This window comes from Salipiger abyssi (assembly GCF_001975705.1).
Classification (GTDB): domain Bacteria; phylum Pseudomonadota; class Alphaproteobacteria; order Rhodobacterales; family Rhodobacteraceae; genus Salipiger; species Salipiger abyssi.
The window spans coordinates 57,672-112,553 of the sequence record NZ_CP015095.1; the positions used below are offsets into that span (position 1 = coordinate 57,672).

The window sequence follows — 54,882 nt, forward strand, 5'->3', positions numbered from 1 at the left end:
TCACCGTCTTCTGGTTCGAGCCGCTGCCGGTCTTGAGCAGGCGGAAGCGGTTCACATAGAGTGTGCCGCGCGCCGATTGCTGCACGATGGAGATGTATTTCTGATCGGTCACCACGCGGAAGGGCGCGGTCGAGGGTTGCATGGTCTCGGCATCGGCCAGCACGGTGATCAGCCCCATGCCCACTTGGCGCACCTGATCGGGGAAGCTCAGTTTGGTGAAGCCGGTCCAGTCGAGCGCGGCGCTGTCCGGGTCCGTCCCGGGGCCGAGCACGTTGAAGTAGATATCCGGGCTGTCGCTGCCCGCGACCCGGCCAAAGACGACGACGAGGCCCTGAAAGTTGAGCGAAACGAGTTGGTCGAATTGCAGCATGGTGACCTCCCTGGGGCGACTGCATTTTTTGATTTGATGCAATCTTGGGTAGATCCGTTTTTTCGCTCAACGGCAGAGATGCGCCGAGTGTCGGCGGTTTGACACATGCGAATTCCATGGCGCCACGGCGGGGCGGCCCGCGATGTGCGGGCGGCTGCGCTGATAGATCATGGTTTCGGGTGCCGTGGGGTCATCTTGCGGGCCGGGGCGGCCTGCGCGCGGGACGGCGGATGGAAATCGCGGCAAGTGTCGCAAAGGCGACAGCCGCGCCCCGGAGATCGACGAAAGGGGGCAGAATCGGTCAGATATGCACCTTTGAAATAAGACCTTAACATGCAGATATTGCTGTATAAAGGCGAAAATATGGCGGCTGATCCGCGGCCGGTCGGCGACGATGCGGGCGTATGGGTCGTGATTGGAAAATCCCGGTGCGCTTCGCTGCGCCGGATACGGTGTTGCGGGCGCGGAAGGATGCAGGCGCGGGGATCGGTCGGCGCGCGGAGACTGAGCGGTGTCGCGTGCCTGTTGGGCAAGTGCGACCGCGCCGCGGCCCGGTGAGGTGCCGCCAGATCGAATGCCGCCTCTCCGGGGGTGGGTGTTTCTCAAAATGCAACTTTAAGATGAATTTTGCGCTGATGCTGCGCAGGTGGCAGCCCCCGCGCGTGCACCGGGGCTTTGACGGCATATGGGCGCTGAAAAATATGTAAAATATTTTAGCTCTACATGTCCTTACATTTGGCACGGCGATTGCATGCCATCTCCGGATACGGGCCTTCGGGCCGCGCGGCATGCCCAAGCTCATGGGCCGGCGCGGCGCGGCAGAGGGCGCGATCCGCCGGAAAGAGGAGCCGGCGATCTTGCACAGGGAGGACAATCAAAATGGAAATCTCGTTCAAACACGCATTGGCCGCGAGCGCGGTCGCGGCGCTGAGCGCCGCCGGGCCGGTCTCGGCCAAGGATCTCACCTATGCCATCGGGTTCCCGACCGGCAGCACCCCGGTGACGACGCTGGAAAAGGTGGTGAGCTATGCGCAGGAAACCCACGGGCTGAACATCAAGCTCTACCCGCTGTCGCTGCTCGATCTGCGCCAGACGCCGCAGGGCATCTCGGATCATATCGTCGATATGGGCTGGGCGACCTATCAGTATCAGCCGGCGGAATTCGCCAACAGCAACCTTGCCGCCGCGATGAACATGATGGCAACCGCCAATACACCCGCCGATGTGGCGAGCTATGCCATGGCCGGGGCGGTGACCGAATATATCTCGCTGCATTGCCCGGAATGCACGGCGGAATTCGCCGGGCAGAACCAGGTTTATTTCGGCGGCCACTCGACCGGCGTGTATCTCACCCAATGCACCAAGCCCGTTGTGACCAAGGCGGATTTCGCCGGCATCAAGGTGCGCACCGCCGCGCCGAGCTGGGCCCGCTGGGCCGAGAATGTCGGCGCCACCAGCGTCACCATCTCTGCCAACGAGGCCTATGATGCGCTGTCGCAGGGCGTGGTGGATTGCGTGTTCTTTGCGCCGACCGAGCTGGTGAACTTTCAGCTCACCGATGTGGTGACCGACATGACCACCGGCGTGCCGGGCGGCGTGTTTCCCGGGGTGGGCGACATCAACACCAATCTCGACACCTGGCGCGGCATGACCGTCGAGGAGCGCGCGGCGCTGATCGACACCGCCTCGCATCTCGTGGCCGAGGGCACCTATGCCTATGTGCAGGCCTCCGAGGACGCGATGGATGTGGCGCGCGAGATCGGTATCGGCATCCACGAGGCTGCGCCGGATCTGCTCGAGGCCTCGGCGGCCTTTGTCGAGGGCGATCAGGCCACCATCGTCGAGGAGTTCGTCGATAAATACGGACTCGACGATGCCGGCGAGAAGGCCGAGGTGATCGGCGGTCTCATCGCCAAGTGGAAAGAGCTGACCGCCGATGTGGAGTCGGGCGAGGCGCTTCAGGCGATCTACTGGGACGAGATCTATTCCAAGCTCGATCCCGAAACCTACGCCTTGCAGTGAGCTGACACCGTGCCGCCCGGGGTCTCCGGGCGGCGCCTTTCCCCTGACCGAAGGAGAGCCTGATGTTAGCGCAGTTTGAGAAACTGGTCATGGGCCTGTCGCGCGCGGCGACCTTTGTCGGCGCCATCGTGATCGTGCTGATGATGGTGCATGTCACCGCCGATGTGGTGTCGAAATTCCTGTTCTCGAAACCGCTGCCCGGCACCATTGCGCTGGTTTCGAGCTATTACATGGTGGTGGTGACCTTCCTGTGCCTCTGCGTGGTCGAGGCCAAGAACGGCCATATCGACGTGGAGCTGGTGGCCGATCACCTGCCCGCGCGGATCCAGCGGGCGCTGACCGCCGTGGCGCTGGTGATCGCGCTGGTGGTGTTTTCCGCCTTCACCTGGAAGACGCTGATGGTGGCGAACGACAAGTTCGCGGTCGGCGCCTTCGAGACCGAGCAGCGCGTCAAGATCATCACCTGGCCGTCCTATTACATCGTGCCGATCGGCACCGCGCTGATGGTGCTGATGGTGGCCGTCAAGCTGCTGGGACGGCGCTTTGACCTGAAACATCAAACCCTTGCCGAGACCTATGAGCGTGCCAACGCCGTCGAGGTGGAGGAAGAGCGGGAGCCGAAAAACAAATGACCCCTGCGGAAATCGGATATGCGGGCATCGCCATCCTGCTGGTGCTCATCCTGCTGCGCATCCCCATCGGGCTGTCGCTGATCCTGGTCTCGTTCTCGGGGCTGTGGATCCTTGTCGGCGAAAGCGCCGCCTGGGGCTCGCTGGGCCTCATCCCCTACAGTTTCGCCGCGCACTGGCAGCTCAGTTCGGTGCCGATGTTCGTGCTGATGGGCTTTGTCTGCTTCCATGCGGGGCTGACCAAGGGGCTGTTCGATGCGGCGCGGCTGTGGCTGGCCAAGCTGCCGGGCGGGCTGGCCATCGCCGGGGTGTTCGGCGCCACCGGCTTTGCCGCCGTCACCGGCTCGTCGCTGGCCTGTTCGGCGGCCATGGGGCGGATCGCCATCCCCGAGATGATGAAATCGCGCTACGACGCGGCGCTGGCCACCGGCTCGGTGGCGGCGGCGGGCACCATCGGGGCGCTGATCCCGCCCTCGATCCTGCTGATCCTCTACGGCATCATCGCGCAGGTGCCGGTGGGCGCGCTGTTCCTCGGCGGGGTGGGCGTGGGGGTGCTGACCGCCGCCGCCTATGTCTCGGTCATCATGATCCGGGTGATCCTGAACCCCGATCTCGCGCCGCGCGCGCATGAGGATGCGGGCTGGGGCGAGCGGCTGCGCGCGCTGGCCGATATCTGGCCGGTGCTGCTCCTGATGATCGGCGTGTTCGGCGGGCTGTTCAGCGGGGTCTTTACCCCGACCGAAGCCGGCGCGGTGGGCGCCTCGCTTTCGGTGATCATCGCCTTCGTCAAGCGCACGCTGACATGGAAGCGCATGTGGGACTCGCTCTACGAGACGCTGATGGTCTCGGCCTCAATCTTCATCATCGCCATCGGGGCAAACATGCTGACGCGCTTCATCGCCTTCAGCGGCTCGGGCGATGCGCTGGCCGATCTGGTGAGCAATCTCGAAGCCAACCGCTATGTGCTGCTCCTGGGCATTACCGTGGTCTATCTGCTGCTCGGCATGTTCCTCGATCCGATCGGGGCGATGCTGCTGACGCTGCCGATCCTGCTGCCGATCCTCAAGGACACCGGCTATGACCTGCTGTGGTTCGGCGTGCTGCTGGCGAAATACCTCGAGATCGGGATGATCACCCCGCCTATCGGGCTGAACGTCTTTGTCCTGAAAGGCGTGGTCGGCGACAAGATCGCGCTCAGCACGATCTTCAAGGGCGTGCTGTGGTTCCTGCTGGCCGATCTCTTCATCGTTCTGGCGGTGATCGTCTTCCCCGAGATCATCACCTTCCTGCCCTCCCTGCTGAAATGACCCCGCCGCCGGAGCGGCGCGGATATCCGAAAAGGAAACCCGACATGACCATTCAAGACGTGATCCGGCATCCCGGAAAATTCTATATCGGCGGCGCCTGGACCGACCCGTCGAGCGGTGACGAGATCACCGTTCTGAACTCCGCCACCGAAGAGGTGTTCGAGGTGGTGGCCGAGGCGCAGGAGGCGGATGTGAACCGCGCCGTGGATGCCGCCCGGCAGGCCTTTGACAAGGGCCCGTGGCCGCGCATGAGCCATGAGGAGCGCGCCGGCTATCTGCGCGCGCTGGCCGATGAACTCGACAAACGGGCGGAGCGGCATGCGCGGATCTGGGTGACCGAGTCCGGCGTGCTGCATTCCATCGCGGCGACGCGCATGGGCTCAATCGCCGCGACCTACCGTTATTACGCCGATCTGGCTTCCACCTTCCCGTTTCAGGAAAAGCACCCCTCGGCCTCGGGTGGCGAGCTGGCGCTCCTGGTGCGCGAGCCGGTGGGGGTGGTGGGCGCCATCGTGCCGTGGAACGGCACGCCGGGGCTGATCACCTCCAAGGTGGCGCCGGCGCTGCTGGCGGGCTGTTGCGTGGTGGTCAAGGCCTCGCCCGAGGCGCCGGGCTCGGCCTATATCCTCGCCGAAGCCGCAGAAGCCGCGGGGCTGCCCGAGGGGGTGGTCAATATTCTGACCGCCGACCGTGAGGTCTCGGAAAAGCTGGTGGCGCATCCGGGCGTGGACAAGATCGCCTTTACCGGCTCGACCATCGCCGGGCAGAAGATCGGCGCGATCTGCGGCGGGCGCATCGCGCGCCAGACGCTGGAGCTGGGCGGTAAGTCGCCGGCGCTGATCCTCGACGACTACGATATCGAGACGGCGGCCAAGGCGATCACCGAAAAGGCCACCTTCCTCACCGGGCAGGTCTGCGCCTCGCTGACCCGCATCGTGGTGTCGAAAGCCCGCCATGACGACATGGTGGAGGCGCTGAGCAGCCAGTTCGCCAAGGTCAATGTGGGCGATCCGTTCGAGGCCGCCTGCCAGATGGGGCCGCTCGCCATGAGCCGGCAGCGCGACCGGGTGGAGGGCTATATCGCCAAGGGCCGCGAGGAGGGCGCAAAGCTTGCCGCCGGCGGCGGGCGCCCGGCACATCTCAACCGGGGCTATTTCGTCGAGCCCACGGTCTTCGGCAATGTGCAGAACAGTTTCACCATCGCGCGCGAGGAGATCTTTGGCCCGGTGCTCTCGGTGATCCCGGCGGAGGATGAAAGCGCGATGATCGACATCGCCAACGACACCGATTTCGGGCTGAACGCCTCGGTCTTTACCAATGATGACGACCGCGCCTATGTGGTCGCGCGCGAGATCCGTTCCGGCACGGTGGGGCAGAACAGCTATCGCGCCGAGCTCGGGCTGGCCTTTGGCGGGTTCAAGCAGTCGGGGCTGGGTCGCGAGGGCGGCACCGAGGGGCTGCACCCCTATCTCGAAACCAAAGTGATTGTCCTGGATGGCATGCCGTCGAACGTGGGTCGCATCGCCGGCTGATCCGGGACCGGTCGGGCGCTGCTCCCACGCCCGGCCAACCAAGAGACAAGGGGACGTCGCATGAAAGTCAAAGCCGCGATTGCCACGGGCCAGCTCCAGCCGCTGGTGATCGACGAGGTCGATCTCGACGGCCCGCGCGAGGGCGAGGTGCTGATCGAGATAAAATCGGCGGGGCTCTGCCATACCGACCAGATGCTCATCGACGGCTCGCGCGACTGGCCGGATTACCCGGTGATCCTCGGCCATGAGGGCGCGGGCATCGTGCGCGAGGTGGGGCCGGGGGTCGACCGGCTGACACCCGGCGATGCGGTCATTCCGCTGGCGATGCCGGAATGCGGCGAGTGCCCGCCCTGTCGCAGCGACAAGAGCAATCTCTGCGATCATTATTTCAAGCCGAACCCGCGCAAGCCGCTTTCGTGGAAGGGGCGACCGGTCGCCTCCTTCATCAGCCTCGGGACATTTGCGCAGTTCGTGACCGTGCGGGCGTTTCAGGTGGCCAGGATCCGGGACGACGCGCCGCTGGATCAGGTCTGCTGCATGGGCTGCGCCGGGATCACCGGCATCGGCGCGGCGCTCAACACCGCGAAGGTCGCGCCGGGCTCCTCGGTGGCGGTGTTCGGGCTGGGCGGCATCGGGCTCAATGTGATCGACGGCGCGCGGCTGGCCGGCGCCGGGACCATTATCGGCATCGACACCAACCCCGACAAGCAGGGCCCGGCGCGCAAGGCGGGGATGACGCATTTCCTCGACGCGCGCGACTATCAGGGCGACAGCGTGGTTGAAGCGATCCACAAGATCACCGGCGGCGGCGCGGATTACGCCTTTGAATGTGTCGGCCATCCGGTGCTGGCGCAGCAGGCGGTGGACAGCACGCGCATGGGCTGGGGCATGGCGGTGATGCTGGGCATCATGCCGGGGGCGGTCACCGATACCATCCCGATCCGGCCGCGCTCGGTGCAGGCGGGGCGCTGGGTGACGGGCTCCTATCTGGGCAATGTGAAATCGCTCTCGCAATTTCCGCAGTTGGTGGACTGGTATGTCGACGGCAAGCTGACGCAGGATAACCTGATCTCGCACCGGATCGGGCTCGAACAGATCAACGAGGGTTTCGATCTGCTGAAGTCCGGGCAGGCGGGGCGGGTGGTGATCGACTTCTGACCCGGGCGGGGTATCGCGGGGTGCCCGGCCCGGCACGCTATTTGCGAGGGTCTCGCCCATGGAGCTGCGACATCTAAGATATTTCCTCGCCGCCGCCGAGGAGCTGCATTTCGGCCGCGCCGCCGAGACGCTCTGCGTGACGCGGCCGGCGGTGTCGCAGACGGTCTCCGATCTGGAGACCGAGCTGGGGGTGAAGCTGTTCTTTCGCCACGCGCAAAAGATCACCCTGACCTCGGCGGGCGAGGCGTTTCAGCGCGATCTGCGGATCCTGATGTCGGATCTGGGCCGCGCGGTCGAGACGACGCGGCGCATCGGCAGCGGCAAGACCGGCAATATCAATGTGGGTTATGGCAGCCTGAGCCTGCTGCACCCGGCCTTCCGCGCCACGGTCAAGGGCGTGCGCCGGCAGTATTCCGAGATCGACATTTCTCTGCACGAGATGCCGAGCAGCCGGCAAATTCCGGCGGTGCGCGCCGGGCGGCTGGATGCGGGCTTTGTCTATGTGCCCGAGGGCAGCGCCTGGCCGCCGGGGACGGTGTCGGATTTCATGGCGATCGACGATCTCGACTCGCTGGAGCTCGATCTCGGCGGGCTGGCGGTGGCGATGCCGTCGGACCATCCGCTTGCGGCGCAGGCGGCGGTGAGGCTTCAGGATCTGGCCAATGACGGGCTGATCGTGGTGCAGCGCTCGAACGTGACACCGCGGCTCACGCAGCTCGAGACCATGTGCCTGGCCGAAGGCTTCAGCCCGAGGGTGATCCAGGAGGTCGGCAATATCGCGACGCAGGTCAATCTGATCTCGGTCGGGATGGGGATCGGCATCGTGGTGAACTCGCCGCGCATGAGCTATCCCGACAGCGTGCGCATCCTGCCGCTGATCGGGGTGGATCTGCCGGTGCGCTTTACATTGATCTGGCGGCGCGGCGCGATAGAGCCGACGCTGGCGACCTTCATCGAGCAGGTGAAGGACACGCTCGACGATGTGGAGAGCGGGCAGGGGACGGTTGGGGTGATGTCGTGAGGTTTGGGCGGATTGCCAGCCAACGATACCAGCTTTAGACAAGCCGCGCCATCGCCGGCCCGTGGGTTGGCGATCTTACCTCTGAGCCTCTCGATTTATCCCAGCCAAATCCGAATGACCTCGACACGTTGCGCCAGCGTGACCAAATCGCCAGCCCGAGGGAACGGGCCGGCGATGGCGCGGCGGCCTGCGGCCTTGTTCCGCGCCCTGTCACCGCTCAACTGTCGGATGGGGCCGCCTCTCTATCCCCTCGGACAAAGCGCATCGACCAGCGGCGCGACCGAGGCCGCCCGGTCGAGCCCGTCGACCAGCCCGATCACCTGAGCGACCCGCGCCCCGGGCAGCACCGCGCCGGGCCAGAGATTGGCGAGCTTCTCGCCCAGCTCCTCCTGCGACAGCGGGTTGTCCGGGTGGCCCTTGGGTTGCAGCCGCTCGGCGCTCAGGCCCTGGCCGTCCGCAAGCATCACGGTGATCCGCGTGTGATTACGCGCCGGGTATGTGTCGCTCATCTCCGCACATTCCCGCACCTCGATCTTTGCCATGAAGGCGCGCAGCTCCGGATCCACCAGCCGCGCGGCGGCGTAATCGCCCGAGGTCAGCCGTCCGGTGGTCAGCGCCACGCCCACGGTGAAGGGCAGGCTGTGATCGGCGGTTTCGCGGGTTTCCGGCGCCCAGCGGGTGGGATCGCCGCCCATCATCTTTGCCGAGGCCTCATAGGTCTCGACCAGCACGCGGGCGACCTGTGCCGGGTCGATCTTTGCCGCCAGCTCGATGGCGGCGTCGACGGCGGACTGGCCGTGATAGCAGACCGGATAGGCCTTGAGCCGCGTCTCCAGCAGGCGCGGCGGCGCGGTCGGATCGTCGCGGAAGGCCAGCGGTTGCAGCACGGTCGAGAGCCCGCCCTTGCCGTCGAACACCGCCGTCGGGCCGGTGACGCCCTCGCGGGCCAGCAGCGCGGCGAAGACGCCGTTTCGGGCACCGTTGGGACCGGCGCAGGCCTTCCAGTCCGACAGCGTGCCGCAGCGCACATTGTAGAGGTTGAGATTGGCGCCCACCGCCAGCGCGATGGCATTGCCGGTGGCCGGCACATCCAGACCCAGCAGCCGGCTCGCCCCGCCCGCCGCGCCGAGCGCCGCGCCGGTCGACTGGTCGAGCCCCTGCGGCCCCAGCGCGGTGGCGTCGCAAAGCCCGCAATAAAGCTCATAGGCCGCGACGATGGCCCCGATCAGCGCGGCACCGGAGGCGCCGGTCGCCTCGGCCAGCGCGATCAGCGCCGGGATCATGTCGCTCGGGTGCCCGGCGGAGGCGCCGAGGAAGGTGTCGTTGAGATCGAGATAGCGCATCACCGTGCCATTGGCGAAGCCCGCCATCTCGACGGAGCTGACCAGATCGGTGCCCCAGATCCGCGCGGTCGAGGTGCCGGAATAGCGCGCGCTGACGCCCCGGATGGTCTCGCAGAACGGCTCCTCAAAGGCGCCCATGGCGCAGGCGATGGCATCCACGATGCGGCGCTTGGCCTGGGTCACGGTCTCGTCCGAGAGCGTGGCGAGATCCATGCGGGCGACGGTTTCGGCGAGGCGGAGGGTGGTGGCGTCCATGGCGTTCCCCTCAGCTCAGCGCGCGGATGACATCGGTGGCATCCTCCAGCGTTTCGAGATCGCGGACCATCTGCTGGGCGCGCTCGATGGCCTCGGGCGCAAGCGGTTTGCGCGAGAAAGACGCCGCCTCGCGGAACTTTTCTATCAGGTAATCCCAGTCCATCGGCGCATCCTCCTCGCCGGGCACCTTGTCGCCGACGCGCGAGAGCACGCGCCCGTCATGCAACTCCATCTCGATGCGACCCTTCGGCAGATGTCCGGACCAGTTCGCCGCCGGGTCGGGCACCGGCACGACCTTTTGCGCCACCGCCAGTGCGGCGGGGTTCTTCAGCCCCTCCGGCGTGAAATCGGCCAGCCGCACGGTGCCGTTCGCCGCCGCCACGCCGATGGTGTAGGGGATCGAGAATTTCGCATCCGCCGGCAGTTTCGGCGCGCGGCGGGCCTCCAGCGGCAGGCAGAGCTTGTGCTGGAAATCGCCGACGAAGACGCGGATTTCCCTGATGTCCTCGGGCGCGATCCCCTCGTCGCGCATCAGCCCGGCGGTGGCGTGGATGAAGGAATGGCTCACCCCGCAGGAGGGCCAGGCCTTGTAGAGCAGCGACTCGCCGGTGAATTCCGAGCCCAAGCCCGCCAGCATCGCCGGGCGGTCGTATTTGCCGTCGAAATAGGTGGCGAAGAACCCGGCCTTGCCTTCGAAGATCGTCGACGGCCCGATGATCCCGCGCCCGGCCATCTGCGCCGAGAGCGTGGCGGCCTTGCTGACAAAGCCCGCATACATGCCGCGAATGTCGCTGCCGGTGCCATAGGCCATTTCCAGCGTGCCGGCGCTCTGCATGCCCGCGATGCCGAAGGCGCTGACGATCTGCGCCTGGGACAGCCCCAGCACCCGCGCCGCCGAGGCCGCGCCGGAAAAGGCGCCGCAGACGGTGGTGAGGTGCCAGTCCTGCCGCCAGCCCACGTTGCGGCGCAGGCGGAGGAAGATGTCCTGCCCGATGGCGGTGGCGGCGATCATCTCCTTGCCCGAGATGCCGCCGCGCGCTTCGGCCAGCGCGAAACAGGGCGGAATGATCGAGGTGCTGGGGTGGTGGCCCTCCGGCGCGTGATCGTCGAAATCCAGACAATGCGCCATCAGCCCGTTTGCGAAGGACGCCATCAGCGCCGGGATGCGCGTGCCCCAGCCCAGCACCGTCGCCTCGCCCCGCCCGCCGCTTTCCATCGCCAGCTCGACCGCCGGGGCCACGGCGGGCTCCAGCGTGCTGGCGGCGACGATCACCCCCAGCGTGTCGAGGATGCTCTGCTTGGCGCGGTCACGCGCCGCCTCGGGGATGTCCTCGTAGCGGGTGCCGGCGGTGAGCCGGGCGAAATCCTGCGAAATGTCTTGGGTGTCGGTCATGGACTCCTGCCGTTGGTCTCCGAGCGCGGCGCGCGACACCTTCCGCGTCGCGTCCGCGCTCTCAGGTCCGGCGCGGGCCCCGCCCCGGGTTTCAGCGGGAAAGCCTGCAAAATCCGTGCCGAAGCCGGCCGCTCAGCGGTTTTCGTAGCGGTGCAGCCGGTCGATGATATGCGGAATGCTGGGCACCACGATAAAGATCCGCACCAGATGGAAGGCGGTGATCAGCGCCACGTCGATGCCGAGGAACTTGGCGGTGAGCGCCATTTCGGTCACCCCGCCGGGGGTGGAGGCCAGCACCAGCGTTTCCCAGCTCATCCCCACCACCTGCGACAGCGACGCCGCGATCAGCGCCGAGGCGACGATGAAGAGCAGCGTGGAGACCACGGAGGCCATCACCATCCGCCCGGCGGAGGTAAAGAGCGAGCGGCGGAAATTCGAGCCGAGCCAGGTGCCCAGCACCACCTGCGCCGCCCAGAGCACCAGCGAGGGGAAGGGCACCAGCTCTACCCCTGCCGCCGTCACGATGGAGCTGAGCGCGAGCGGCCCGAGGAAATAGGGGTTGGAGATGCGCAGCTTGAAAAAAAGCCACATGCCCAGCATCGACAGTCCGGCGAGCGCCAGCAGGCTGGGGATGTGGAAGGCGGTGTTCATCTGCCGCGCGGTGCGGCCCAGCTCGCCGTCGATGAAGAAGATCGCGGTGGGGATCAGCACCACCACGGTCGAGATCCGCATGGTCTGCGACAGGATGATCGGCGCCGGCGGGAAGTTGTAGCGCTCGGCGACCACCGCCGCCTCGACCGGGCTGGTCGGCAGCGTGGCGATCATCGCCGAGGTCAGCGGGATGCGTGCCATGCGCGACAGCACCAGCGCGATGGCGAAACCCACGAAGATGATCATCAGCGCCATGCCGACGAGCAGCGGCGCCATTTGCAGAAGCTGCGCGAACACCGCCGGCGAGAAGGAGAGCCCGACCTGCGCGGCGACGACCCCCTGTCCGAAGGGGCGGGTCTGCACCGGGATGCGGATCTCGAAGCGTTCCGAAAAGGCCAGCGCCGCGGTGGCGACCAGCGGGCCGATCATCCAGGGCAGCGGCAGCCCGAGCTTGTAGAAGGCGAACCCGCCCGCCGCGGCAATCGCATAGACGGGGAGAATTTTGAGCGGTCCTGGGATTTGCGGCATCGCAACCTTGATCTTCGGACATCCGCGCGGGCGGCGCGGATGGTGTTGGGCCCATCCCCTGCAGTGCCGGTTGTCCCGGTCGGGGCGGGCCCGTTTCGCATAATGTGTTGACAGGAGGGATGCAAATCCCGTGCCAGAGGCCGGCGATTATTGTATTTACATTTATAGGGTAAATGCAGGCCATTTGGCACGGCAATTGCATGTCCCGGTGCCGAGCGGACCGGGGAGGCGCCTCTGACGTCAGGCGCGCGGACCCGCCGAAATCGCATCGCAAGCCGTGCGCCCGAGCGGCGCGGAGACAGGACAAGGAGAGCACGAATGGACGAGTTTCTGCCCGAGGAGATCCCGGCGATCCGTGACAGCGTCATCAAGTTCATGGAGACGCAGGTCAATCCGGTGATGGACGGCTATGAGGAGCGCGGCGAGGCGCCGCGCGATCTGGTCCTCAAGGCGGGCGAAGCCGGGTTCTTTGGCGCGGTGTTCCCGGAATCCGTCGGCGGCACCGATCTGGGCTATCTCGCCGCCGTGGTCATTCAGGAAGAGGTGGCGCGCAACGATATCCGCTTTGCCGCCTGTCTTAACCAGCAAAGCTCGACCTGCCCGAACTTCATCTATTACGGCGGAACGCCCGAGCAGGTGATGAAATACGTCCCCAACCTGGTGGCGGGCAAGACCATCGGCATGATGTCCCTGACCGAGCCGGGCGGCGGCTCGGACGCGCTGGGGGCGATGAAGACCGTCGCGAAACGCGAGGGCGATGTCTACAAGATCAACGGATCGAAGATGTGGGCGTCGCTTGCCAACGAGACCGATGTCGGCGTGCTGGTCTGCAAGACCGACCCCGATGCCGGCGCCAAAGGCGTCTCGGCCTTTATCGTGGAGCCGAAGAAATACCCCGGCTGGACGGCGCAGCCGGTGCCGATGATGGGGCTTTCCAAGGCCTTCCGCACCAATGCGCTCTTCCTCGACGATTTCACCGTGCCGGTGGAGAACCTGATCGGCAAGGAGGGCGACGGCTTTAAGATCGCCATGCGCGCGCTTCAGCCGGGCCGGGTGACGGTGGCGGCCAAGGCGCTGGGGATCGCGCGGGCGGCGTTCGACGAGGCGGTGAAATACGCCAATGAGCGGGTGATCAAGGGCAGCCCGATCGGCAAGTTCCAGATGATCCAGTCGGACATCGCCGACATGTCGGCGCAGATCGAGGCCAGCCGCACGCTGATCTATCATGCCGCGCAATGTCTCGACGCCAACCTGCCGTCGAACCGCATCGCCTCCATCGCCAAGTATCACGCCTCGCTCACTGCGAAATTCGTGGCCGACAAGGCGCAGCAGATCTTTGGCGGTTACGGGCTCTCGACCGAGTACAAGATCTCTTATCTCAAGGCCTATTCCGACATGTTCTACACCGGCGAGGGCACCGCCAATGTGCAGAAGATCGTGATCGCCGAGGACGCGCTCGGCTACAAGCTCGCCGACCGGCATCACGGCTCCAGCACCCTGCGCAACCCGCGCCTCAGCGACGTGGCGCGCGAGCTTCAGGGCGCCGAGTGAGCGAGACTCCCGTGCCGCCCGGGCCGGGCGGTACACCACAGCAAAGATCGGGAAGGACAGGACTGGTGGCCGGCACTTACGACTATATCGTGATCGGATCGGGCTCGGCGGGGGGCGTTGTCGCCGCGCGGCTGGCCGAGAGCGGCAAATACAGGGTTCTCTGCCTGGAGGCAGGGACCAAGGAGAGCAGCTATATCTTTACCCAGCCACCCGCCGCGACGCCGTTCCTGATCGACAATCCCAAGGTGAACTGGCGCTACCGCTCGGAGCCCAACCCGGATCTCGGCGGGCGCCAGATCTATGTGCCGCGCGGCAAGATGCTGGGTGGGTCGAGCTCGATCAACGGCACGATCTACAATCGCGGCCAGCGCGTCGATTACGACACCTGGGCGCAGATGGGCTGCCGGGGCTGGGGCTATGACGATATCCTGCCCTATCTGAAAAAGCTCGAGAGTACCGATATCGGCGAGGACAAATATCGCGGCCGTTCGGGGCCGATCCGGGTGACCGAGGCGAGCAAGATCACGCCCTTTTACGATCTCTTCATCTCGGCGGCCAAGGCGGCGGGGCTGCCTCATAACAAGGACTATAGCGGCGAGACGCAGGAAGGCGTCGCCATGGCGCAGCAGACTGTGCAGCGCGGCAAGCGCCACAGCACCGCCAACCGCTATCTCGAACCGGCACGGCGTGCGGGCCGGCTCGATATTATCACTGGCGCCGAGGTGACCTCGCTGATCCTCGACGGCAAGCGCTGCATCGGCGTGCGCTTCATGCGCAACGGCCAGAACGAGGAGGTCTTTGCCAAGCGCGAGGTGATCGTCTCCTGCGGCGCGGCGAACTCGCCGAAGCTTCTGGAGCTGTCGGGTATCGGCAATCCGGATATCCTGACGGAACACGGCGTGACGCCGACACACGAACTGCCCGGCGTGGGCGAGAACCTGCGCGATCACTACGCTGCCATCCTGAAATGGCGCTTCAGCAAGCCGGGGATTTCGCTGTCGAAACGGGGCAGGGGGATCGGCCTGGTGAAAGAGGTGCTGCGCTACGGGCTGCTGCGCACCGGCTTCATCTCGCAGGGCATCGGCACGATGCGGGTCTTCATGAAGTCGCGCCCGGAAAAGGACGTGCCGGATATCATGATGGTGGTCGCGCCCTTCCTGATCGAGCTGAAGACCGGCGAGGGCCGGCGCATGTCGAAGGAGGACGGGTTCTTCATGTACTCCCATCTTCAGCGCACCGAGAGCGCGGGGAATATCCATATCCGCTCGTCCGATCCGCTGGACCCGCCGAAGATCGCCTTCCGCTTTCTGGAGACCGAGAACGACCGGCAGACCGCGATCCTCGCGGTGCGCCGCGCGCGCGAGATCATCGCCACCGAGCCCATGGCCTCGGCTGTCGGCGAGGAGCTGGCGCCGGGCAAGCAGGTGCAGAGCGACGAGGAGATCCTGAATTTCATCCGCGAGACCGGGCAGATCACCCATCACATGGTGGGCACCTGCCGCATGGGGCACGACCCGATGGCGGTGGTGGACGAGCGGCTGCGGGTGCACGGGATCGACGGGCTGCGCGTGGCGGATGCCTCGATCATGCCCACCGTGCCCTCGGGCAACACCAATATCCCCTGCATGATGGTCGGCGAGAAATGCGCCGCCATGGTGCTGGAGGATGCGGCGGCCTGAGCGCGTCCGGCGGTTGGCATTGCATTTGCATGGTCCCGCGCAATCCGCCGGGCTCGGGCCCCGGCGAAAGCACAAGGAGCAACGGATATGACCTTTACACCTGACGCGCTTGCGGGCCGGGTCGCGCTGATCACCGGCGGCGGCAGCGGCATCGGTTTCGGCATCGCCAAGGCCTTTGCGGCGGCGGGCGCCAAGCTGGTGCTGGCCAGCCGCAATGCCGAACGGCTCGAAGGCGCGGTGAGCCAGCTCAAGGAGATGGGCGCCGAGGCGATGGCCGTCACCTGCGACGTGCGCGACCCCGAGGCGGTCGCGGCGGCGGTGCAGGCCACGGTGGAGGCCTATGGCGGGCTCGACGTGATGATCGCCAACGCCGCCGGCAATTTCGTCGTGCCGGCCGCCGAGATGTCGGCCAATGCCTGGCGCACCGTGGTCGATATCGACCTCAACGGCACCTTCCACTGCGCCAAGGCGGCCTATCCGGCGCTCAAGGCGTCGTCCCATGGCGGGCGTTTCATCGCGATCTCGACCACCCGCGCGCTCGAAGGCTGGCCGGGCTGTGCGCATGCTGGCGCCGCCAAGGCGGGCATCATGTCCTTGATGCGGACACTTTGCGGCGAATGGGGCCGCGACGGCATCCGCTGCAACACCATCGCCCCCGGCGCCATTGGCGACACCGAAGGGGTGAAGCGGATCTATGAGGATGCGGGCCGCAAGGAGCTGGAGCTTTCCTCGATCCCGCTGGGTGAATTCGGCAAGACCGCCGATATCGCCAATGCCGCCGTCTTCCTCTGCTCGGATGCGGGCCAGTACATCACCGGCGCCGATATCGTCGTGGATGGCGGGCGCAACCGCTCGCGCTCCAGCACCGGCGTGGCCGTGCCCAAGACGGAGGCGGCGGAATGATCAAGGAATACCCCCATGTGGAGACCGAGCAGCGCGGGCCGGTCCTGATCATCCGGCTCGCCAATGAAAAGGCGAGCAACTCGCTCACGCGCGAGATGCGCATGTCGCTGCGCGATATCGTGCGCGAGATCGAGGACGACCACACCGTCCGCGCGGTCTATCTCACCGCCAAGGGCAAGAATTTCTGTGCCGGCGGCGATCTGCGGATGCTGACCGATGCCAATGAGCCCTGGCCGGTTCATCGCCGCTTCCGTCACGCGGCCTCGCTGTTTCCGCCGCTGATGAAGCTCAACCGCCCCGTCGTCTGCGGCGTGCGCGGCGTGGCGATCGGCGGCGGCATGGGGCTGGCGCTGATGACCGATCTGGTGATCGTCGGCGAAAGCGCCAAGTTCAGCGCCGGGTTCTTCCGTCTCGGTGCGGTGCCGGACTGCCTGACGCTCTACACCCTGCCGCGCACCATCGGCCTCTCGCGGACGCGGAATTTCATCTACACGAACGGGTCGTGGAACGCGCAGGAGATCGTCGACAACGGTCTCGCGCTCAAGGTCGTGCCCGACGATCAGGTCGATGCCGAGGGTATCGCCATGGCCGAAAAGCTTGCCGCCGGGCCTGCCGAGGTGATGGGCGTGGCCAAGCAGCTGCTGCTCAAGAGCTTCGAGAGCAGCCTCGACGAGCTGATGGATTACGAAGGCTTCGGCCAGGTGCTGGCGATGAGCTCGGTGGAGTTCCGCGAGGGGCTCCAGGCGCTGGTGGAGAAACGCCCCTCCGACCCTATGGGGGCCGCGGCAGCGGTGCCCTATAACGACGGGCTGCCCTCTGCCGGGGGCGGCAAAGGCTAGGCGAAGGGGCAGGCATGGGCATCGGCTATATCGGTCTGGGCAATATGGGCGCGCCGCTGGCGCGCCGTCTGCTGGCGGCGGGGCCGCTCACAGTCTACGACCGCAGTGCCGAGGCCTGCGCGGCGTTGGCCGGGGCCGACGTGGCGGAGTCTGCGGCGGCGCTGGCCGGGGCCTGTGACACGGTGCTGCTCTGCCTGCCCACCTCTCAGCATGTGGAAAGCCTGCTCTTTGGCGAGGAGGGGATTGCCGGGGCGCTACGGCCGGGGAGTATGGTGATCGACCAGACCTCGGGCGATCCGATCCTGTCGCGCAAGCTGGCGGCAAGGCTGGCGGAGCAGGGCGTCGATATGGTCGACGCGCCGGTCACCGGCGGGCCGGAAGGCGCCAATGCGGGCACGATTGCCATGCTTGTGGGCGGCACCGAGGCGCAGTTCGCGCGGGTGGCGCCGATCCTCGCCGCGATCAGCCCCAACGCGATCCATGCGGGCGATTTCGGCACCGGCTATGTCGCCAAGCTCGCCAACAACCTGATGTTCTCGGCGCAGCGGCTGATGACCTTAGAAGTGGTGGCCATGGCCGCCAAGAACGGGCTGAAGCCGGAAAAGGCGGTCGAGATCCTCAGCCGCGGCTCGGCGCGGAATTTCTTTCTCGAACACACGATGGCGCCGCGGGTGCTGACCGGCAAGCTCGACTCGGGCTTTACCCTCGGCCTCGCGCACAAGGATGTGCGGCTGGCGACCGAGCTGGGAATCGCCTCGGATGTGACGATGATGTTCGGCAATCTGGTGCGCGAATTTTACACCATGTGCATCAACGAGATCGGCCGCGACGCCCAGGTGAACGAGGTGGCGCGGATCGTCGACCGGATGTCGGGCACGCAGGTGGTGCCGGATACCGACGACTGAGGGGAAAGCCATGAAACTGGGCTATATCGGATTGGGCGCCATGGGCGGCGCGCTGGCGCGGCGGTTGATGGTCTCCGGCCCGCTCACGGTGTTCGACCTGAACGCGGATCTCTGCGACGGTTTTGCCGCCGAGGGCGCGGAGGTGGCCGAGAGTGCCGCCGCGATGGCGCGGGCCTGTGACGTCGTGCTGCTCTGCCTGCCGCGCTCGGCCAATGTGCGCGCGGCGATCTTTGGGCCGGGCGGGCTGGCCGAGGGGCTCACGCCCGGAAAGCTGGTGATCGACCAGACCAGCGGCGATCCGTCCGAGACGCGCAAGCTTGCGGCGGAACTGGCGGAGCGCGGTGTCGAGATGCTGGACGCGCCGGTTTCGGGCGGTGCCAAGGGGGCGCTTGCCGGGACCATTGCCATGATGATCGGCGGTGCGGAAGAGAGCTATGCCCGCGCGGTGCCGGTCTTTGACCGGATCGGGCCGAACCATACGTTTTGCGGCCCCATCGGCTCGGGGCAGGTTCTGAAACTGGTGAACAACACGATCAGCACCTGCAACCGCTTCGCGATGCTCGAAGGGGTTGCGGTGGGGGTGAAGAACGGCATCGCCATGGAGACCATGGTGGAGGTGCTGAATGCCGGCGGCGCGCGCAGCAAATCGTCGGAGACGATGCTGCCGGCGCTGGCACACGGGCTGCCGCAGCCGCAATTCGCGCTGGCGCTGATGCTGAAGGATCTCAACCTCGCGACGCAGCTCGCCATGGACAGCGGCGCGCCGCTGCAGTTCGGCCAGCTCGCGCGGGGGATGTTGCAGGCGGCGTCGAATGAGCTCGGGCCGGAGGCGAATATCGACGAGATCTCGAAGCTCGTGGAAGCGCAGGCGGGGGTTTTGTTCCGGGAGTAGGGGGCCATCATCTCCATGATGCCCTCGACGCTGGGCGCGGGACAAGGCCGCAGGCCGCCGCGCCATCGCCGGCCCGCCCCGTCGCACCAAAGGTGCGCCGTTAATAATCGGCACGCCTTCGGCGTGACGGGCTGGCGATTTGGTGACATCAGTGCCGCGTGTCGAGGTCTTTCGGATTTGGCTGGGATAAATCGAGAGGTTCAATCCTCGGCTCGCCACCCCACGGGCCGGCGATGGCGCGGCGACTGCTGACGTCGCTTTTCCCAACGTCTCCGTAGTTTGCGCAAACCGCGCCCGGATGCGTCACCGCATCCGGGCGCGTCGCCGTCACTCGCGCGTGGTGCCGAGGAAATCGACCGCCACCAGCCCCTGGCCCTCGGGGCGCACCAGCACCGGGTTGACCTCGGCCTCGGCCAGCGCCGGGGTGCGCAGGATCATGTCGCCGAAACCCACCGCCGCTTTCACCAGCGCGTCGATATCGGCCTTGGGCGCGCCGCGGAAGCCTTGCAGCAGGGTCCAGAGCTTGAGCTTCTTCAGGCTCGCCTCGACCTGCTCCGGTGTCACCGGCAGCGACAGATAGGTCACGTCGCGATACAGCTCGATCGCCACGCCGCCAGAGCCGATCGACAGAACCGGCCCGAAATCGGTGTTGCCGAGACAGGAGAGCACCACCTCGACTCCGTCCGTCACCATCTCCTGCACCAGCACCGGCAGATCCGGCTTGTTCAGGATCCTGCGGAACTCGGCGGCATGGGCATCCACATCCTCGGGCGTCATCACCTTGAGCTTGACCAGCCCCAGCTCGGTCTTGTGCTCGGCGGCATCGGGCAGCACCTTGACCACCAGCGGATAGCTCAGCCCGGCGCAGGCCTCTGCCGCGCTTTCGTTCGCCTGGATGATGCGCCAGGGCGCGGGCGTCACATGGGCGCCTTCGAGGAAATCCATCATCTCCTCCCAGCTCTGCGGCGGGGTGAGGTCCGGCTGCGATTTCTCCCGGGGGGCGATCTCGATCCCGGTGAAGCGCTTGCGGTCATAGAGCCATTTCAGCGCCTGCATGGTCTTTGCCGGGTCGTCCGAGAGCAGGATGCCCGCCTGCATGAACTCTTCCTTTGTGGCGGTATCCACCTTTTCGGCGGCAAAGGTGATGATGATGGGCAGGCCGCTGGTCCGGGCGGCAGTCTTGAAATCGTCGCCGTTGTCGATCAGGTCGCGCAGGCCCGAGGAGGCGAACTGCACCACGATCGCCTCGGTGCGCGGATCGTCGTTGAGCACCGCCAACGTGTCGCGGAAGAGGTTGGGGAAGGAGCGGATCTGGCCGGTGAGATCCACCGGGTTCGCCTTGCGGGCGAATTCCGGCAGGATGGTCTCCAGCTTCGCCGCCGCGTCGTCGCTGAAGGTCGCCATCGGCAGCCCGCGCTCGTCGCTGTGATCGGCCAGCAGCGCGCCGGCGCCGCCCGAGGAGCTCATCACCGAGATGCCGCCCAGCGGGTCGCCGGAGACGCGCGGATCGGGCATGAAGGACAGCACCTCGACCGCCGCCATGGCCTCGCCCAGGCTCTCGACCATGATGATGCCCGCCTGATCCAGCACATCGCTGTAGATGCCGTAGGGCGAGGCGATCTTGCCGGTATGCGAGGCGGTAGCCTCCTGTCCGAAGGCCGAGCGCCCGGCCTTGAGCGTGACGATCTGCACGCCCCTCTCGCGCGCCCGCGCGGCGATGGGAATGAACCGCGCCGCGTTGTCGAGCCCTTCGAGATAGAGCGCCACGACGCGCACGTCCTCCTGCTCGATCACCCAGGCCAGCGCGTCGAGCGCATCCATGCAGGACTCGTTGCCGACGCTGACGATATAGGAGCAGCCGAGCCCGTTGCGTTGCAGGTAATTGCCGATGGCGCCGGCAAGCGCGCCGGACTGGCTGACGATGGCGATGGGCGAATGGCGCAGCGTGTCGAGCCCGAAGGCGGCGGCACCGAAGGTCAGCATGGTATTGGCCCTGATCGACCAGACGCCCTGACCGTTCGGCCCCAGCACATGCACGTTGTGCTTGCGCGCCGCCGCCTTGAGCTGCGCCGCAAGTTCCTTGCCCGACTCGATCTCTTCGAACCCGGCGCTGTAGACGATGGCGCAGGTGATGCCCTTTTCGCCGCATTCCCCGATGAGCCCGGGCACGGTGGCCGCCGGGGTGATGATCAGCGCCACGTCGGGCACCTCGGGCAGATCGGCCAGGGTCTTGTAGGCCTTGTGCCCCTCGACCTCGTCGGCGCTGGGAGAGACCGGATAGATGCGGCCGGTAAAGCCGTGCTTGATCAGGACCTTGACGATCCGGTTGCGCGCGCCGGGCTTGGGCGAGGCGCCGACGATGGCCACGCTTTCGGCGCGAAAGATCTTGTCCAGCGGCGGCACGGTGATCCCGTCATAGTCGAAAGGCTGGCTGTCCATGGTGTTCATCTCTGTGTTCTTTCCGGTTTCATACGATCTGGCGGCTTCATGGTCGACACGGCGCGCCCGGAGGGCGGGGCAGCCCGCCGCTTCACGGAGGTGCCGAAACATCCGTATTGCAGCCCGGACCTGCGCAATTGCCGTGCCAGCCCGGGGCGCGGCGCCGGTCGTGCTGTGAATTGCCAGAACATTAGGAGGTTATGGCATGCATATTGCATAGACATTTCCCGGCGCACCCTCGTGGCGCGCGACAGGCCGGAACTGCCAAGGGAGAACAGAATGGATCTGAACGGCGAATATCGAATTCCCGCACCGCGCGAGACGGTCTGGGAGATGCTGAACGATCCCGATGTGCTGCGCGACTGCATCCCCGGCTGTCAGGAGCTGGAGGGCAGCCCGGAGGAGGGCTTTGCCGCGACGGTGAAGCTCAAGATCGGCCCGGTCTCGGCGACCTTCAAAGGTGCCGTCACTTTGAGCAATATCACCCCGCCGGAGCGCTACACCATCACCGGCGAGGGCAAGGGCGGCGTTGCCGGCTTTGCAAGCGGCGGGGCCGACGTATATCTGAGCGAGGAGGGAGACGAGACCATCCTGCGTTACGAGGTGACCGCGAAGGTCGGCGGCAAGCTGGCGCAGCTCGGCTCGCGGCTGATCAAATCGACCTCGGAAAAGCTCGCCACGCAGTTTTTCGACTGTTTCGCAGAAAAGGCCTCGGCCTGAGCCCCGCGACAAGGAGACCGGCATGACCGAAGTAACCATCACCGTGAACGGTGCGCCGCAGACCCACGATGTCGAGGACCGGACGCTGCTCGTGCATTTCCTGCGCGATCATGCGGGCCTGACCGGCACGCATGTGGGCTGCGACACCACGCAATGCGGCGCCTGCACCGTGCATCTCGACGGGCGGGCGGTGAAATCCTGCACCGTGCTCGCGGTGGCCGCCGATGGCGGTGCGGTCACCACCATCGAGGGTCTGGCCGAGGGCGACACGCTGTCGGATCTGCAACAGGCGTTCAAGGACAATCACGGGCTGCAATGCGGCTTTTGCACCCCGGGCATGGTGATGGCCGGCACCGACCTGATCCGCCGCTATGGCGGGGCGCTAGACGAGGAGACCGTGCGCGAACAGCTCGAAGGCAATATCTGTCGCTGCACCGGCTATACCAATATCGTCAAGGCGGTGCTGGATGCCGCCGGCAAATACCGCGCGAAGCAGCAGGCATAAGGGGGCGCCGCGATGTATATGTACGACTTCACCTATCGCCGCCCGAAAACGCTGGACGAGGCCGCCGCGCTCTGGGGCGAATTCGACAGCCCGAGTTTCGTCTCGGGCGGGCATACGCTGATCCCCACGATGAAAAACCGGCTGGCCGCGCCAGATGTGCTGATCGACCTGCGCGCGATCCCCGAGCTGAAGGGGATCCGGCGCGAGGGCGACCGGCTGCTGATCGGCGCCGCGACCACCCATTACGAGACTTCGGGCTCGGATGTGGTGAAAGACGCGATCCCGGCGCTGGCGGCGCTGGCGGGCAGCATCGCCGACCCGCAGGTGCGCTATGTGGGCACCATGGGCGGCTCGGTCGCCAACAACGACCCCTCGGCGGATTACCCCTCGGCGGTGCTGTCGCTGGGCGCCGATGTGGTGACCAGCCAGCGGGTCATTCCTGCGGATGAGTTCTTCGACGGGCTGTTCGGCACGGTGCTGGAGGAGGGCGAGATCATCCTGCATCTCGCCTTTCCGATCCCCGAGAGCGCCGGTTACGCCAAGCTGTGCAGCCAGGCCTCGCGCTACCCTGTGGCGGGCAGCTTCGTCAGCCGTACGGGCGATGCCGTGCGGGTCGGCGTCACCGGAGCGGGCAATGACGGGGTGTTCCGCTGGGCGGCCGCCGAGGCGGCGCTGGCGGAGGATTTCTCGGCAGCGGCGCTGGACGGGCTGAGCCCCGACGCGGATGACATGATCGCCGATCTCAACGGCTCGGGCGCCTACCGCGCGCATCTCGTGGGCGTGGTGACGCGCTATGCGGTGGAGAATCCGGGCACGGCGGTCGTGCGCTGAGACCTTGCGGCGGCCGCGCGATTTGGCCCGCCCAGAACGCCAGCCCCGGACCTGGTCCGGGGCCTCTGCGTTTCAGAGGGACGTAACCCTGCCGATTTAAGCACCAGTCCTCACGCCTGTGGCGAGGCCACCGTCGCGCGTTCGGGGGCGCCATGGATCGACGGCGTTCCCCGGGACAAAGTGGCGAGCATAGTGTCTCTACCGAAGACACTCCCCCTCAAACCGTCGCGATCGGCGTCACCGGCGAGCCCACCGCGCCGCGTAGCCGCAGCGGCGGCGCCGAGAGGAAGAACGCCGAGCGCCCATGCGCGTGCAGCCAGGCGGCCAGTTCCTCGAAATACCACAGCTCGCCAAGCTGGATGCCCAGCTTGAACAGGCAATGGTGGTGCAGCGGCAGCTTGGCATGCGGGTCGCAGTCCGGATCGCGCGCCGGATAGGCCTCGACGGCGAAATTGTCGGCGGCAATCGCCGCGATGCCGCTGTCGGTGATCCAGTTCAGCAGCTTGTCGTCGCGCCCGTCGAGCCCGGCGCAGGAGCTGGCCAGAACCTCCGGATCGGGTTGTTTCTGCATCGACAGCACCAGCTCGCCGAAGCCGGTGTAAATGCAGAGGAAATCGCCCGGGGCGATCTCCACATCCATACCCTCCATGGCGCGCATCAGATCGTCATAGCCGACATAGGCGCGCTCGCGCCCGTAGATCCGCGCCAGATCCACCAGCACCCCGCGCCCCTGCGCGCAGGCGGTGGCGAGGTTCTCGATCCCCAGCTTGTGCGCGCCCTTCTTCTCGCCCGCATCCTCCGGGCCGACCAGGTGCTCGCCGCCGCGATAGCCGTTGTAATAGACGATCTCGTCCTCGCCGTCGTCATCCGCATCGAACAGCGCGCCGACATGGCCGAGCGCGTCCCAATGGGTGGAATATTGCGTGTCGAGCGTCACGCCCTCGTCCGAGACCACGTCGCAGGCGCAGGGCGACATGCGCGCCAGGGCGAAGTTGAAATTATAGCCGTCACCGCGCGGCGCGTAGTGAAAGCGCGGCTCGTCGCGATGCGCCAGCAGCGCGTTGCCGCCGGGATAATCCAGCGGCAGCGACAGGCAGAAGCTCTCGCCGGTGCGGATCTCGCGCACGCCGCGCAGCCGCGCCTCCGGGTCGACCAGATTGATCCGCCCGAGCTGATCCTCGGCGCCGAACTCGCCCCAGTTCGACCCGTCGGGCCGTTTCTTCCATCGCTGACCGCTCATCGGTGCCTCCTGTTTTCCATGCCTGCCGGTTCTGTCCGATCCCCATGCAATTTCCGTGCCTTTCGAGCGGGGTGGCGGGCGGTTTGGCCCGGGAATTGCGTTTGTGAGGGCAGACAGCCAGCGCGCCGCCGACCGGATCGTGTCGCCGCGCCAGTGGAAACGAAACCGCAAGGAGAACGCAATGAAGGTCCTAGTGCCTGTGAAACGCGTGATCGACTACAACGTGAAGGTCCGCGTGAAAGCGGACGGATCGGGTGTCGATCTGGCGAATGTGAAGATGTCGATGAACCCGTTCGACGAGATCGCGGTGGAAGAGGCGATCCGGCTGAAGGAGGCCGGCAAGGCCGATGAGGTGATCGTGGTGTCCATCGGGGTGAAGCAGGCGCAGGAGACGCTGCGCACCGGGCTCGCCATGGGCGCCGACCGGGCAATCCTGGTGGTCGCCGCCGAGGATGTGCACGAGGATATCGAGCCGCTGGCGGTGGCCAAGATCCTGGCGAAGATCGTCGAGGAAGAGCAGCCAGGGCTGGTGATCTGCGGCAAGCAGGCGATCGACAACGATCTGAATGCCACCGGCCAGATGCTGGCGGCGCTGGCGGGTCTGGCGCAGGCCACCAATGCCAACACGCTGGAGATCGACGGCGACAGCGCCGTGGTGGCGCGCGAGGTCGATGGCGGCTTGCAGACCATCAAGGTGGGCCTGCCGGCGATCGTGACCACCGACCTGCGCCTCAACGAGCCGCGCTATGCCTCGCTGCCCAATATCATGAAGGCGAAGAAAAAGCCGCTCGAGGAGAAGACGCCCGGCGATTACGGCGTCGATGTTTCTCCGCGGCTTGAGATCGTCGGCACGGCGGAGCCTGCGGCGCGCAAGGCGGGCGAGATGGTCGGCTCGGTCGATGAGCTGATTGCGAAACTGAAAGACGCGGGAGCGGTGTGATGGCGGTTCTTCTTCTGGCAGAGATCAATGACGGCGCGCTGGCGATGGACGCCACCGCAAAGGCGGTGAGCGCGGCTGCGGCGCTTGGCGAGGTCACCGTTCTGGCGGTGGGCGCACAGGCGAAGGACGCGGCGGCAGAGGCCGCGACCATTGAGGGTGTGGCCAAGGTTCTGGTGGCGGAGGATGCGCTTTACGGCCACCGCCTGGCAGAGCCGGTTGCGGCGCTGGTCGTGTCGCTTGCGGGCGATTACAGCCATATCGTGGCGCCGGCGACGACCGATGCCAAGAACATCCTGCCGCGTGTTGCGGCGCTTCTCGATGTGATGGTTCTGACGGATGTCACCTCTGTGGTTGATGTGGATACGTTCGAACGGCCGGTCTATGCGGGCAATGCCATGCAGACGGTAAAATCGAAGGATGAAAAAAAGGTTATCACCTTCCGGACCTCGACCTTCGACGCGGCGGCGACCGGCGGGTCTGCGCCCATCGAGGACGTTGCTGCGGGCGAAAACCCGGGGCTTTCGGAGTGGGTCGAGGACAAGCTGGCGGAGAGCGACCGGCCAGAGCTGACCTCGGCGGGGATCGTGGTCTCCGGCGGGCGCGGCGTGGGCTCGGAGGAGGATTTCGCGATCATCGAGGCGCTGGCGGACAAGCTGGGCGCCGCCGTGGGCGCGTCGCGGGCGGCGGTGGATTCGGGCTTTGCGCCGAACGACTGGCAGGTCGGCCAGACGGGCAAGGTTGTGGCGCCGGATCTGTATATCGCGTGCGGGATTTCCGGGGCGATTCAACACCTTGCGGGGATGAAGGACAGCAAGGTCATCGTCGCGATCAACAAGGACGAAGAGGCGCCGATCTTCCAGGTCGCCGATTACGGCCTCGTCGCCGATCTGTTCCAGGCCGTGCCGGAGCTGACGGAAAAGCTCTGAACGTGAGGGGTGGGCAGCATTGCCCACCCTACGACGCGGCGCGCTGAAAGATGTCTCTCTGGCACGATTATTGCGTCGTTTTACCCCGTGACAGAATTAGGTGACAGACAATGCGAACACATGAGCAAGATTCAGAAACGCATGACGCGGTGCCCGGTTACGCTCTGCCCCGGGTCAAGACCGGGTCGGCGTTCGGCTTTTTGTCCGGTGTTCGCGTCGTCGATCTGACGACCTCGGTTGCGGGCCCCTACGGCACCATGCTGCTGTCGGATTTCGGCGCCGATGTGATCAAGGTCGAACGCGCGAGCGGCGACGACGCACGGCAATGGGGGCCGCCCTTTCTCGACGGGCAGGCGCTGTGGTTCACCGCCGTCAACCGCAACAAGAAAAGCGTCGTCATGGATCTGCGCAGCGATGAGGGCCGCGCGGCGCTGATGAAGCTGGTGTCCGAGGCGGATGTCTTTGTCACCAACCAGCCGCCCGATGTGCAGCGCAAGCTGAAGCTCGACTACGAGCACATGAGAGAGGCGCGCGAGGATCTGATCTTTGTCTCGATCACCGGCTTCGGGCTGAGCGGGCCGCGCGCCGAGCTGACCTGTTACGACCTCATTGCCGAGGGCTATTCCGGGATCATGGATATCACCGGGGCGGGCGAGGGTGCGCCGCAAAAGATCGGTGCGCCGGCGGCGGATATGCTGGCCGGGCAGGATGCGGCGATGGCAACGATGGCGGCGCTGATGGACCGTCAGCGCACGGGCCAGGGTCACAAGATCGACATCAGCCTGGTCGAGAGCATGACGCGCTTTCTGACCTGCCGGATTTCCTCCTATCTGGGCTCCGGCGAGGTGCCGGTGCGCTCGGGCGGGACCGACAGTGTGATCGCGATCTATCAGCCCTTCGATACGGCGGATCTGCCGATCAATCTCGGGCTCGGTTCGGATGCGATCTGGGCGCGGTTCTGGAGCGCGATGGGCGATGTGGAGTACGGGCAGCGCCCGGAATTCGCCAGCAATGCGCTGCGGCGCGAGAACCGGGCCGAGATCGTCGGGCGGATTCAGGAGATCCTCAAGACCCGCCCGCGCGCGGACTGGCTGGAGGTGTTCGCCTCTTCGCGCATCCCTGCCGGGCCGATCAACCGCGTGGACGAGGTGGCCGGCGATGCCGAATTGCAGGCGCGCGGGCTGTTCTTTGCGCTGGAGGATGGCGAGGGGCGGGTGGTGCCGCAAATCGGTCTGGGCATCCAGATCGACGATGCGCCCTGCATCCCGCGCGGTCTGCCGCCGCTTCTGGGCGAGCATAACGACGAGATTCTCGGAGAGTAGCGGATCATATGCGGTCGGGCCTGTGGGCGGTGGGCAGATTGCCCACCCTACATACTCGACCGCGTTCGTAGGGTGGGCAATCTGCCCACCGTTCCGCACCCAAAAAGGGCGGGCCCGAAGGCCCGCCCCGCTGAACCGTCCAACTGTTCGGGCGCTCAGTTCATGCCGTAGCTCGTCGGGTCGATCCTGGAAAAGATCTCGTCTTCATAGAGCTTTGCGAGCGTGTCCACGTCCTTGACGTCTTTCGTCAGACCCTTCCACTTCTCGACCAGCGCGCTGACCTTGGCGACCTTTTCGGCGGCGTTCTCCACCCCGTAATTCTCGGTGAAGAGATCGGCGATCACCGCCGTGTCTTCGGCGACGAAGGCCTCGGTCGCCTCGGTCAGTTCCGGCCCGGCCTCGATGATCTCGATACCCTCTTCGCGCGCCTTTTCCAGTGCCTCCATCGGGCGGACATAATAGTTATAGCTCAGCTCGGCGCTGTTATAGGCCGCCGCTTTCAGCATCGCGACGCGCTCCTCCTCCGACAGTCCGCGCCAGGCGTCGATATTGATGTTCGCGGCGCCGACACCGACAAAGAGCCCGCCGGGCACGCCCAGGGTCACGTATTTCGTCACGTCCATAAGCTGGAGGTCGAGCAGGTCGGCGGGGTGCACCACGGTGCAGTCGACCACGCCCTGGCTCAGCGCCTCATAGGTCTCGTTGGCCGAGATGCTGACGCGGGTGGCGCCCATCGCTTCGGCCCAGCGGCCCCAGTTCGCCGAGGCCACGCGCAGCTTTTTGCCCGCGAGATCAGACACCTGCCGGATCGGCGTGGTGCAGAGCAGCGCGTAGTCGTGGGTCGAGATGCTGCCCAGGTAAATCTGCCGTTCGCGGGCGAACTCGGCCACGCATTCCGGGCATTCCAGCATGATGTACTCGGTCAGCGCCCCGGTCATGGCAAAGCCCGGCGCGTCGATGCGGTCTCCGACGGTAGAGAGCATGTTGAGATCGGCGCCAAGGTTGCTGTTGGCATATTCCGCCGGGTGATAGGGCATGATGACATAGCCCATGTCCACGATATGGTCGCGCAGCCCCGGGCCTGTCTGTTTCAGGTCCAGCAGCGACAGCGGATAGAGCTTGATGCCCGGGCCGCCGTTGTCGGCGACCTTGGCCACGAATTTCTCCAGGCTCTGTACCACCGTGCTGCCCGAGGGGAAGCCGACCGCAAAGGTCAGATCCTTGGCCGAGGCCATGCCTCCCGCCGACAGGAGCGCCGCGAGGCAGCCCCCGGTAAGCAGCGATTTCAGTGTTGTCTTCATCTTGTTTTCCTCCCTGTGATGAAAAAATGCCCCTGTGGATCAGGGAACCAGAACCGCGCGGCCGACGATGCGGCCCTCCTCCAGCGCGTGCATGGCGTCATTCGCTTCGTCGAGCGGATAGGTGGTTGTCTGGAGCGGCGGCACCTTGCCCGCGCGGGCAAGGTCGATCAGCTCCTGAAACTCGGGCAGGCTGCCGACGACAGAGCCGATGATGCTCACCGCCTTGAGCGGGATGAGCGGCAGCGGCCAGTCCGACGCGCCGCCGAAGAGCCCGACGAGGATCACCTTGCCGCCCTTGCCGACCAGATCGAAACTCATGCTGGCGGTAGCGGGGGCGGCGACGAAGTCGATCACCGAGGGGATGGTGGCGCCGCAGGCGGTCTGGATCTGCGCCATGGCATCCTCGGCGGTGCCGTCGATCACATGGCCAGCGCCGGCGGCCAGCGCGGCCTCGCGCTTGGCCGGGTCGATATCGACCACCACCGGGGGCAGCCCGCCGAGCGCCTTCACCAGCCCGATGCACATCAGCCCCAGCCCGCCGGCGCCGATGATCACCAGCGGCACCTCGGCGATGGTCTCTTCCACCTTTTTCAGCGCGGAAAACGAGGTCAGCCCGGAACAGGCGAGCGGCGCGGCAATCGCCGGGTCGAGATCGCCGATATCGAAGAGATAGCGCGGATGCGCCAGCCGGATCATGCTGGCAAAGCCGCCATCCGCGTGAAAGCCGAGATTGCGCGGGGTGGGGCAGAAGTTCTCCCGCCCCTCCAGGCAGACCCGGCAACTGCCGCAGCCCTGCCAGGGGTAGACCACATAGTTGCGCGCCGGGTCGAGATGCTGCGCTTCGGGCCCCGCGGCCTCGATCCTGCCCGCGATCTCGTGGCCGAGCACCACAGGAAGCTCCAGCCCCCGGCTGGCGAAGTTCAGTTTGCGGCCGTGACCGAGATCGTATTCGCCGCTATGGATATGGAGATCGCTGTGACACAGCCCCGCCGCGGTGATCCGCAGCAGAACCTCGCTGCCCGTGGGCGCCGGATCTTCGCGGGTTTCGTGGACAAGGGGCTGTCCGAAATGCTGCATGCATTCGCAGTACATTTTCTCTCCCATAGTGCAAATTGACTTTACATTTGAGGCTCGCAAACCCCGTGCCAGTCCGGAAATGTAAAGGTCTGTGCCGGGAAAGGGGCGGAGCTGGAGGCTTCCGCTGCGTCGGATGCCAGGGCGCAAACTCTGCGCTGGCACGGCTATTGCGTATCCGCTTTCAGAGCCCGGCGCTGTGCGGCAGCGCCATCTAAGGCGAAGAAACCGCAGGCAAACTGTCGCCATCTGGCCAATCCGGTCCGGCTGGCGTTTGCTGCGACTGCGGGCAAAACGAGATGACGGGCGCCGCCGGCGCGGCCCGAGACCAAGGAGCGAAGACCATGAGCTTTAGCCAGATCCTGTTTGAGGAAGACGGGCCGATCGCCAAGATCACGCTGAACCGGCCGGAAAACGGCAATATGTTCACCGAAACCATGTGCCACGAGATCCGCGATTGTATCGAGGGCATCCGCCGCGAGACGCGCACCCGCGTGGTGGTGCTGACCGGCGCGGGCGACCGGTTCTTCTGCATCGGCGGCCAGAAGGACGGGATGGAAAAGACCAACCTCTACGCCGGCACGCTGCCGGTGCTGGAGATGTACGAGGCCATCGACAAGCTGCAAAAGCCGGTCGTGGCGAGCGTCAACGGCTTTGCCGTGGGCGGCGGCAACGTGCTTCAGGTGGTCTGCGACGTGACCATCGCCAAGGAAAGCGCTGTCTTCCGGCAGGTCGGCCCGATGATGGGCTCTTTCGATGCGGGCTATGGCACCTGGTATCTCGAAGATCTGGTTGGCAAGAAGCGCGCCAAGGAAATCTGGTATTGCAACAAGAAGATGAGTGCCGCCGAGGCGAAAGAGATCGGCATGATCAACCGCGTGGTGCCGGACGACCAGCTCGAAGAGAAGACCCGCGAATTCGCGCTGGAGATCGCCGAGCGCGGCTCTTTCGCGCTGGCCGCGATCAAGGGCGCCTTCAATGCGCGTCATGGCGGTGTCGGCGGGCTCAGCCGGGTCACCCACGATCTGCTGCTGACGCAGTATCTCGGCAGCGAGGAGCACAAGGAGCTGAACGAGAGCTTCAACTCCCGCAAATCGCCCGACCCCTCCAAGTTCGGCCATTGAGGTGACGCCATGCGACCGTTTCTGACGCTTCACGATCCTTCGGCGGCCCGGCAATATTACGATGCGGGGCTTTGGCAGGACGAGACCTTCTACCAGCAGCTCGCGCAGCATGCCGAGGCCAACCCCGACGGTGTGGCGCTGCGCGACGGTCGCGATACGCTCGACTGGCAGAGCCTGAAGGCGCGCAGCGATGCCATGGCCGACGATCTGGTCGAAAAGGGCATCGTGGCGGGCGACCGCATCTCGATCTGGATGTCGAACCGGGTCGAGGTGGTGATCGCCTTCCTCGCCTGTTCGCGCGAGGGCATCGCCTGCAATCCGTCGCTGCACCGCAGCTACACCTGCGCCGAGATCGTCGATCTGCTGACCGAGCTCTCCGCCAAGGCGCTGGTCACCGAAGACGGCTGGGGCGCCGACCGCAAGGCGCAGGATTTCGACGCGATGCTCGCCGAGCTGCCCTTTCTCAAAAAGGTCTATACGCCGAAGAACTTCCCGCAGCATATCACGCAGCTCAACCGGCAGCCGCATGCCAACCCCGACAGCATCGCCTATCTGGCCTTTACCTCGGGCACCACGGGCAAGCCGAAATGCGTCATGCATTCCTGCAATACGCTGCTGGCCAATGCCCGCGATCTGGCGCGCGACTGGGCGCTGGATGAGCACAGCGTGATCCTGACGCTCAGCCCGTTCTCGCATCACATCGCCTGGGTGGCGCTGGGGCAGTGGCTGGTCTGCGGCGGCCAGCTCGTCATGGACGATCCGCCCGAGGGCATGAGCCGGCTCGACTGGATCGTCGAGACCGGCGCCACCTATGTGCTGGGCGTGCCGACCCACGCGATGGACATTCTCGCCGAGCAGAAAAAGCGCGGCATGTCGCGGATCGGGCAGGTGCAGACCTTCTATATGGCGGGCTCGCCGATCCCCGAGGTGGTGGCGCAGAACTTTGTCGATCAGGGCATCGCGCCGCAGAACATCTACGGCATGACCGAATGTTCCTCGCATCAATACACCCATCCGAACGACAGTAAGGATGTCTGGATCTCGACCTGCGGGCGCGGCGGGCCGGCCTATGAGGTCAAGATCTGGGATCCCGAAAACCCCGACCGCGAGCTGCCGCAGGGCCAGTCCGGCGAGATTGGCGGGCGCGGGGCGGCGATGATGCTGGGCTATTTCGCCAATCAGGCGGCGACGGAGAAGACCTTCAACGCGCATGGCTATCTGCTGTCTGGCGATCTCGGCTCCTTTGACGCGCATGGCAATCTGCGCATCGACGGGCGGGTGAAGGATCTGATCATTCGCGGCGGGCACAATATCTATCCCTCGCGCATCGAGTCGCTGACGCTGACCCATTCCCGCGTCGAGAAGGCCGCCGCTTTCGGCGTGCCCGACGAGCGGCTGGGCGAAAAGGTCTGCCTCGCGGTGATCGGCGAGGTCGAGGCGCGAGAGATGCTGCATCACCTCGCCCGGGAAGGGCTGTCGAAATTCGACATGCCCGAGTGGTTCCTTGCGCTGCCCGAGCTGCCGCTGACCGCCAGCGGCAAGATCCTCAAGCGCGAGCTGACCGAGATGGTGAAGCGCGGCGAGATCTCGCCCGAACCCGTGCGCTACGTCGAAGAAAAGGCCTGAGTCATGTCCGTTGTTGACCTCACGCGGAACGGCGATTGCGCCGTTCTGACCCTGAACCGTCCCGAGGCGCTCAATGCGCTGAGCTTCGCGATCATCCGCGACATCGGCGCCGCCTTTGACGAGGTGGCGGAGATGGAGGGTGTACGCGCCCTGCTGATCATCGGCGCGGGCGAGAAATCCTTCTGCGCCGGCGCCGATATCAAGGAGTTGCGCAATCGCCCGCTGATGGACCAGTTGCGCGGCGCCGAGCTGGGGCAGAGCGTCTTTGCCAGGCTCGACACGCTGCCGGTGCCCTCGGTGGCGCTGGTCAATGGCTATGCTTTCGGCGGCGGGTCGGAGCTGGCGCTGGCCTGCACCTTCCGGCTGGCCTCGGAGAACGCGGTGTTCGGCCTGCCCGAGATCAAGCTGGGGCTGATCCCCGGCTATGGCGGCACCCAGCGCCTGCCGCGCCTCATCGGCGAGGGCCGCGCGCTGGAGATCATCATGACCGGGCGCAACGTCAAGGCCGACGAGGCCGAGCGCATCGGGCTGGTGAATGCCGTGGTCGAAGGTGACCTGATGCAGGCGGGGCTGGAGTTCGCGGGCAAGTTCACCCGCTACAGCCTGCCCGCGCTCGGCTTTGCCCGCAGCGCGGTACAGCGCGCCGCCGATCTGCCGCTGGCCGAGGGGCTGCGCGTCGAGGCGGAGCTCTCGACGCTCGCCTACCGCACGCAGGACGCAGAGGAAGGCATGGCCGCCTTCGAAGAGAAACGCAAACCGGAGTTCAAGGATGGCTAAGGGACAGATCGTCGTAACCGGTGCCTCCAAGGGGATCGGCGCCTCCATCGCCGCCGAGCTGGAAAGCCGCGGCTATCCCATCGTCTGCCTGTCGCGCTCGGGCAGCGGCCCGGTAGGCCACCAGATCGCCTGCGACATGACCGACGAGGCGGGGGTGAAAGCCGCCTTCGAGGAGATCGCCGCGCGCGGTCCCGTCGCGGGGCTGGTCAACAACGCGGGCGTGCATATCGGCGGGCCGATTGCCGGGCTGACGGTGGAGAGCTTCAACACCACCATCGCGCTCAACACCACCGCCGTCATGGTGGCGGCGCGCGAGGCCTATCCGCATCTGCGCGAAAGCGGCGGCACCATCGTCAATATCGGCTCGTTCTTCGACAAGATGGGCGTGCCCGACAACCTCGCCTATTGCGCCTCCAAGGCTGCCGTCGCGGCGATGACCCGCTGCATGGCGGTGGAATGGGCGGGCGACGGCATCCGCGTGATGACCGTGGCGCCGGGCTATATCGAGACCGACCTGAACCGCGAGTTCCTCGCGCGCGAGAAGGTCCAGAAATGGATGAAGAGCCGCATTCCCACCGGCGCCCCCGGCAAGCCCGAGGACGTGGCGAAACTGGTGGCCGCGCTCTTTGCTGAAGAGATCAACTTCCTGACCGGCGAGACCATCTACATCGACGGCGCACAAGGGATGAACCACTGATGAACATGTATGAACGCGTCCTGAGCACGCGCAAATGGGACGAGGACGAACAGGCGATCCTCGATCAGGTCCAGCGCATGACCGATGAGGTCATCGCGCCGAATGCCGAACATATCGACGCCACCGGCGAGTTCCCCTGGAAGAACGTCGAGGCGATCAACGCGCTGGGGCTGAACGCGGTGTTCGTGCCCGAGGAATATGGCGGCATGCCGATGTCCTTCCGCCTCTATCTCGAGATCGTGGCGATCATCTCGGAGGCCTGCGCCTCCACCGGCATCATCTATGCCACCAATTACCACGGCATGAAGCCGCTGATCGAATACGGCAGCGAAGAGCAGAAGCAGCGCCTGCTTCCCTGCATCGCCGAAGGCGGTCTTGGCGCGCTGGCGATCACCGAGCCGACCGCCGGGTCGGACGCCACCGGCATGAAGACCAGCTTCACCCCCGATGGCGACGACATCGTCATCAAGGGCGGCAAATGCTTTATCTCGAACGGCGACGTGGCCGACCGCTATCTCGTCTTCGGCAAATGGTCGGAGATCGACGACCCCAAGAAATCCATCTCGGCGCTGATCCTTGAGAAGGGCACCGAGGGCTTCACCGTCGTCGGCAAGGAAAAGAAGATGGGCCATAACGGCTCGTCGACCTGCACGCTGGCCTTCGACGGCGCCCGCGTGCCGCGCGCCAATCTGCTCTGCGAACCGGGCGACGGGCTCAGGATCCTGCTCGGCTCGCTCAACCGCTCGCGCCCCTCGGTGGCGGCGCAGGCGTTGGGGATCGCACGGGCGGCGTTCAAGGACATGGTGGCCTATGGCTCCGACCGGGTGCAGAGCCGCAAGAAGGTTCTGGAATTCCAGGGCAACCAGTTCACCCTGGCCGATCTCGCGGGCGAGCTGCTGATGGTCGAGAAATGGCTCGATTACGTGGCCGATCTGGTCGAGGCCGGTGAGAGTGATTTCGGCATGGAGGCGTCGCTGGCCAAGCTGCGCGCCTCGGATCTCGCCATGAAGATGACCACGGAATGCGTGCAGTTCCACGGCGGTTACGGCTATTGCCGTGACTACCGTGCGGAACGGCTGATGCGGGACGCCAAGATCACCCAGATCTGGGAAGGGACCAACCAGGTCCACCGCCAACTCATCGGACGGAGTTTCATCACAAAATGACCGGTATCAAGAAAGTCGCCATCTGCGGGGCAGGGGGCACCATGGGCGCGGGCATCGCCATTGTCGCGGCGCGCGGCGGGTACGAGACCGTCTGTTTCGACATGTCCGCCGATGCGCTGGCCCGCCAGCGCGCCGCCGCCGACAAGTTTTTCGGCAAATCCGTCGACAAGGGCCGGATGAGCGCCGAGGATAAAGAGGCCACCATGGCCCGCATGTCCGACAGCACCGACCTGAACGAGCTGGCCGATTGCGACCTGATCATCGAGGCGATCTTCGAGGATCTGGGCGTCAAGAAAGAGCTCTTCGGCAAGCTCAACGAGATCTGCAAGCCCGAGACGATCTTTGCGTCGAACACCTCCACCCTCTCGATCACCGAGATCGCCGGGGGCTCGGGCCGTGACGACCGCGTGGTGGGCATGCATTTCTGCCTGCCCGCGCAGGTGATGAAGCTCATTGAGATGTCGCGCGGCATCAATACCTCGGACGAGACCTTTCAGACCGCCTGGGCCTGGACCGAGAGTTGCAAGCAGATCCCGGTGGAAACCCAGGACAAGCCGGGTTTCATCCTCAACGCGCTGCTGGTGCCATTCAACAACGACGTGATCCGCGCCATCGAGGCGGGGCTTTGCACGCCCGAGGATCTCGACCTCGCGATCAAGTCCGGCCTCGGCTACAAGATGGGGCCCTGCACGCTGCTCGACCTCATCGGGCTCGATACGCAGGTGCGTCTGGGCGAGGCGTTCTATCCGATCACGCTCGACAAGCGCGCCGCCGTGCCGCCGCTCTGCCGCCGCATGGTCGCGGCGGGGCGTCTGGGCAACAAGTCGGGTTCGGGTCTGCTGACCGGGCTGACCTCCGAGAAAGCCACCGAGGCGCCGGGCTATGCCATTGTCGGCACCGGCGAAAGCCGCTCCTTCCCGGCGGGCGATGCGTTCCTCTCGGGCGGTGCCGAGGGCGCGCCGGTGACGGTCCATCTTGGCGGCGGCTTTGCGCCGGACGACAGCAAGACCGCCGTTCTGGTCGAGCTCGATACCGAATGTCTGGGCGTGCATACCGGCGAGGATCTGGGCCGCGAAGGCTCCAATGTCGTGGGCTTTGCCCGCTATCGCAACGGCAATGACGCGCCGTCGAACCTGATCGAGCTGGTGAAACAACCCAACACCACGCCCGAGGCGCTCGCCGCCGCGCGCGCGGTGTTCGAGGTGGCGGGCTTTGACGTGGTGGTCTGCGCCGACCAGCCGGGCCGGATCATCGACCGGCTTGTCCGCCCCAAATACAACGACGCGCTGCGCTTTCTCGACGAGGGGCTGGCGACGGCGGAGGATATGGACAAGACCTGCTGCATGGGGCTCGGCTATCCCGACGGGCCGCTGGAGCGGGTCCAGCGCGGTGGGCTTGCGCGGCACTATGACGTGACCACCGTCTTGCAGGAGATGACCGGCCAGCCCGGCTATGCACCGGCGCGCGCGGCGGTTGTCGCCAAAGCGCGGGGCTGAGTCATGAAAGGCGCGTTGAGCGGTATCCGTGTGCTGGATTTCTCGACCCTGCTGCCGGGGCCGATGGCGACCCTTATCCTGGCGGAAGCCGGGGCCGAGGTGATCAAGGTCGAGCGCCCGGGGCGCGGCGAGGAGATGCGCAGCTATGTGCCGAAATGGGGCGGCAGCGACAGCTCCAACTTTCACCTGCTGAACCGGGGCAAGAAGAGCATCGCGCTGGATCTCAAGGATCCGACGGAGCGCGCCCGGCTGGTGCCGCTCATCGAGAGCGCCGATATCGTGATGGAGCAGTTCCGGCCGGGCGTCATGGCGCGGCTGGGCCTGTCCTATGACGATATGAAAGCGATCAACCCCGATATCATCTATTGCTCGATCACCGGGTATGGCCAGACCGGGCCGAAGGCTATGAGCGCCGGGCACGACCTGAACTATCAGGGCGACGCGGGCATGGCGGCGCTGAGCCTCGGCACCCCCGAGGTGCCGGTGATGCCGCCCGCGCTCACCGCCGATATTGCCGGCGGCACCTATCCTGCGCTGGTCAATATCCTCATGGCGCTCTGGCGCCGGGAAAAGACCGGGATGGGCGCGCAGATCGACATCGCCATGGCGGAAAACCTCTTTCCCTTCCTCTACTGGGCGCAGGGCGAGGGGCAGGTCACCAGCGACTGGCCGGGCAATGGCGACGCGCTGGTGACCGGCGGCACGCCGCGCTACCGGCTCTACCCCACCGCCGACGACCGCTTTGCCGCCATCGCGCCCATCGAACAGAAGTTCTGGGAGTCGTTCTGCGAGGCCATCGGGCTCGATCCCGCGCTGCGCGACGACAGCAAGGATCCCGAGGCCACCACCGCGGGCGTTGCCGCCATTCTGCGCAGCCAGAGTGCGGCACATTGGGCGCCGATCTTCGAGGCCGCCGATTGCTGCTGTTCCATCGTCCGGACGCTGGAGGAGGCCATGGCAGACCCGCATTTCCGCGAACGCGGCGTCTTTGCCGCCAGGATCGCCAGTGCGGCGGGCGAGGAAATGCCCGCCCTGCCGGTGCCGGTGATCCCGGGGTTCCGCGAGGGCGGCGATGCGCCCCGCAGCGCGCCCGCTTTGGGCGCCGACACAGATAGCTGCCTCGGCGCCGCGCCCGAGGGAAAGGACTGACATGAAAGCCGTCATCGTTCGCGAGTTCACCCCCTTCGATCAGGCGCAATATGGCGATCTGCCCGACCCGGAACCGGGCGAGGGCGAGGTTGTCGTCGATATCGAAGCGGCGGAGGCGAATTTTCCGGATATCCTCTATATTGAGGGCAAGTATCAGAAAAAGCCGCCCTTTCCCTTCTCGCCCGGCCTTGCCGGCGCGGGCATTGTCTCGAAACTCGGGGCCGGGGTGACGGGGCTCAGCGTCGGGCAGCGCGTCATGGTGCTGCCGAGCTACGGCACCTATGCCGAAAAGCTGGCGCTGCCGGCGGGCTACTGTTTTCCGATGCCCGACGATCTGCCCTTCGACGTGGCGGCGAGCTTCGGTCTCGTCTACCAGACCGCGTATTTTGCGCTGACCGACCGCGCGGCGATGACCCCCGGCGACACTGTGCTGGTGCTGGGCGCCACCGGCGGTGTCGGCATGGCGGCGGTGCAGCTTGCCAGGGCGCTTGGCGCGGGCACGGTGATCGCGGCGACGCGGGGCGAAAAGGGCGCCGCGCTGGCGCGGGAATTCGGCGCCGACGCGGTGGTCGATACCGGCATGGAGAATCTGCGCGACGGCATGCGCGACGCGGTGAAAGAGGCCACTGGCGGGCACGGGGCCGATGTGGTCATCGACCCGGTGGGGGGCGACGCCTCGGCGGCGGCGCTGCGCGCCATGGCCTGGTGCGGGCGGCTGATCGTGGTGGGCTTTGCCTCCGGCCAGATCCCGCAATTCGGCGGCAATTACCTGCTGGTCAAGAACATAACCGTCGGCGGCGTGCAATGGACCGACTACCGCGCCCGCCAGCTCGACCGGGTGCAGGAGGCGCAGGCGCATATTTTCAGGCTCTGGTCCGAGGGCAAGCTCGCGCCGCGCATCGCCGACCGCCTGCCACTGGCGCAATTCGCCGTGGCGCTGGCCGGGCTTCAGGCGGCGAAGGTCTCGGGTAAGATCATTCTGACAACAAAAGACCGGGGGGAGTGACCCATATGGCAGGGATCGACACAGCGCGCAGCGTCGGCGTGATCGGCGCGGGTACGATGGGTGCGGGGATCGCGCAACTGGCGGCAGCGGCGGGGCATCCGGTGCTGCTCTATGACGCCGTCGAGGGCGCGGCGGAAAAGGGCCGGGCGCGCATCGCCAAGGGGCTGGAAAAGCTGGTCGCGCGCGGCAAGATGAGTGAGGCGGATGTGACCGCGCTGGTGGGCCGGATCGAGGTCGCGCCCTCGCTCGACGCCTTCGCCGATGCCGCGCTGGCGGTCGAGGCCATCGTGGAAAAGCTGGAGGTCAAGCGCGAGCTCTTCGCCCAGCTTGAGGGGATCATGGGCGAGGATGCGATCCTCGGCACCAACACCTCGTCGATCTCGGTCACCTCCATCGGGCGCGACCTGAAACGGCCCGGCCGGCTTGTGGGGATGCATTTCTTCAACCCCGCCCCGGTCATGAAGCTGGTCGAGGTGATTTCCGGCGTCTCTACCGACCCTGCCGTGGCGCAGACCGTCTTTGACACCGCAGAGGCCTGGGGCAAGATCCCGGTGCATGCAAAATCCACTCCCGGTTTCATCGTCAACCGCGTCGCCCGGCCCTATTACGCCGAGGCGCTGCGGCTTTACGAGGAGCAGGTGGCCGATCCGGCGACGCTGGATGCGCTGCTGACCGAGGGCGGCGGCTTCCGCATGGGGCCCTTCACGCTGATGGATCTGATCGGGCATGACGTGAACTATGCGGTCAGCACCTCGGTCTTCGAGGCCTATTATCAGGAACCGCGTTTTCGCCCCTCCATCGCGCAGCTAGAGCTGGTGAATGCCGGGCGGCTGGGGCGCAAGACCGGGCGCGGCTTTTACGACTATTCCGAAGGCGCCGAGGCGCCGCAGCCCGCCGCGCCCGCACCGGCGGGCCGGGCCGACGGGTTCGACGGGCTGGCGCTCAGCGGCAATGAAGAGGCCGGCGGCACCGCGATCCGGCTGACCGACGGGCGCACAGCCAGGCAGCTCGCGAAAGAGCTGGGACAGCCGGTGATCGTCTATGACCTCGGCGCCGACGGCAAACGGCTGGGCTTTGCCGCCTCGCCGGAGGTGGGCGAGGATGTGCTGAAACGCTTTGCCGCGACGCTGGCGATGCGCAACCTCACCGGCATGCGACTGCCGGACTGGCCGGGGCTGGTGGTGATGCGCACCGTGGCGATGCTGGCCAATGAAGGTTTCGAGGCGAGGCTTCAGGGCGTCGCCGACGAGGAGGGGATCGACAAGGCCATGCGCTTTGGCGTGAACTATCCCAAAGGCCCCATCGGCTGGGCGCGGGAGATCGGCCTTGGCCGGGTGCTCTCGGTGCTCGACGCCATTCACGAACTGACCGGCGATCCGCGCTATCGCGCCTCGATGGCGCTGCGCATGGAAGCCGACTGACAGGAGATCATGCCATGAAGATCAACCGCGCCGCCTCCGGCCCGTCCTCCTGGGCGCCCGCCGAGAGTTTCACCGGCACCGTCCGCCGCGACCCGCTGATCGGGTCCGAGGCGCCGGGCCGTGTCGGCACCGGGCTCGTCACCTTCGAGCCGGGTGCGCGCACCGCCTGGCACACCCATCCGGCGGGGCAGATCCTGATTGTCACCGCCGGGCGCGGCTGGGTGCAGAGCAAGGGCCAGCCGAGGCAGGAGGTCGCGCCGGGGGATTCGATCTGGTTCCCGGCGGGCGAAAAGCACTGGCACGGCGCCACCGAGACCACCGCCATGACCCATATCGCCGTCACCGAGTATATCGACGGCTCGGCGGTCGACTGGATGGAGCATGTCACCGACGAGGACTATCTCGCGGGCTGAGCAGTGCCGTGCCATCACGACCATGAAAGGAGGCGCCATGCCCTTCCTGAAATCCCTGCCCGAGAATGCCGGGCCGCCGAATGTCTTCAAGCAATACAAGGAGATCTATGGCCCGTTTTCCGAGATGAGCCAGGCGCTGATGAACGGCCGCTCGCCGCTGAGCCCCGCGGAGCGTGAGCTGATCCTGGCCTATGCGGCGGGGGTGTCGGGCAACGGCTTTGTCTTCACCGGCCATTCCGAGGTGGCCTATGCCTGGGGTTACGAGCGCGGGCTGCTCGACCGGCTGGTCGAGGATGTGGACAGCGCCCCGGTGGAGGAGAAGCTGAAGCCGCTGCTGCATTTCGTGCGCAAGCTGATGCTGTCTCCGACGGAGATGGCGCAGGCCGATGCGGATGCGGTCTTTGCCGCCGGCTGGGACGAGGCGGCGCTGCACAGCGCCATCGCCGTGGCCGGGCGGGCGGCCTTCATGCACCGGCTGGTGGCGGGCTGCGGGTTTGAGCCGCTCGATCCCGAGGTGGCGGCGCGCCACGCGAAGAAGCGGGTCGAGAAGGGCTATGTGAATCTCTACAGCGCGTTTCGGAAGACGGAGGGGTAGAGGGCGGCACGGTGGGCAGATTGCCCACCCTACGGTCGAGCAATGCGCGGGCGCGGAACAAGGCCGCAGGCCGCCGCGCCATCGCCGGCCCGTTCGGGCGGGCTGGCGATTTGGTGACGTCAGTACAACGTGTCGAGGTCTCTCGGACTTGGCCGGGATAAATCGAGAGGTTCAAAGCGAAGGTCGCCAACCCACGGGCCGGCGATGGCGCGGCTCACCCGAGCTTGACGCTGTAGGGTGGGCAATCTGCCCACCGCTCAGCCGAGCGTCACCGGCTCCTGTACCAGCGTCACGCCGAAGCGCTCGCGTACCCGCTCCACCGCCGTTGCGGCGAGCCGGGTCACATCGTCGAAGGTCGCGCGGCCATGGTTCACCAGCACCAGCGCGTGTTGCTCGGAAAACCCGGCATCGCCGCAGCGATAGCCCTTGAGCCCGCTGGCCTCCAGCAGCCAGCCCGCCGAGAGCTTGCGGCCGCCCTCGACAGCATGCCCCGGCACCTCGGCATAACGTGCGGCCTCTGCCTCCGGCACGATGGGATTGTGAAAGAACGACCCGGCATTGCCGGTCTCGCGCCAGTCCGGCAGCTTGGTGCCGCGCAGCGCCAGAACCGCCTGCATGATGGTGCGCGCGTCGCTGCCCGCGGGCAGCGCGTCGAGCCCCGCATAGCGCAGCACCGGGCGCCAGGGACGGGGCAGGGCGAGCGTCACCTCGGTGACGATATAGCGCCCCGGAATCTCCTTGAAACGGCTGTGACGATAGGCAAAGCGGCAGGCCGCCTTGTCGAAACGCCGGAACGCGCTGGTCTCGGTATCGAAGGCGATGAGCGACTCGAAGATATCGGAAAGCTCCACCCCGTAGGCGCCGATATTCTGGATCGGCGCGGCGCCCACCGTGCCCGGGATACCCGCGAGATTCTCCAGCCCGCTGACGCCTTGCGCGACGCTCCACTCGACCAGCCCGGGCCAGCTCTCGCCGGCGCAGGCCGTGACCCGGACCGCATCCGGCGCGCTGGTGTCGATCCACCGCCCGGTCATGCCGGAGACCCCCACCACCGCCTCGATCTGCGGCGCGAGCACGCAATTGCTGCCCCCGCCCAGCAGGTGGAAGGGCAGCCCCTTGTCGCGGGCAAAGGCCAGCGCTTCGATCATGGCGCCGGCATCGGGCAGCATGCCGCCATGGCGCGCATGCGACGGCAGCCCCAGCGTGTTGCGTGCAGAGAGGTCGAATTGGTCTGTGAGTGTCACGGATAGGTTTCGCGTTTCAGGGGCGGCTGAAAGACCAGGTCTTCGCCGCGATGCATGGCAATATTGATGCGGAAGGAATTGGCGATGCGCTCGGAGCGGTCGATGAACAGCGCCGCTGTCAGCGGCGGGCAAAGCTCGGTGACCGTGTGGCGGAACAGCGCCAGCCAGCGCATGAAATGGGAATCGTCGAGCTCGGTGATGGCCAGATGCCGGGGCATCGGACGGCCGTCGTAGCGGCGGCTGCTGAGCAGCGAGGCGCACCAGAAGGTCTCGATATCCTCCAGATGGGTTTCCCAGCGCGCATCCGGCACGTATTTGCGAAAGATCGGCCCGATCACCTCGTCCTCGCGTGCCATGGCATAGAAGCGCCGGACGACGCGGCGGATCATCGCCTCGTCGAGCCCTTCGGCGATGGCCTCGGCGGGTTTCGGCGCCTTGCTGGCGCGCGGATGCCCGGTCATGGGCGCGCCTCGGTGATCCGGTAGGTGCAGCGCCGCCCGCCCTTGACGATATGTTCGACCCGCTCGACCGTGGTGCCCTCGCCCAGAACGCTTTCGAACACCGCTTTTTCCGAGCGGCAGAAGCCCTGGCAGATGGTCGCGGCGGCGCAGATCGGGCAGTGATTCTCGATCAGCATCATGCTGCCGTCGCCGGCCTCTTCGGCGGTGGCCATATAGCCCTCTTCGGAGCGCAGTTTTGCCAGCCTAGTCACCCGGTCGCGCAGGCTGCCGCCATCGGCCAGCGCCGCGCGATAGAGCGCCTGGGTGCCGGCCTCGCGGGCGCTGATGATCCGGTCCAGAGCCTCTTCGCCCAGCACCTCGCGAATCGAGCGCAACAGCTCGACCGTCAGCGCCGCGTGGCTGTCGGGAAACCGCGCCTGGCCCTTTTCGGTCAGGTGCCAGTAGGTCGAGGGCCGGCCCCGCCCGGCAGAGCGGCGCTCGTCGCGCACCAGCCCGTCCTCGGCCAGCTTCACAAGCTGCTGGCGCGCGGCCTCGCCGGTGATCTCCAGCCGCCGGCCCATCTGCGCCGAGGTCAGCGCCCCGTGCATCTTGAGCGCCATGAGGATGCGCTCGGACGGGGCGCGCGGGGTCCAGGCATGTTTTTCCAACTCGTCGCTTGACATATTCGCTCCGATATTTTTCAAAGCACTTGCTTGGATTAAATACCGAAACGAGTCGGGCGACGCAAGCACCGGCTCAGAAGGAGAGAAAGAAAATGGCTTTTGAACTGCCCGCACTGACCTATTCCCACTCCGCTCTGGCCGAACGCGGCATGAGCCAGGAAACGCTCGAGCTGCACCATGACAAGCACCACCAGGCCTATGTCACCGCGCTGAACAATTTCGTCGAGGCCAATGGCGACCTGCAAGGCAAGTCGCTCGAAGAGATCATCGGCATGACCTATGGCGACGAGGCCCGCGCCGGGATCTTCAACCAGGCCGGCCAGCACTGGAACCACATCCATTTCTGGAACGCGCTGTCGCCGAACGGTGGCGGTATCCCCGGCTCGCTGGAGGCCAAGCTTGTCGAGGCCTTCGGTTCGGTCGATCAGTTCAAGGACGCGTTCAAGGCGGCCGCCGTGGGCCAGTTCGGCTCGGGCTGGGCCTGGCTCATCCAGAAATCCGACGGCTCGCTCGGCGTGACCAAGACCCCGAACGGCGTGAACCCGCTGGCCACCGGTGAAGGCACCGCGCTGCTGGGTCTCGATGTCTGGGAACACAGCTACTACGTCGACTTCCGCAACCGTCGCCCGGATTACGTGACCAACTTCCTCGACAAGCTCGCGAATTACGAATTCGCCGAATCCAACCTCGCCTGAGCGGGGCTGGAAACGTCCTGCCACGGATCATTGCTCCCCCGTCCGTGGCAGGGCGGATTTCTGCCGCAGCAAGAGACCCCTATGACTTACGTCGTCACCGAGAACTGCATCGCCTGCAAATACATGGACTGCGTCGAGGTCTGCCCCGTGGATTGCTTCTACGAGGGCGAGAACACGCTGGTCATCCACCCCGACGAGTGCATCGATTGCGGCGTCTGCGAGCCGGAATGCCCCGCCGAGGCGATCAGCCCGGATACCGATCCGGACATGGATCGCTGGGTCGAGTTCAACCGGAAATATTCCGAGATCTGGCCCGTCATCCTCGAACGCGGCGAGCCGCCGGAGAATGCCGACGCGATGGATGGCGTGCCCGACAAGCTCAAGACGATGTTCTCGCCCAATCCGGGAAACGGCTCATGACCTCGACCATCTCGACCATTTCCGCATCGGTGGATCTGCGCCTCGACCGCGATTTCCGCAGCGATATCGAACGGCGCGATTTCCGCGACGCCATGGCCTCGCTCGCGGCGAATGCCTGCGTGGTGACCGCGCGCGGCGGCAAGGAGCGGCTCGGCCGCACGGTGACCGCCGCGATGTCGCTCAGCGTCGAGCCGCCGGCAATCCTCGTCTCCATCGACGCGGCCTCGCCGCTGGCGGCGCTGATCCGGCGCGAGCAGGGCTTTTCCTTTGCCATGCTGTCCGAGACGCAGCAGGCGGTGGCCGATGCCTTTGCCGGCAAGCTGCCGCCCGAGGAGCGTTTTGACGCGGGCAGCTGGGGCGCCTGGCAGTCCGGGCAGCCCCGGCTCGACGAGGCCGTGGCGATCATGGACTGCGCGGTGATCGGCGAGATCGGCCTCGCGGGGCATATCCTCTTTGCCGGGGGTGTGCGCGACATCGCGCTCGATTACAGCCGCAGCCCGCTGGTCTGGCATCACCGCCGCTACAATTCGGTCTATCCGCTGTGACCCGATGTGGCGCCCCCGTGACACCCTGCCGGAGTTTCCCATGACCGCCAGCCCGACCCGGAGCAGCTTTTTCCCTGAGGGCGCGCTGGCCGAGCGCGTGCTTTCCGTCCGGCATCACGACGACCGGCTGTTCTCGATCCGCACCACGCGGCAACGCGGGTTCCGGTTCCATTCGGGCCAGAGCGCGGCGGTGGGCCTGCCGAATGCCGGCGGGCCGGCCATCCGCGCCTGCGCCATCGCCAGCCCGGCCTGGCAGCGCGAGCTGGAATTCTATGTTGCGCGGAGACCGGGCGAGGGGCTCTCGGACCCGCTGCAACAGCTCCGCCCGGGCGATACGCTGATGCTGCGCCCGAAACCTGCCGGCACGCTGGTGCGCGACGCGCTGCTGCCGGGAAGCCGGCTCTGGCTGATCGCGACCGGCACCGGGATCGCGCCTTTCGCGAGCCTCGCCCGCGACCCGGAGACTTATCAGAAATTCGATGAGGTGATCCTCACCCAGAGCTGCGCGCAGCCCACCGGGCTGAGCTTTGGCATGGCGCTGGCGCGGGGGATCGAGACCGATCCGTTGATCCGCCGCTTCGCCGGCGGTCGGTTCCGGCACTATGCCACCACGACGCGCGGGGCATCGCCGCGCATGGGCCGGATCACCGATCATCTGCGAGACGGACGCCTTTTCGCGGCCGTCGGGCTCGCCGGCTTCGATCCGGAGCAAGACCGGGTGATGGTCTGCGGCGCGCCGGGGCTGATCCGCGACATGCGGGCGATCCTGCGAGAGGCCGGGCTGCGCGCGGGCACGCGCCGCGATCCCGGTGATTACATCACCGAACCCGCCATCGCCGGCTGAGTACGGCGGCAAGGCACATTCCGGGGGGCGCGTGGCCCCTCGTCACAGGAAAGTCGAGGACATGAAAAAACCGACATATGGGGAAAATCTGTTTGCATGGCTGCTGGCCGGCTTCTTTGTCGTGGGAGGCACGCTGAACATCTTTGCCTCGCCCGATATCGTCGCGGATTATCAGCGCTGGGGCTATCCCCCGCGCTTTCACTATCTCACCGGCGCGCTGGAATGGCTCGCGGCGGTGCTGATCGCGGCGCCGATGACGCGCTATGTGGGCAGCCTGCTCGCTGGCGGCATCATGATCAGCGCGGCGGCGACGGTGGTGCTGAACGGCGAACACGACCACGCCATCGCCCCGCTGATCGTGCTGGCGCTGGTCGCGGTGAATGCCTGGGTCACCCGCCGCCGCGCGCAGACAAAGGGCTTTTCACCCAAGGGATGAGGCTGGGCGCGGCGCGGGCTACTCCGCCAGTTCGATCCGGGCGGGGTAGCTGCCATCCTTCAGCAGCGCGTCGAGCGGCCCGTCGATCTCGCCGAGCCGCACCAGCCCGCGCGAGGACTGGAACGGCTTGTAGAAGATCGCGAGATTGCCCCAGGGCGCGTAAAGCGTGATGTCGCCGGTCTCGGGCTTGTAGCTCGCCGGCGCGCCGCTGGTGTCGAGCTTGCGCGGCAGATCGGCGATCTTTTCGGTGCTGTGATAGTCGCTCAGCGTCAGGTCGAGCGGCAGCATATCGGCGAAATCGCGCCCGGCGGTGCTGTCGTCGAGCGTCGCGGGCAGGACGGTGTCGTCGATGACGATCTGAATGCGGGTCATGGGGGCTCCTTTCGTGGTCTCGGCCGGCAGCGGGCCGGAGAGAAGGCAGGCGGCGGCAAGCGCCGCACCGATCCGTGTGAGCATAGCGCCGGACATGCGATCTCCTTTCCTGGCTCTGTCACGGATATAGGCGAAACGGGCGGGGAGATCATGCCGCGCGGAACACTTCCACCCATGAGCGGGGGTCATGAGTGGGCGACGCGCCTCCGCGGACCCGCGCGCCGCATAATCCATCGACTTTATGAGCAAGCCTCATATATCAAGGGCAGACCCGATCCCGCACCCCCGGAGCCCGCCCGCCCATGCTGCGCGAAAACATCAACGATCTCATCGCCTTTGCCGCCGTTGCCGAAGAGCGCAGCTTTACCCGCGCGGCGGCGCGGCTCAACGTCTCGCAATCGGCGCTGAGCCACACGATCAAGGGGCTGGAAAAGCGCCTCGGCCTGCGCCTGCTGACCCGCACGACGCGCGCGGTGGCGCCGACGCTCGAGGGCGAGGATCTGCTCACCACGCTCAACCCCTGTTTCGAAAAGATCGAAACCCGGCTCATGGCGCTCAACGACGCGCGCGACCAGCCGACCGGCACCGTGCGCATCGCCGCCACCGAATATGCCATCGAAAGCCTGCTCTGGCCCAAGCTTTCGCCGGTGCTGAAGCGCTATCCGACGGTGAATATCGAGTTCGTCATGGATTACGGCTATACCGATCTGGCCAGCGCGCAATGCGATGCGGGCGTGCGTTACGGCGAGCAGGTCAGCGACGGCATGATCGCCATGCGGATCGGCCCGGAGGAGCGCATGGTCTGCGTCGGCGCGCCGGCCTATTTCGACGAGGCGGGCAGCCCCGAGGTGCCGCAGGATCTGACCGGACACCGCTGCATCAACCTGCGGCTCTCCACCCATGGCGCGCTCTATGCCTGGGAGTTCGAGGACGAGGACGGCAACGAGATCCGCGTCAAGGTACAGGGCCAGGCCTGTTTCAACACGATCAACCCGGTGCTGCGGGCGGCGCTGGACGGGCACGGGCTGGCGCTGATCCCCGAGCGGCTGGCGCAGCCGCATGTGGCGGCGGGCCGGCTGCACCTCTGTCTGGAGCGCTATTGCCCCTATTTCCCGGGCTTTCACCTCTACTATCCCAGCCGACAGCGCCCGTCCTCGGCCTTCGAGGTGGTGCTGGAGGGGCTGCGCGAGCGCGGCTGAGCATTCATGAGAACGGGTCATGAGTGGCGTGATTGCGCGGGCTATTAAGATCTGTGCGATGCGGGCCATGTCGGAGGGGAGACATCATTCCCCGGAAGGAGACCCCGATGAAACTGCCCTTTGCCGCCTCGGCCATCGCCCTCGTGACCAGCTCCGCATTCGCGCAGGAGGCCGCGCGCACGCTGCCCGACGCGGTGGGGCAGGTCGCCCCGGCGCTCGACGCCTATGCTTCCGACGCGCTGTTCGGCGCGGAATGGTCCGATGAGAGCCTCGCGCCCCGCGACCGCGCGCTGATCACCTTTGCCGCGCTGATGACCCGGCACGAGACGGGCGCGCTTGCCGATCATATCGCGCTGGCGCTCGACGCGGGTGTGACCCCCGCCGAGATCTCCGAGACGATCACCCATCTGGCCTTCTACACCGGCTGGGGCAACGCCACCGCCGCCGCCGAGGCCGCCGCACCGGTCTTTGCCGAGCGCGGCATCGCCGCGGCGGATCTGCCGGGCGCGGATCCGGAACTGCTGCCGCTCGACGAAGAGGCCGAGGCCGCGCGCGAGGAGACGGTGAAGGGCAATTACGGCGCCGTCAGCATGGGCGTGGTGGACAACACCCGCGAGTTGCTGTTCCGCGATCTCTGGCTGCGCCCCGATCTGGCGCCGCGCGACCGCAGCCTGATCACCGTGGCGGCGCTGATCGCCGCCGGCCAGCCCGAACAGATGACCTTTCACCTCAACCGCGCCATGGACAACGGCTTGACCCGGGAAGAGGCCGGCGCGATGTTGTCGCATCTCGCCTTCTATGCCGGCTGGCCCAAGGTATTCTCGGCGCTGCCGGTGGCAAAAGCGGTCTTCGAAGACCGCGCCGGCTGAGACCGCAAGGAGATCGCGATGAGGATCGGTATTCTCGGATCAGGGCTGATGGGCGGCAAGCTCGGCCATTTCTGGGCTGCCAGCGGCCATGACGTGTGTTTCGCCTATTCCCGCAGCCGCTCGAAACTCGACCGGCTCGCCCGCGAGAGCGGCGCCAGCAGCGGCACGGTTGCCGAGGCGGTGCAGGGCGCCGATGCGCTGCTCCTGTCGGTGCACTGGTCGAGGGTTGGCGACGTGCTGGAGCAGGCCGGCGATCTCGCCGGGCAGGTGGTGCTCAACTGCTGCGTGCCGCTGAACGAGAGCGACACCGAGCTGGTCGTCGGCACCACGAGCTCCGGCGCCGAGGAACTGGCCCGCATGCGCCCCGACGCGCGCTGGGTGGCCTGCTTCAACACCAGCCCGTCCGAGAGCTTTGCCCCGGTCTTTGCCCGCAAGGACCAGGAACCGCGCCCGCAGCTCATGGTCTATGGCGATGACGAAGAGGCAAAGGCGGTGGCCGGCGGGCTGATCCGCGATATCGGCTTCGAGCCGCTCGACACCGGGCGGCTGCGCAATGCGCGTTTCGTCGAGCCCTTCGCCATGGTCACCGCAGAGCTGGCCTATGGCCAGCCCGGCGGCCCGGCGCTGACCTACCGTTTCGAGAAACTGCGCGGCTGACCGCGCAAAGACAGGAGACATATCATGAAGATCATCCGTTCCGGCAGCGCCCCGTCGAACCCGGGGCCCGAAGACTGGTTCACCGGCACCGTCCGCGTCGACCCGCTCTTTGCCGCCGAGGAACCGGGCCGCACCAGCGGCGCCCATGTCACCTTTGAACCCGGCGCGCGTACCGCCTGGCACACCCATCCGGCAGGGCAGACCCTGATCGTCACCTTCGGGCGCGGCCTTGTGCAGCGCGAGGGCGGCCCGGTGGAGGAGATCCGCCAGGGCGATGTCGTCTGGTTCCCGGCGGAGGAAAAGCACTGGCACGGCGCCGCGCCCGAAACCGCCATGAGCCATATCGCGGTTCAGGAAAGCATTGACGGCAGCCCGGTGACCTGGATGGAAAAAGTCTCCGATGAGGACTATCTCTCCGGCGAAAAATGACGGGAGAGGCCCCGGTGTGAACTCACGCCGAAGCGCAAATTCTGATTTCTTATTCTACGTCAGTCGGTTCTGGATATCCACGAGCTTGGCCTCGAAGACCTCGGCGGGCGTTCGGTAGCCCAGGCATTTGCGGGGCGTCGCGTTGAGGCGCTGGCAAATCGACCTCAAATATCGATTTGTCAGCGCCGTCGGTTCGGTCGAGCGGGGCAGGAACTTGCGAAGACGGTTGTTGGTGTTCTCGACCGTGCCTTTCTGCCAGGGCGCCCGCGGGTCGCAGAACCAGCTGTCCGCGCCGATCCCATCCTTGAGCCGTTGCCATGCCGAGAACTCGGACCCGCGGTCGAATGTGATGGATTGGCGTGCGTCGGCGGGCAGGGCGGAGAGCCCCTGGATGAGGGCTTCCATGATCGGCTTCGATCGCCGGTCCTCGTTGCGCAGCACGACGGTGTAGCGGCCGACGCGCTCCACCAGGGAGGTCACGTTGATCTTGCCGTGCTCCTTGCGGAACATCACCAGGTCACATTCCCAGTGCCCAAACTCAACGCGCTCGGCGACGCGATCCGGTCTGTTTGAAAGGTTCTGCGCATCCGAGATGTGGCTGCGCTGGTACCGGCGGTATCCACGAGGTCTGCGGCGTCTGCGATGCTCGGGCAGGTGCCGGTAGAACTGCTCGGCGCGACCTTCCTTCGAGTAGGCGTAGCGATAGATCGTTTCGTGGCTCACGCGGACACCATGCTGCTCGAGACGCATCCGGCCGGCGATCTGCTCCGGTGACCAGCCAGCCTTGAGACCATGCTCGACGGCAGCTTTGAGCTGAGGGTGCTGAACCATCTTGCGGTGAAGGGCGCGGCGCTTCTCGCTCATGGTCTGAGCGTTCAGCGCGTAGTATCCTGAGAGCTCTGGCAGTCCGCCGCCGTCGAAGTGGTTGCGCTTCAGATCACGATAGATCGTCGAGGGGGCGCGGCTCAGGCGATCCGCGATCTCGGGTATCGGCATCTTGGCTTCACGCCACTTGGCAATCTTGATCCGTTCCTCGAAACTCAGCTGAAGGTAGCAACGACCCATCCCACGTCCTCCACGCAAACTTCTGTTTTGATACAGAATTTGCACTTCGTTTGTGAATCCACCCTGCCGGTGAGCGCAAGGCCCATAATCCGTCTTATGTAAAGTAACCGGATGCGCCACCCGGGCGCATCCGATGCTATGTCGCCCGGATCACCCTTTCCTCGGCACCGCTTTCCGCCGCCAGCCAGGACCGGAAGGCCATGAGCGGCGCGTCCGCGGTCTTGGCCTCGGGCCAGACCAGCCAATAGGCGCCCCGGATCGGCACCGCCTGGCGCAGCACCGGCACCAGCCGGCCCTCGGCGATCTCGATCTGCGCGAGATAATCCGGCAGCAGCGCCACGCCGAGCCCGGAAATCGCCGCCTGGATCATCATGGAAAACTGATCCATCAGCATGCCGCCGCCCTGACAGGGGGCGCCGCCCTGACCCTCGAACCAGTCGGCCCAGGCATTGGGACGGGATTCCAGATGCAACATCGGCAGATCGCGCAGATCGTCGACACTCTCCAGCCGGTGCGCCGCCGCAAAGCCCGGCGAGACGCAGGCCGTCGCGCGCTCGTCGAAGAGCTTGAGATGGTTCGCCCCCGGCCAGTCCGCCGCGCCGAAATAGATCGCCGCATCGAAGATCTCGACCTCAAAGTCGAACCGCGCGATCCGCGTCGACATGTTGAGCGCGATGCCCGGATGGCGTTTCAGGAAATCGCCCAGACGCGGCCCCAGCCAGCGGGTGGCGAAGGTCGGCAGCACCGCCAGCGACAGCGTGCCGCCCTCGGGGTTGGCGACCACCGCCATGCTGGCGCGCTGCACCATGTCGAGCGCGCGGGCCACGTCGCGCTGATAGCTGAGCGCGGCGGCGTTGGGGATCAGGCGCCGGCGCTGGCGCAGGAACAGCTCGCGCCCGAGCTGCTCTTCCAGCGACAGGATCAGCCGGCTGACCGTGCTCTGCGTCAGGCTCAGCTCCTCGGCGGCGGCGGTGACCGAGCCGTGGCGCACCACCGCATCGAAGGCGAGCAGCAGCTTGATCGAGGGCAGAAAGCGCCGTGGCCGCATATCCATTCCGTTCCTGAATGTTTTGATGCGGGAATACCGCTGTTTTCCGGGGCTATACACTGATATCAGCGCAGGGAATACATGAAAGCCACAGACACGATCTCCGGAGGACCCCCCATGTCGTCGACCTCGTACAAAGGCATCCCGTTCAACTGGGCGGATCCGTTCCTGCTCGACGACCAGCTCACCGAAGACGAACGGATGATCCGCGACGCCGCCAACGCCTTTGCCAGCGACCGGCTGCTGAGCCGGGTCGAAGAGGCCTATCTCGAGGAAAAGACCGATCCCGAGATCTTCCGCGAGATGGGGGCTGCGGGGCTGCTGGGGGTGACCGTGCCCGAGGAATATGGCGGCGCCGGCGCCTCTTACGTGTCCTATGGCCTCGTGGCGCGCGAGGTCGAGCGCGTCGACAGCGGCTATCGCTCGATGATGTCGGTGCAGTCCTCGCTGGTGATGTTCCCGATCCAGGCCTATGGGTCGGAAGAGCAAAAGCGCAAATACCTGCCCAAGCTCGCCAGCGGCGAATGGATCGGCTGCTTCGGCCTGACCGAACCCGATGCCGGCTCCGATCCCGGCGGCATGAAGACCCGTGCCATCAAGACCGAGGGCGGCTATCGCCTGATCGGCTCCAAGATGTGGATCTCGAACAGCCCGATCGCCGATGTCTTCGTGGTCTGGGCGAAATCCGAAGCGCATGACGGCAAGGTGCGCGGTTTTGTGCTGGAGAAGGGCATGAAGGGCCTGACGGCGCCCAAGATCGGCGGCAAGCTCAGCCTGCGCGCCTCGATCACCGGCGAGATCGTTCTGGACAATGTCGAGGTCGGCGAAGAGGCGCTGCTGCCCGGCGTGCAGGGCATGGGCGGCCCGTTCGGCTGTCTCAACCGCGCCCGCTACGGCATCGCCTGGGGCGTGATGGGGGCCGCCGAGGATTGCTTTTTCCGGGCCCGGCAATACGGGCTCGACCGCAAGCAGTTCAACCGCCCGCTGGCCGCGACGCAGCTCTATCAGAAGAAGCTCGCGGATATGGAGACCGAGATCGCGCTCGGCCTTCAGGGCGCGCTGCGGGTCGGGCGGCTCTTCGACGAGGGCCGCTTTGCCCCCGAGATGATCTCGCTGGTCAAGCGCAACAATTGCGGCAAGGCGCTGGATATCGCCCGGCAGGCGCGCGACATGCATGGCGGCAACGGCATCCAGATTGAATACCACGTCATCCGCCATTCGCAGAACCTCGAAACGGTCAACACCTACGAGGGCACCCACGATGTGCACGCGCTGATCCTCGGCCGCGCGATCACCGATATCCAGGCCTTTGCGTAAGCCCGGCGCATGTCCAGTGACGCACCCTACAAGGGCCTGAAGGTCGTCGAGCTGGCGCGCATCCTCGCCGGCCCGTGGATCGGCCAGACGCTGGCCGATCTCGGCGCCGAGGTGATCAAGATCGAGGCGCCCGAGGGCGACGACACCCGCCGCTGGGGGCCGCCCTTTCTCGAACGGTCCCTGCCCGACGGCGGCACCGAGACGGTGGCGGCCTATTTCCATGCCGCCAATCGCGGCAAGAACTCGGTCACCTGCGATTTCTCGAACCCCGAGGATCTCGCCCGGCTCAAGGCGCTGATCGCCGAAGCGGATGTGGTGGTGGAGAATTTCAAGGTCGGCGGGCTGAAGAAGTTCGGTCTCGATTACGAGACGCTCTCGGCGCTGAATCCGGGGCTGGTCTATGCCTCGGTGACAGGTTTCGGCCAGACCGGGCCGCGCGCGCGGCAGCCGGGATACGATTTCCTGATCCAGGGCATGTGCGGGATCATGGATCTGACCGGCGAGCCGGAGGGCGAGCCGCAGAAAATCGGCGTCGCCTGGATCGACATTTTCACCGGGCTTTACGGCGTCATCGGCGTGCAGGCGGCGCTGGCCGAGCGGGCGCGCTCGGGCAAGGGCCAGCATGTGGACCTGTCGCTGCTCGATTGCGGCGTCGGCGTGCTGGCCAATCAGGCGACCAATTTCCTGCTCGGTGGCATCACCCCCCAACGGCTGGGCAATGCGCATCCGAATATCGTGCCCTATCAGGTCTTTCCCGCCGCCGACGGGCATCTCATCGTGGCCTGCGGCAATGACCGTCAGTTCCGTGCGCTCTGCGCCGAGCTGGGGCTGGACGGGCTGGCGGACGATCCGCGCTATGCCACCAACCCGGCG

General features: G+C 66.2%; 54 protein-coding genes (2 of these 54 running past the window's edge). 40 read left to right on the forward strand and 14 right to left on the reverse strand.

Going from position 1 to position 54,882, the window contains the following annotated elements:
* A protein-coding gene (locus Ga0080574_RS24745; protein ID WP_076706210.1) for a LamG-like jellyroll fold domain-containing protein crosses the window boundary here: on the reverse strand, positions 1-370 show its 5' portion. 6,728 nt of this gene lie to the left of the window's left edge; 370 of the gene's 7,098 nt are visible here — the first part of the coding sequence; the start codon lies at positions 368-370; its stop codon lies off the left edge, out of view.
* An 879-nt stretch (positions 371-1,249) separates the two neighbouring features.
* Between Ga0080574_RS24745 and dctP the strand changes: the two genes are divergently transcribed.
* From dctP to Ga0080574_RS24775, 6 genes are all read left to right on the forward strand, one after another.
* Entirely contained in the window at positions 1,250-2,392 is a 1,143-nt protein-coding gene (dctP, locus tag Ga0080574_RS24750; protein WP_076706211.1) for a TRAP transporter substrate-binding protein DctP, read from the forward strand.
* Between the two features lie 62 nt (positions 2,393-2,454).
* A complete protein-coding gene (locus Ga0080574_RS24755; RefSeq protein ID WP_076706212.1) occupies positions 2,455-3,024 on the forward strand; it encodes a TRAP transporter small permease in 570 nt (189 codons plus the stop codon).
* The gene (locus Ga0080574_RS24760) at positions 3,021-4,328 is read left to right on the forward strand and encodes a TRAP transporter large permease (RefSeq protein WP_076706213.1); all 1,308 of its coding nucleotides are present in this window, start codon (positions 3,021-3,023) and stop codon (positions 4,326-4,328) included. The genes Ga0080574_RS24755 and Ga0080574_RS24760 overlap by 4 nt, the downstream gene beginning before the upstream one ends.
* A 44-nt stretch (positions 4,329-4,372) precedes the next feature.
* Positions 4,373-5,860 (forward strand): aldehyde dehydrogenase, encoded by a 1,488-nt coding sequence (locus Ga0080574_RS24765; RefSeq protein WP_076706214.1) that lies wholly within the window; start codon positions 4,373-4,375, stop codon positions 5,858-5,860.
* Between the two features lie 60 nt (positions 5,861-5,920).
* Positions 5,921-7,018 (forward strand): alcohol dehydrogenase catalytic domain-containing protein, encoded by a 1,098-nt coding sequence (locus tag Ga0080574_RS24770; RefSeq protein ID WP_076706215.1) that lies wholly within the window; start codon positions 5,921-5,923, stop codon positions 7,016-7,018.
* Between the two features lie 58 nt (positions 7,019-7,076).
* Positions 7,077-8,039 (forward strand): LysR substrate-binding domain-containing protein, encoded by a 963-nt coding sequence (locus tag Ga0080574_RS24775; protein WP_076706216.1) that lies wholly within the window; start codon positions 7,077-7,079, stop codon positions 8,037-8,039.
* A gap of 242 nt (positions 8,040-8,281) precedes the next feature.
* Here Ga0080574_RS24775 and Ga0080574_RS24780 read toward each other — a convergent pair whose 3' ends face one another.
* The 3 genes from Ga0080574_RS24780 to Ga0080574_RS24790 all read right to left on the reverse strand — a co-directional run bounded on the left by Ga0080574_RS24780 (position 8,282) and on the right by Ga0080574_RS24790 (position 12,209).
* Positions 8,282-9,637, reverse strand: a complete 1,356-nt coding sequence (locus Ga0080574_RS24780) for an MmgE/PrpD family protein (RefSeq protein ID WP_076706217.1) — start codon at positions 9,635-9,637, stop codon at positions 8,282-8,284.
* Positions 9,638-9,647: 10 nt separating this feature from the next.
* Positions 9,648-11,030 carry an MmgE/PrpD family protein gene (locus Ga0080574_RS24785; protein ID WP_076706218.1) on the reverse strand — a complete coding sequence of 461 codons (1,383 nt, stop codon included), beginning with the start codon at positions 11,028-11,030 and terminating at the stop codon, positions 9,648-9,650.
* A 132-nt stretch (positions 11,031-11,162) separates the two neighbouring features.
* Complete coding sequence (locus Ga0080574_RS24790; protein WP_083717000.1) at positions 11,163-12,209, reverse strand: AbrB family transcriptional regulator; 1,047 nt, start codon at positions 12,207-12,209, stop codon at positions 11,163-11,165.
* 318 nt (positions 12,210-12,527) lie between these two features.
* Here Ga0080574_RS24790 and Ga0080574_RS24795 point away from each other — a divergent pair, with 318 nt between their 5' ends.
* From Ga0080574_RS24795 to Ga0080574_RS24820, 6 genes are all read left to right on the forward strand, one after another.
* On the forward strand, positions 12,528-13,760 hold the full coding sequence (locus tag Ga0080574_RS24795; protein WP_076706219.1) for an acyl-CoA dehydrogenase family protein: 1,233 nt from the start codon (positions 12,528-12,530) through the stop codon (positions 13,758-13,760).
* Positions 13,761-13,825: 65 nt separating this feature from the next.
* Positions 13,826-15,439, forward strand: a complete 1,614-nt coding sequence (locus Ga0080574_RS24800; RefSeq protein ID WP_237219434.1) for a GMC family oxidoreductase — start codon at positions 13,826-13,828, stop codon at positions 15,437-15,439.
* Positions 15,440-15,526: 87 nt separating this feature from the next.
* A complete protein-coding gene (locus Ga0080574_RS24805; RefSeq protein ID WP_076706220.1) occupies positions 15,527-16,342 on the forward strand; it encodes an SDR family oxidoreductase in 816 nt (271 codons plus the stop codon).
* Positions 16,339-17,181, forward strand: coding sequence for an enoyl-CoA hydratase/isomerase family protein (locus tag Ga0080574_RS24810; protein ID WP_076706221.1), 843 nt, complete (start codon positions 16,339-16,341; stop codon positions 17,179-17,181). Before Ga0080574_RS24805 ends, Ga0080574_RS24810 begins: the two co-directional genes overlap by 4 nt.
* Before the next feature lie 14 nt (positions 17,182-17,195).
* Positions 17,196-18,086 (forward strand): NAD(P)-dependent oxidoreductase, encoded by an 891-nt coding sequence (locus Ga0080574_RS24815; protein WP_076706222.1) that lies wholly within the window; start codon positions 17,196-17,198, stop codon positions 18,084-18,086.
* A gap of 10 nt (positions 18,087-18,096) precedes the next feature.
* Positions 18,097-18,978: an NAD(P)-dependent oxidoreductase gene (locus Ga0080574_RS24820; protein WP_076706223.1), complete on the forward strand. Its 882-nt coding sequence runs from the start codon at positions 18,097-18,099 to the stop codon at positions 18,976-18,978.
* Between the two features lie 327 nt (positions 18,979-19,305).
* On the opposite strand, the gene Ga0080574_RS24825 is transcribed toward Ga0080574_RS24820, so the two are convergent.
* A complete protein-coding gene (locus Ga0080574_RS24825) occupies positions 19,306-21,426 on the reverse strand; it encodes an acetate--CoA ligase family protein (RefSeq protein ID WP_076706224.1) in 2,121 nt (706 codons plus the stop codon).
* A gap of 270 nt (positions 21,427-21,696) precedes the next feature.
* Between Ga0080574_RS24825 and Ga0080574_RS24830 the strand changes: the two genes are divergently transcribed.
* The 3 genes from Ga0080574_RS24830 to Ga0080574_RS24840 are packed head-to-tail and all read left to right on the forward strand — an operon-like array spanning position 21,697 to position 23,473.
* On the forward strand, positions 21,697-22,137 hold the full coding sequence (locus Ga0080574_RS24830) for an SRPBCC family protein (RefSeq protein WP_076706225.1): 441 nt from the start codon (positions 21,697-21,699) through the stop codon (positions 22,135-22,137).
* Positions 22,138-22,159: 22 nt separating this feature from the next.
* Complete coding sequence (locus Ga0080574_RS24835) at positions 22,160-22,642, forward strand: (2Fe-2S)-binding protein (RefSeq protein WP_076706226.1); 483 nt, start codon at positions 22,160-22,162, stop codon at positions 22,640-22,642.
* Positions 22,643-22,654: 12 nt separating this feature from the next.
* Entirely contained in the window at positions 22,655-23,473 is an 819-nt protein-coding gene (locus Ga0080574_RS24840; RefSeq protein ID WP_335743527.1) for an FAD binding domain-containing protein, read from the forward strand.
* Between the two features lie 217 nt (positions 23,474-23,690).
* Here the strand turns inward: Ga0080574_RS24840 and Ga0080574_RS24845 are convergent, their stop codons facing one another.
* On the reverse strand, positions 23,691-24,713 hold the full coding sequence (locus Ga0080574_RS24845; protein WP_076706227.1) for a cyclase family protein: 1,023 nt from the start codon (positions 24,711-24,713) through the stop codon (positions 23,691-23,693).
* A 181-nt stretch (positions 24,714-24,894) separates the two neighbouring features.
* On the opposite strand from Ga0080574_RS24845, the gene Ga0080574_RS24850 reads away from it, so the two are divergent.
* From Ga0080574_RS24850 to Ga0080574_RS24860, 3 genes are all read left to right on the forward strand, one after another.
* A complete protein-coding gene (locus Ga0080574_RS24850) occupies positions 24,895-25,653 on the forward strand; it encodes an electron transfer flavoprotein subunit beta/FixA family protein (protein WP_076706228.1) in 759 nt (252 codons plus the stop codon).
* Positions 25,653-26,579, forward strand: a complete 927-nt coding sequence (locus Ga0080574_RS24855; RefSeq protein ID WP_076706229.1) for an electron transfer flavoprotein subunit alpha/FixB family protein — start codon at positions 25,653-25,655, stop codon at positions 26,577-26,579. The genes Ga0080574_RS24850 and Ga0080574_RS24855 overlap by 1 nt, the downstream gene beginning before the upstream one ends.
* A 149-nt stretch (positions 26,580-26,728) precedes the next feature.
* Positions 26,729-27,901, forward strand: a complete 1,173-nt coding sequence (locus tag Ga0080574_RS24860) for a CaiB/BaiF CoA transferase family protein (RefSeq protein WP_237219435.1) — start codon at positions 26,729-26,731, stop codon at positions 27,899-27,901.
* A 155-nt stretch (positions 27,902-28,056) separates the two neighbouring features.
* On the opposite strand, the gene Ga0080574_RS24865 is transcribed toward Ga0080574_RS24860, so the two are convergent.
* Positions 28,057-29,202, reverse strand: a complete 1,146-nt coding sequence (locus Ga0080574_RS24865) for a C4-dicarboxylate TRAP transporter substrate-binding protein (protein ID WP_076706231.1) — start codon at positions 29,200-29,202, stop codon at positions 28,057-28,059.
* A 39-nt stretch (positions 29,203-29,241) separates the two neighbouring features.
* Complete coding sequence (locus Ga0080574_RS24870; RefSeq protein WP_076706232.1) at positions 29,242-30,294, reverse strand: alcohol dehydrogenase; 1,053 nt, start codon at positions 30,292-30,294, stop codon at positions 29,242-29,244.
* A gap of 326 nt (positions 30,295-30,620) precedes the next feature.
* On the opposite strand from Ga0080574_RS24870, the gene Ga0080574_RS24875 reads away from it, so the two are divergent.
* From Ga0080574_RS24875 to Ga0080574_RS24925, 11 genes are read left to right on the forward strand one after another with little or no spacing between them, the layout of a single operon-like run.
* Complete coding sequence (locus Ga0080574_RS24875; protein WP_076706233.1) at positions 30,621-31,400, forward strand: enoyl-CoA hydratase-related protein; 780 nt, start codon at positions 30,621-30,623, stop codon at positions 31,398-31,400.
* Positions 31,401-31,409: 9 nt separating this feature from the next.
* Positions 31,410-33,026 (forward strand): class I adenylate-forming enzyme family protein, encoded by a 1,617-nt coding sequence (locus Ga0080574_RS24880; protein ID WP_076706234.1) that lies wholly within the window; start codon positions 31,410-31,412, stop codon positions 33,024-33,026.
* A 3-nt stretch (positions 33,027-33,029) separates the two neighbouring features.
* Positions 33,030-33,803 (forward strand): enoyl-CoA hydratase/isomerase family protein, encoded by a 774-nt coding sequence (locus tag Ga0080574_RS24885; RefSeq protein WP_076706235.1) that lies wholly within the window; start codon positions 33,030-33,032, stop codon positions 33,801-33,803.
* Positions 33,796-34,500 (forward strand): SDR family NAD(P)-dependent oxidoreductase, encoded by a 705-nt coding sequence (locus Ga0080574_RS24890; protein WP_076706236.1) that lies wholly within the window; start codon positions 33,796-33,798, stop codon positions 34,498-34,500. The genes Ga0080574_RS24885 and Ga0080574_RS24890 overlap by 8 nt, the downstream gene beginning before the upstream one ends.
* A complete protein-coding gene (locus Ga0080574_RS24895) occupies positions 34,500-35,666 on the forward strand; it encodes an acyl-CoA dehydrogenase family protein (RefSeq protein ID WP_076706237.1) in 1,167 nt (388 codons plus the stop codon). The genes Ga0080574_RS24890 and Ga0080574_RS24895 overlap by 1 nt, the downstream gene beginning before the upstream one ends.
* A complete protein-coding gene (locus Ga0080574_RS26360) occupies positions 35,663-37,162 on the forward strand; it encodes a 3-hydroxyacyl-CoA dehydrogenase family protein (RefSeq protein WP_076706238.1) in 1,500 nt (499 codons plus the stop codon). Before Ga0080574_RS24895 ends, Ga0080574_RS26360 begins: the two co-directional genes overlap by 4 nt.
* 15 nt (positions 37,163-37,177) lie before the next feature.
* Positions 37,178-38,311 (forward strand): CaiB/BaiF CoA transferase family protein, encoded by a 1,134-nt coding sequence (locus Ga0080574_RS24905; protein ID WP_237219436.1) that lies wholly within the window; start codon positions 37,178-37,180, stop codon positions 38,309-38,311.
* A 1-nt stretch (position 38,312) separates the two neighbouring features.
* Entirely contained in the window at positions 38,313-39,317 is a 1,005-nt protein-coding gene (locus Ga0080574_RS24910) for an NADPH:quinone oxidoreductase family protein (protein ID WP_076706240.1), read from the forward strand.
* Between the two features lie 5 nt (positions 39,318-39,322).
* Positions 39,323-40,738 carry a 3-hydroxyacyl-CoA dehydrogenase NAD-binding domain-containing protein gene (locus tag Ga0080574_RS24915; RefSeq protein WP_076706241.1) on the forward strand — a complete coding sequence of 472 codons (1,416 nt, stop codon included), beginning with the start codon at positions 39,323-39,325 and terminating at the stop codon, positions 40,736-40,738.
* A 14-nt stretch (positions 40,739-40,752) separates the two neighbouring features.
* Positions 40,753-41,151 carry a (R)-mandelonitrile lyase gene (locus tag Ga0080574_RS24920; protein ID WP_076706242.1) on the forward strand — a complete coding sequence of 133 codons (399 nt, stop codon included), beginning with the start codon at positions 40,753-40,755 and terminating at the stop codon, positions 41,149-41,151.
* A 37-nt stretch (positions 41,152-41,188) separates the two neighbouring features.
* Positions 41,189-41,746 (forward strand): carboxymuconolactone decarboxylase family protein, encoded by a 558-nt coding sequence (locus Ga0080574_RS24925; RefSeq protein WP_076706243.1) that lies wholly within the window; start codon positions 41,189-41,191, stop codon positions 41,744-41,746.
* Positions 41,747-42,003: 257 nt separating this feature from the next.
* Here the strand turns inward: Ga0080574_RS24925 and murB are convergent, their stop codons facing one another.
* From murB to Ga0080574_RS24940, 3 genes are all read right to left on the reverse strand, one after another.
* Positions 42,004-42,990, reverse strand: coding sequence for a UDP-N-acetylmuramate dehydrogenase (murB, locus tag Ga0080574_RS24930; RefSeq protein WP_076706244.1), 987 nt, complete (start codon positions 42,988-42,990; stop codon positions 42,004-42,006).
* Positions 42,987-43,379: a group III truncated hemoglobin gene (locus Ga0080574_RS24935; protein ID WP_076706286.1), complete on the reverse strand. Its 393-nt coding sequence runs from the start codon at positions 43,377-43,379 to the stop codon at positions 42,987-42,989. Before Ga0080574_RS24935 ends, murB begins: the two co-directional genes overlap by 4 nt.
* A gap of 68 nt (positions 43,380-43,447) precedes the next feature.
* Entirely contained in the window at positions 43,448-44,113 is a 666-nt protein-coding gene (locus Ga0080574_RS24940) for a helix-turn-helix transcriptional regulator (RefSeq protein ID WP_076706245.1), read from the reverse strand.
* A gap of 92 nt (positions 44,114-44,205) precedes the next feature.
* Between Ga0080574_RS24940 and Ga0080574_RS24945 the strand changes: the two genes are divergently transcribed.
* The 5 genes from Ga0080574_RS24945 (at position 44,206) to Ga0080574_RS24965 (ending at position 47,053) form a co-directional block, all read left to right on the forward strand.
* Positions 44,206-44,808: a superoxide dismutase gene (locus Ga0080574_RS24945; RefSeq protein ID WP_076706246.1), complete on the forward strand. Its 603-nt coding sequence runs from the start codon at positions 44,206-44,208 to the stop codon at positions 44,806-44,808.
* A gap of 81 nt (positions 44,809-44,889) precedes the next feature.
* Positions 44,890-45,228 carry a ferredoxin FdxA gene (gene fdxA, locus Ga0080574_RS24950; RefSeq protein ID WP_076706247.1) on the forward strand — a complete coding sequence of 113 codons (339 nt, stop codon included), beginning with the start codon at positions 44,890-44,892 and terminating at the stop codon, positions 45,226-45,228.
* A complete protein-coding gene (locus tag Ga0080574_RS24955) occupies positions 45,225-45,773 on the forward strand; it encodes a flavin reductase family protein (RefSeq protein ID WP_076706248.1) in 549 nt (182 codons plus the stop codon). Before fdxA ends, Ga0080574_RS24955 begins: the two co-directional genes overlap by 4 nt.
* 40 nt (positions 45,774-45,813) lie before the next feature.
* A complete protein-coding gene (locus Ga0080574_RS24960) occupies positions 45,814-46,617 on the forward strand; it encodes a ferredoxin--NADP reductase (RefSeq protein ID WP_076706249.1) in 804 nt (267 codons plus the stop codon).
* Between the two features lie 61 nt (positions 46,618-46,678).
* A complete protein-coding gene (locus Ga0080574_RS24965) occupies positions 46,679-47,053 on the forward strand; it encodes a DoxX family protein (protein ID WP_076706250.1) in 375 nt (124 codons plus the stop codon).
* Between the two features lie 18 nt (positions 47,054-47,071).
* On the opposite strand, the gene Ga0080574_RS24970 is transcribed toward Ga0080574_RS24965, so the two are convergent.
* Positions 47,072-47,425 (reverse strand): cyclophilin-like fold protein, encoded by a 354-nt coding sequence (locus Ga0080574_RS24970; protein WP_076706287.1) that lies wholly within the window; start codon positions 47,423-47,425, stop codon positions 47,072-47,074.
* A gap of 302 nt (positions 47,426-47,727) precedes the next feature.
* Here Ga0080574_RS24970 and Ga0080574_RS24975 point away from each other — a divergent pair, with 302 nt between their 5' ends.
* The 4 genes from Ga0080574_RS24975 (at position 47,728) to Ga0080574_RS24990 (ending at position 50,579) form a co-directional block, all read left to right on the forward strand.
* The gene (locus tag Ga0080574_RS24975) at positions 47,728-48,624 is read left to right on the forward strand and encodes a LysR family transcriptional regulator (RefSeq protein WP_076706251.1); all 897 of its coding nucleotides are present in this window, start codon (positions 47,728-47,730) and stop codon (positions 48,622-48,624) included.
* Between the two features lie 107 nt (positions 48,625-48,731).
* Entirely contained in the window at positions 48,732-49,493 is a 762-nt protein-coding gene (locus Ga0080574_RS24980; protein ID WP_076706252.1) for a carboxymuconolactone decarboxylase family protein, read from the forward strand.
* A gap of 18 nt (positions 49,494-49,511) precedes the next feature.
* Positions 49,512-50,150 (forward strand): NADPH-dependent F420 reductase, encoded by a 639-nt coding sequence (locus tag Ga0080574_RS24985; RefSeq protein WP_076706253.1) that lies wholly within the window; start codon positions 49,512-49,514, stop codon positions 50,148-50,150.
* Between the two features lie 24 nt (positions 50,151-50,174).
* Entirely contained in the window at positions 50,175-50,579 is a 405-nt protein-coding gene (locus Ga0080574_RS24990) for a (R)-mandelonitrile lyase (protein WP_076706254.1), read from the forward strand.
* A gap of 54 nt (positions 50,580-50,633) precedes the next feature.
* On the opposite strand, the gene Ga0080574_RS24995 is transcribed toward Ga0080574_RS24990, so the two are convergent.
* Both Ga0080574_RS24995 and Ga0080574_RS25000 read right to left on the reverse strand, forming a co-directional pair.
* A complete protein-coding gene (locus Ga0080574_RS24995) occupies positions 50,634-51,644 on the reverse strand; it encodes an IS30 family transposase (RefSeq protein ID WP_076706255.1) in 1,011 nt (336 codons plus the stop codon).
* 136 nt (positions 51,645-51,780) lie between these two features.
* Positions 51,781-52,692 (reverse strand): LysR family transcriptional regulator, encoded by a 912-nt coding sequence (locus Ga0080574_RS25000; protein WP_076706288.1) that lies wholly within the window; start codon positions 52,690-52,692, stop codon positions 51,781-51,783.
* Positions 52,693-52,809: 117 nt separating this feature from the next.
* On the opposite strand from Ga0080574_RS25000, the gene Ga0080574_RS25005 reads away from it, so the two are divergent.
* Positions 52,810-54,009, forward strand: coding sequence for an acyl-CoA dehydrogenase (locus Ga0080574_RS25005; protein ID WP_076706256.1), 1,200 nt, complete (start codon positions 52,810-52,812; stop codon positions 54,007-54,009).
* Positions 54,010-54,018: 9 nt separating this feature from the next.
* Positions 54,019-54,882, forward strand: partial view of a CaiB/BaiF CoA transferase family protein gene (locus Ga0080574_RS25010; protein ID WP_076706257.1) — the 5' portion only. 312 nt of this gene lie beyond the right edge of the window; the window shows 864 of its 1,176 coding nt (coding positions 1-864); the start codon lies at positions 54,019-54,021; the stop codon falls past the right edge of the window.

Excerpts from the sequence above, each read along its gene's own strand:
- Ga0080574_RS24885 (WP_076706235.1), top strand. The coding sequence starts at position 33,030 with ATGTCCGTTGTTGACCTCACGCGGAACGGCGATTGCGCCGTTCTGACC.
- Ga0080574_RS24830 (WP_076706225.1), top strand. The coding sequence starts at position 21,697 with ATGGATCTGAACGGCGAATATCGAATTCCCGCACCGCGCGAGACGGTC.
- Ga0080574_RS24850 (WP_076706228.1), top strand. The coding sequence starts at position 24,895 with ATGAAGGTCCTAGTGCCTGTGAAACGCGTGATCGACTACAACGTGAAG.
- Ga0080574_RS24955 (WP_076706248.1), top strand. The coding sequence starts at position 45,225 with ATGACCTCGACCATCTCGACCATTTCCGCATCGGTGGATCTGCGCCTC.
- Ga0080574_RS24915 (WP_076706241.1), top strand. The coding sequence starts at position 39,323 with ATGGCAGGGATCGACACAGCGCGCAGCGTCGGCGTGATCGGCGCGGGT.
- dctP (WP_076706211.1), top strand. The coding sequence starts at position 1,250 with ATGGAAATCTCGTTCAAACACGCATTGGCCGCGAGCGCGGTCGCGGCG.
- fdxA (WP_076706247.1), top strand. The coding sequence starts at position 44,890 with ATGACTTACGTCGTCACCGAGAACTGCATCGCCTGCAAATACATGGAC.
- Ga0080574_RS24995 (WP_076706255.1), bottom strand. The coding sequence starts at position 51,644 with ATGGGTCGTTGCTACCTTCAGCTGAGTTTCGAGGAACGGATCAAGATT.
- Ga0080574_RS24965 (WP_076706250.1), top strand. The coding sequence starts at position 46,679 with ATGAAAAAACCGACATATGGGGAAAATCTGTTTGCATGGCTGCTGGCC.
- Ga0080574_RS24840 (WP_335743527.1), top strand. The coding sequence starts at position 22,655 with ATGTATATGTACGACTTCACCTATCGCCGCCCGAAAACGCTGGACGAG.
- Ga0080574_RS24890 (WP_076706236.1), top strand. The coding sequence starts at position 33,796 with ATGGCTAAGGGACAGATCGTCGTAACCGGTGCCTCCAAGGGGATCGGC.
- Ga0080574_RS24845 (WP_076706227.1), bottom strand. The coding sequence starts at position 24,713 with ATGAGCGGTCAGCGATGGAAGAAACGGCCCGACGGGTCGAACTGGGGC.
- Ga0080574_RS24990 (WP_076706254.1), top strand. The coding sequence starts at position 50,175 with ATGAAGATCATCCGTTCCGGCAGCGCCCCGTCGAACCCGGGGCCCGAA.
- Ga0080574_RS24870 (WP_076706232.1), bottom strand. The coding sequence starts at position 30,294 with ATGTACTGCGAATGCATGCAGCATTTCGGACAGCCCCTTGTCCACGAA.
- Ga0080574_RS24970 (WP_076706287.1), bottom strand. The coding sequence starts at position 47,425 with ATGACCCGCATTCAGATCGTCATCGACGACACCGTCCTGCCCGCGACG.
- Ga0080574_RS24925 (WP_076706243.1), top strand. The coding sequence starts at position 41,189 with ATGCCCTTCCTGAAATCCCTGCCCGAGAATGCCGGGCCGCCGAATGTC.
- Ga0080574_RS24770 (WP_076706215.1), top strand. The coding sequence starts at position 5,921 with ATGAAAGTCAAAGCCGCGATTGCCACGGGCCAGCTCCAGCCGCTGGTG.
- Ga0080574_RS24975 (WP_076706251.1), top strand. The coding sequence starts at position 47,728 with ATGCTGCGCGAAAACATCAACGATCTCATCGCCTTTGCCGCCGTTGCC.
- Ga0080574_RS24805 (WP_076706220.1), top strand. The coding sequence starts at position 15,527 with ATGACCTTTACACCTGACGCGCTTGCGGGCCGGGTCGCGCTGATCACC.
- Ga0080574_RS24825 (WP_076706224.1), bottom strand. The coding sequence starts at position 21,426 with ATGAACACCATGGACAGCCAGCCTTTCGACTATGACGGGATCACCGTG.
- Ga0080574_RS24910 (WP_076706240.1), top strand. The coding sequence starts at position 38,313 with ATGAAAGCCGTCATCGTTCGCGAGTTCACCCCCTTCGATCAGGCGCAA.
- Ga0080574_RS26360 (WP_076706238.1), top strand. The coding sequence starts at position 35,663 with ATGACCGGTATCAAGAAAGTCGCCATCTGCGGGGCAGGGGGCACCATG.
- Ga0080574_RS24820 (WP_076706223.1), top strand. The coding sequence starts at position 18,097 with ATGAAACTGGGCTATATCGGATTGGGCGCCATGGGCGGCGCGCTGGCG.
- Ga0080574_RS25005 (WP_076706256.1), top strand. The coding sequence starts at position 52,810 with ATGTCGTCGACCTCGTACAAAGGCATCCCGTTCAACTGGGCGGATCCG.
- Ga0080574_RS24795 (WP_076706219.1), top strand. The coding sequence starts at position 12,528 with ATGGACGAGTTTCTGCCCGAGGAGATCCCGGCGATCCGTGACAGCGTC.
- Ga0080574_RS24760 (WP_076706213.1), top strand. The coding sequence starts at position 3,021 with ATGACCCCTGCGGAAATCGGATATGCGGGCATCGCCATCCTGCTGGTG.
- Ga0080574_RS24780 (WP_076706217.1), bottom strand. The coding sequence starts at position 9,637 with ATGGACGCCACCACCCTCCGCCTCGCCGAAACCGTCGCCCGCATGGAT.
- Ga0080574_RS24880 (WP_076706234.1), top strand. The coding sequence starts at position 31,410 with ATGCGACCGTTTCTGACGCTTCACGATCCTTCGGCGGCCCGGCAATAT.
- Ga0080574_RS24985 (WP_076706253.1), top strand. The coding sequence starts at position 49,512 with ATGAGGATCGGTATTCTCGGATCAGGGCTGATGGGCGGCAAGCTCGGC.
- Ga0080574_RS24945 (WP_076706246.1), top strand. The coding sequence starts at position 44,206 with ATGGCTTTTGAACTGCCCGCACTGACCTATTCCCACTCCGCTCTGGCC.
- Ga0080574_RS24785 (WP_076706218.1), bottom strand. The coding sequence starts at position 11,030 with ATGACCGACACCCAAGACATTTCGCAGGATTTCGCCCGGCTCACCGCC.
- Ga0080574_RS24960 (WP_076706249.1), top strand. The coding sequence starts at position 45,814 with ATGACCGCCAGCCCGACCCGGAGCAGCTTTTTCCCTGAGGGCGCGCTG.
- Ga0080574_RS24940 (WP_076706245.1), bottom strand. The coding sequence starts at position 44,113 with ATGTCAAGCGACGAGTTGGAAAAACATGCCTGGACCCCGCGCGCCCCG.
- Ga0080574_RS25000 (WP_076706288.1), bottom strand. The coding sequence starts at position 52,692 with ATGCGGCCACGGCGCTTTCTGCCCTCGATCAAGCTGCTGCTCGCCTTC.
- Ga0080574_RS24855 (WP_076706229.1), top strand. The coding sequence starts at position 25,653 with ATGGCGGTTCTTCTTCTGGCAGAGATCAATGACGGCGCGCTGGCGATG.
- Ga0080574_RS24810 (WP_076706221.1), top strand. The coding sequence starts at position 16,339 with ATGATCAAGGAATACCCCCATGTGGAGACCGAGCAGCGCGGGCCGGTC.
- Ga0080574_RS24790 (WP_083717000.1), bottom strand. The coding sequence starts at position 12,209 with ATGCCGCAAATCCCAGGACCGCTCAAAATTCTCCCCGTCTATGCGATT.
- Ga0080574_RS24835 (WP_076706226.1), top strand. The coding sequence starts at position 22,160 with ATGACCGAAGTAACCATCACCGTGAACGGTGCGCCGCAGACCCACGAT.
- Ga0080574_RS24815 (WP_076706222.1), top strand. The coding sequence starts at position 17,196 with ATGGGCATCGGCTATATCGGTCTGGGCAATATGGGCGCGCCGCTGGCG.
- Ga0080574_RS24775 (WP_076706216.1), top strand. The coding sequence starts at position 7,077 with ATGGAGCTGCGACATCTAAGATATTTCCTCGCCGCCGCCGAGGAGCTG.
- Ga0080574_RS24980 (WP_076706252.1), top strand. The coding sequence starts at position 48,732 with ATGAAACTGCCCTTTGCCGCCTCGGCCATCGCCCTCGTGACCAGCTCC.
- Ga0080574_RS24755 (WP_076706212.1), top strand. The coding sequence starts at position 2,455 with ATGTTAGCGCAGTTTGAGAAACTGGTCATGGGCCTGTCGCGCGCGGCG.
- Ga0080574_RS24895 (WP_076706237.1), top strand. The coding sequence starts at position 34,500 with ATGAACATGTATGAACGCGTCCTGAGCACGCGCAAATGGGACGAGGAC.
- Ga0080574_RS24865 (WP_076706231.1), bottom strand. The coding sequence starts at position 29,202 with ATGAAGACAACACTGAAATCGCTGCTTACCGGGGGCTGCCTCGCGGCG.
- Ga0080574_RS24935 (WP_076706286.1), bottom strand. The coding sequence starts at position 43,379 with ATGATCCGCCGCGTCGTCCGGCGCTTCTATGCCATGGCACGCGAGGAC.
- Ga0080574_RS24875 (WP_076706233.1), top strand. The coding sequence starts at position 30,621 with ATGAGCTTTAGCCAGATCCTGTTTGAGGAAGACGGGCCGATCGCCAAG.
- Ga0080574_RS24765 (WP_076706214.1), top strand. The coding sequence starts at position 4,373 with ATGACCATTCAAGACGTGATCCGGCATCCCGGAAAATTCTATATCGGC.
- Ga0080574_RS24920 (WP_076706242.1), top strand. The coding sequence starts at position 40,753 with ATGAAGATCAACCGCGCCGCCTCCGGCCCGTCCTCCTGGGCGCCCGCC.